The sequence below is a fragment of the Microvirga sp. 2MCAF35 genome, from assembly GCF_052115545.1.
Lineage (GTDB): Bacteria > Pseudomonadota > Alphaproteobacteria > Rhizobiales > Beijerinckiaceae > Microvirga.
In genome coordinates this window covers 1-56,171 of record NZ_JBFRGW010000023.1, presented here as the reverse complement: position 1 = coordinate 56,171, position 56,171 = coordinate 1, and the positions used below count along the sequence as shown (strand labels likewise).

The following is a 56,171-nucleotide window of genomic DNA, read 5'->3' as shown; positions in this document are numbered from 1 at the left end:
GTCGATGGTCTCGATGAACACGCGCCGCTCCGGGCCCTCCGCCTTGGGGTTGAGGTCCACGCCCTTGCGCGCGCGCCAGCGCCCTGCCAGCCGCCGCAAAGGTCCCAGGTTGTTCAGCGTTTCCGGATCGACGGTGCTGGGCTCCGTGAACACGTCCGTGAGGGTCGTCGTCAGCGAGGGAGTCATGGCGCAACCTTTCCGTTTTCCGGGCGAGAGACAAGCATGCGCCCCATCGATGGGCCGCCATCTGCGGCGGCGCCTCTGCGACAGCGGCATTCAGGGAAGCATCATAAGGCTGATAACATGCTTGCCAACAATGGCCCGACCGGCGCCCGGTTGGCTCAGACGACCTCCTTCGCGTGGCCCTTCAGTGTCACCGGGATCATCAGGTAGCGCACACCGTTGGCCTCGGCGGGCGGAAACTTGCCGGCGCGGATATTGGTCTGGATCGAGGGCAGCAGGAGGCGCGGCGCCGCGAGCTTGGCGTCTCGCGCCTGGCGCATGGCCACGAATGCATCCTCCGTGACGCCATCCTTCAGGTGCACATTGTTCCGCTCCTCGGCGACCGTGGTCTCCCAGGCATAGCTGTCACGGCCCGGCGCCTTGTAGTCGTGGCACATGAACAGGCGCGTCTCGGGTGGAAGCGCAAGAATCCGCTTGATCGAGCGGTAGAGCTTGCGCGCGTCGCCGCCTGGAAAGTCGGCCCGTGCCGTGCCGTAGTCCGGCATGAACATCGTGTCGCCGACGAACACCGCGTCCTCGATCTTGTACGCGATGTCGGCCGGCGTATGACCGGGCGTATGCAGGACCTCCACGTCGAGTTCGCCGATCTTGAAACGCTCGCCGTCCTTGAACAGGTGGTCAAAGTCGCGGCCGCTGGTGTCCAGGTCCGTGGCATTGAAGATGGGACGGAAGATCCGCTGCACCTCGGTGATGTGTTCGCCGATGCCGATCTTCGCTCCCGTCCGGGCCTTGATGTAGGGCGCGCCGGACAGGTGATCGGCATGGGCGTGGGTCTCGAGTGCCCACTCGATCGTGTAGCCCGCCTCCTCGGCAGCCTTCAGCACCGCCTCGACGGAGCGCGTGTCGACCGTGCCGGAGTTGTGATCGTAGTCAAAGACAGGATCGATGATCACTGCTTTCCTGGTCGCCGGATCAGCCACGAGATAGCTCACGGTATAGGTGGGCTCGTCGAAGAACGCCCGGATGACGGGTTGGGCTGACATGATCTGAACCTCCTCGATGGCTCGTTTGATATTGACAATATATAAGATATATCTAAATAAGCAATATCTAATTTAACAGAAGCTCAAACCGCCGGAGCAGCTCCCTATAGCCCTTATCAGGGCAAGGATCTGGTGCCGGCTCAGGCAAAATAATGACGCTATCGCTTTTCCAAAGCGCCCTCGGACTGGCCTCAGGGTCACTCGTCGGCTTTACGCTCGGCCTCGTCGGCGGAGGCGGGTCGATCCTGGCCGTGCCGCTGCTGGTCTACCTGGTGGGTGTCACGAACCCGCACGTGGCGATCGGCACCAGCGCGGTGGCCGTGGCGGCCAATGCGGCCATCAATCTCGGCACCCATGCCCGCGCGCGAAACGTGAAATGGCGTTGCGCCCTGGTGTTCACGGTTGCCGGCATCGTCGGTGCCCTCAGCGGCTCGACGCTGGGCAAAATGGTCGACGGCCAGAAGCTTCTCGCTCTCTTCGCCGTGCTGATGATGGTGGTCGGAGCCCTGATGCTGCGCAAGCGCTCCGGCGAGGGCGAGGAGAGCGTCCGTCTCGGCCGGGAGAACTTTTTCAAGCTGGTCGGCATCGGCCTCGCGACCGGCGCCCTTTCAGGCTTCTTCGGGATCGGCGGCGGATTCCTGATCGTGCCGGGGCTGATCCTGGCGACCGGAATGCCGATCCTCTACGCGGTCGGCTCCTCGCTCGTGGCGGTGACCGGCTTCGGCCTGACCACCGCGGCGAACTATGCCTTCTCGGGTCTGGTCGACTGGACCCTCGCCTCCCTGTTCATCGGCGGCGGCATCCTCGGCGGGCTGCTCGGCGCAAGCCTCGCATCTAAGCTCGCGAACAGGAAAGGTGCGCTCAACACCGTCTTTGCCGGACTGATCTTCGTGGTCGCCATCTACATGCTGGTCCGAAGCCTCAACCTTCTGTGAGGTGACGGAGCGTCGTCCGCAGTGCTCAAACCAACAGGAGATGATCCATGCCATTCGCCAAGCTCACGGATAACCTCTCGGTTGCGCCCCAGCTGAGTCCCGAGGACCTGCAGAAAGCCGCCGCCGCGGGCTTCCGGTCCATCATCAACAACCGCCCGGATGGCGAAGCCCCGGACCAGCCCTTGAGCGACACGCTCGCGGCGACCGCGCAACGCCTCGGCCTCGCCTACCGGCATATCCCGGTCGTTCCCGGCCAGCTGTCGCCTGAGCAGGTCGAGGGGTTCAAGGAGGCCCTCACGGCAGCTGACGGGCCGACCCTGGCCTTCTGCCGGACCGGCACCCGGTCGACCAGTCTGTGGGCCCTCGCTTCGGCCCGCCACCTTGCCCCCGATGTCATTCTACGGGCGGCAGCGGCGGCCGGATACAATCTGGAGGCCCTGCGCCCTCAGATCGAAGCGGCCTCGCGCAACTGATCGGCGGATGCCGGATAGCCACGTCCACCAAGCATCCGGCTAGGCTTCGCCCCCCAGAATGCTGGCTGGGTAAGGGCGGCGGGAACCATCACGCACCCGCCGATCCTTGACTTAGATCAACTTACGTCCGATATTTCAGAAAATTCTGAAATTTCAGGACACGTCGTGAACCTCCCTCCCCTCGTCCAGACCTTTGTGCTCCATTTCGGCGAAATGGGCTCCCGCTGGGGCATCAACCGCACGGTCGGGCAGATCTACGCCCTGTTGTACCTCTCCAAGGAGCCTCTGAACGCCGAGGACATCGTCGAGCGGCTTGGCGTCTCCCGCTCCAACGTCAGCATGGGGCTGAAGGAATTGCAGGCCTGGAACCTGGTGCGGCTCCAGCACAAGCCCGGCGACCGGCGCGACTACTTCGCCACGCCCGACGACATCTGGCAGATCGTGCGCACCCTGGTGGAGGAACGCAAGAAGCGCGAGATCGACCCGACCATGACCCTCCTGCGCGAGGTGCTCATGCAGGAGCCCGCGAGCGCCGAGGAACGCCATGCGCAGGAGCGCATGCGCGAGATGCACGACCTCTTCGAACTTCTGACCGGCTGGTACGCCGATGTGCAGCGGCTCGATACCGAGCGCCTCGTCCAGCTCCTGACGCTCGGCTCGAAGGTGCAGAAAATCCTGGAGATGAAGGACCGTCTCTTCGTCGTGCCCGGATCGAGGAAGAGTCGCCGCGAAGACCCCAAGGAAAAGTAGAAATGTTCGATCAGTTCGACGCGCTGCTCCTGGCGCGGTTCCAATTCGCGTTCACCGTTTCCTTCCACTTCATCTTTCCCTCGTTCTCCATCGGGCTTGCGAGCTATCTCGCCGTGCTGGAGGGGCTGTGGCTCTGGACCGGGCGCGAGGTCTATCTCAACCTGTTCAAGTACTGGCTCAAGATCTTCGCCCTCGCCTTCGCCATGGGCGTGGTCTCCGGCATCGTCATGTCTTACCAGTTCGGCACCAACTGGGCCGTGTTCTCCGACAAGGCCGGACCGGTCATAGGTCCGCTGATGGCCTATGAGGTCATGACCGCGTTCTTTCTGGAGGCAGGCTTCCTCGGCATCATGCTGTTTGGCATGGGACGCGTGGGCCACAAGCTGCACTTCGCCGCCACGCTCGCGGTTGCGGTCGGCACCTTCATCTCGGCCTTCTGGATCCTGTCCGCCAACTCGTGGATGCAGACGCCCGTCGGCTACGCCATCAACGAGGCCGGCCAATTCGTGCCGGAGGATTGGTGGGCGATCATCTTCAATCCGTCCTTCCCCTATCGCCTCGTCCATACAGTCTTCGCCGCGTACCTCACCACCACCCTGGTGGTCGGCGGGGTCGGCGCCTGGCATCTGCTGCGCGAGCGCACCAACAAGGGCGCCCGGGTGATGTTCTCCATGGCCATGGGCATGGTGGCCGTCGTGGCACCGCTCCAGATCCTGGCCGGGGACATGCACGGCCTCAACACCCTCGAGCACCAGCCCGCCAAGGTCATGGCCATGGAAGGGCACTTCCAGAGTCACCCCGAGGGCGCGCCCCTGATCCTGTTCGGCCTTCCCGATCAGGAAGCCGGCACGGTGCGCCATGCCATCGAGATCCCGAAAGCGTCCTCGCTCATCCTCAAGCATGACCTGAACGCGCCCCTGAACGGGCTCGACACCATCGACCGCGCCGACTGGCCCTACGTGCCGGTGGTGTTCTGGTCGTTCCGCATCATGGTGGGCCTCGGCTTCGCGATGCTCGGCCTCGCGGCGCTCAGCCTTTTCGCCCGCTGGCGCGGAAGGCTCTACGACTGGCGTCTGCTGCACCGGCTGGCGCTGGCGATGGGGCCTTCCGGCTTCGTCGCCGTCATCGCCGGCTGGGTCACGACCGAGGTCGGCCGCCAGCCCTTCACCGTCTACGGCCTGCTCAGGACGGCCGTCTCGGCCTCGCCGCTCGAAGCCCCGGCCGTGGCTGCCTCGCTGCTGACCTTCATCGTCGTGTACTTCATCGTGTTCGGGGCAGGCACCGGATATATCCTCAAGCTCATGGGCAAGCCACCGCATCCGGGCGAGACCGGGCCCGAGGCGGGGCGCGATCCGATCCGCACCGCCGGCATCACGCCGGCTCCGGCCGTCAGCCCGGCCCGTACCCTCGGCGCGAAGGCGTAACCCATGGCGGCCCTTCTCGATCTCCCCACCCTCTGGGCCTTCATCATCGCGTTCGCGGTCTTCGCCTACGTGGTGATGGACGGGTTCGATCTCGGCATCGGCATCCTGTTTCCGTTCTTCAGCCCGGGACCGGAACGCGACAGCGCCATGAACTCGGTCGCGCCGGTCTGGGACGGCAACGAGACCTGGCTCGTGCTCGGCGGTGGTGGCCTGATGGCGGCCTTTCCGCTGGCTTATGCGATCATCCTGCCCGCCCTCTATGCGCCGATCATCGCCATGGTGCTGGCGCTGATCTTCCGTGGCGTCGCCTTCGAGTTCCGCTGGCGCGACCCCGGCCACCGCCGCTGCTGGGACTTCGCCTTCACGACGGGCTCGGCGGCGGCCACGCTGGCCCAGGGCATCACGCTCGGCGCGCTCCTCCAGGGCATTGCGGTCGAGGGCCGCTCCTATGCCGGCGGCTAGTGGGATTGGCTGACGCCGTTCAGCCTGCTGGTCGGATTCAGCCTCGTGATCGGCTATGCGCTGCTCGGCGCGACCTGGCTCGTCATGAAGACCGAAGGCGCCGTCCAGGACCACAGCTTCCGCCTGGCTGGCAAGCTCGCCATCGGCCTGATCGTCTGCATCGGGATCGTGAGCGCCGCGACGCCGTTCCTGAGCGGCGCCTATTACGAGCGCTGGTTCGCCTGGCCGCAGGTCCTGTTCACCGCCCAGATGCCGCTGCTCGTCGGCCTCTGCTCCGGGGCACTGCTGGTAAGCCTGGTGCGCCGCTGGGAGTACTGGCCGTTCCTGCTGACGCTGGGGCTATTCGCCCTCTGCCTCGTCGGCCTGGGCATCAGCATGTTTCCCCACGTGGTGCCGAACGCCGTCACCATCCACGAAGCCGCTGCGCCCCATGCCAGCCTTCAGTTCATGCTGGTCGGCGCGAGCGTGCTGATCCCGATCATCCTCGCCTATACCGGGTACGCCTATTGGGTGTTCCGCGGCAAGACGGGGCACGAGGGATATCACTGATGGGCAACGACATCGAACGGGGCTCCGCTCTCAGACAATGGCTGTGGTTCGCCGGCCTCTGGGCCGCAGGTGTCGGCACGACCGGGGCCATCAGCCTGATCCTCAGGTTATGGCTGACGGGTTAATCGGTGGAAATCCAGCCATCATAGGTTCAGCCATCCACCTGCGAGACTTCGCGGCGAAAGGAAGCCTGCGGCCAATCGGCGGGCGCGAGGCGGAAGATCGCCATGCCGACGATCATGGCGGCGACGAAGACGAAGACCTGCCACGGACCGAAGGTCAGCCCGACCAGGGCCGGGCCCGGGCAGAAGCCGACGAGGCCCCAGCCGATTCCGAACAGGGCCGCTCCGCCAATCAGCCGCACCTCGAGATCGCGCCGGGTCGGGATCTCGAGGTGCGGCGCCAGCACGGGCACGCCGCGTCGCCTCGCGACAAGGGTGCCCAGCGCCGACACCGCAATGGCACCGCCCATGACCAGAGCAAGGCTCGGGTCCCAGCGGCCGAAGATGTCGAGGAAGCCGAGCACCTTGGCTGGGTTGACCATCTGCGAAACGATCAGTCCGAGGCCGAACAGCAGGCCGGACGCGAAGGCGGACAGGATCAGGGGCATGGCTTACATCCCGATGACGTGACGGGCGAGGAAGACCGTGGTGACGGCAGTGGCCATGAAAACGAGCGTCGCCACGATGGAGCGCGACGAGCCGCGACCGATGCCGCAGACGCCGTGGCCACTGGTGCAGCCCGCCCCCAGACGCGTGCCGAACCCGACGATCAATCCCGCCACGATCAGCAGAGGCAGGGATGCATGGAGCTCGACAGGCGGCAGCGTGCCGCCGGCCATGACGTAGACGGGAGCCGAGACGAACATCCCGACCAGGAAGGCGAGGCGCCAGCCGACATGACCGCGCTCGGGCGGGATCAGGCCGCCCAGGATGCCGCTAATGCCCGCGACACGCCCGTTCAGCACCAGGAACAGGGCCGCCGACGTTCCGATCAAAAGGCCGCCGATCAGCGCCGACCAGGGTGTGAAGGTGTCCATGACTGCCTCCGATCAGGCCGGTTTGCCCATCTTGGCCTGCTTGCAATATAGCTCGTAGAGAACGCCGAAGAGCTGCTCGATGCGAGGGTCGGCGATGCGGTACCAGATCGTCTGGCTCTCGCGCCGGGTCGCGACGATGCCCTCGTCCCGCATCTTGGCCAGATGCTGCGACAGGGCCGATTGCGACAGCCCGACCGCCTCGACAAGCGAGCTGACATTCGCCTCGCCCCATCCCACCAGCTTGCACAGGATCATCAGCCGGCGTTCGTTGGCGAGCGCCCGCAGAATGTCCGCGACTTCGGTCGCCTTCCGTTCAAACGTCTCGAGATCGAGTTCCAACCTGGGCATCCTCATACCTGTTTCGATGAGATTATCCTAATTTAGAACTTACTTATAAATATGCAAGGCTTATCTGAACGTCCATCCGTGGCAGGAGGAGATATGCCGTCAAGATCGCTCTCCTGGCCGATAATAGGTTGACGGCGGCGACCGGCACGCCCAAACCGCACGCACTCCGCGGACAGGCCGCTCCTCACCCGAACCGCACGATGCTGCTTCGCCCTCGCCTTCCAGCGCTCCCGAATATCCGCAAGCCGACAGGCTCGTTCCGTCTGGTCGGGCTCGCCATCGTGATCGGCATCCTGACCGGGCTGATGGTGGCGATCGTGCAGCAATTCGTTGTCTTCGCGCAGCGCGCCATGCTCGGCTTTGCCGCCGAGCGGCGAGTCGCCCTTCCGGACCATGCCTCCTTCCTGAGGATCGCCCTGGCCTTGGCCTGCAGCGCGTTCCTCGTCACTCTGCTGTCGCATCTGATCGCGCGCTGGAAGACCAAGGAGCCCATCGACGCGGTCGAGGCGAACGCCCTCAACGGGGGCAGGATGGGCTGGTACGACGCCACAGGGGTCGTGATCCCCATCCTCGCCTCGGTCTGCTTCGGAGCCTCGGTCGGCATCGAGGCTGCCGTCACCCAGCTCGGGGCCGTGCTCGCCAGCCGGCTGGGACGGCGGCTGAACCGGCCGCGCTCCGACCTGCGCCTGCTGGTGGCGGTCGGCGCCGCAGCCGCCATCGCGGCCGCCTATCGGGCGCCGATCGCCGGCATGCTCTACGCCTATGAGCTGCTGCTGGGGACCTTCTCCCGCCGGACCCTGGCGCCGATCGGGCTCGGCGCCATCGCGGCCGTGATCACTATCTGGCTGCTCCTGGGACAGGTGCGGCCCTTCAGCCTCGAGACCGGTCCCGGCACATCCTGGTCCGACTACCCGCTGGCCGTCCTGATCGGGGTCATCGCGGCGTTCGCCGGCATCGTGGTCATGTTGTTGGTCTCGGCGATCGAGCGCCTCCTCAAGCGCTACCTGAAGGACGAGATCCTGCGCCGGTTGTCGGCCGCCCTTCTCCTCACGGCGTTGGCGACCCGCTTCCCGGCCGTTCTGGGAAGCGGGCATGCGGCCATCGAGCATGCCGTGTCCGGCGACATCGCCGGCCGCCATGCCCTTGGCCTGCTCGCCGCGAAAGGACTGGCCTCCGCCGCCAGCCTCGGAGCCGGTTTCCGCGGCGGCCTGTTCGGCGCCTCGCTCATGATCGGCGCCCTGCTGGGGCAGGTGCTGGCCTGGGTATTGACCCTCATCCCGGGCGCTCCGGCCTGGAGCCCGGCCCTGTGCGCGGTGATCGGCATGGCCTCGGTCGGCGCGAGCGTGATTGGCAGCCCGCTCGCGATGATCTTCCTCGTTCTCGAGACCACCGGGGATTTCGATGCCACCATCGTGGTGGCGATTGGGGCGCTGACCGCATCGTTCCTCACGGACCGCCTGTTCGGCTACTCGTTCGCAACCTGGCGCTTCCAGCAACGCGGGCTCGCCATCGAGGGCGGTCACGATATCTCGCGCCTGGAAGCCGCCGCGATCGGAGAGATCATCAAGCCGCCGAAGCGGGCGGTGATGGCCAATGCCAGCCTGGAGGAGGTCCACCGGGCATTGTCGACGGCAGGCGCGCGAGGCACGGCCGTCTATGCGGTGGACGGAACCTTCCTCGGCCTGATCGATCCGCGCCTCGTCGAGACGATCGAGGCCGAGAGCGTCGATCTGCCGGTGGTGGCCGCGGAGCTGGTTTACGAGTCCGGTCCGATCGTGACGCCCGCCGCATCCCTGGCGGAGGTGCTCGACATTTTCCGCAGCGACGATCGGGCCACGCTGGCCGTGGTCGGGTTCGAGGACCGCAACAAGATCGTCGGCTGCATCCGCGCCCGGGATGCGTTTGCGCTGGCATCCTCACTTCTCGACACCCAGCGCCGGGAAGATCTCGGAGTTGGAAGCTGGAAATAACCTGAACCATGGCACATCGCCACGGAGAGTGCGGTCGCTATCAGGGCCGCCAGGGAGAAGGACGAACAATCCCTCGAGACCCGCCACAGGCTGATGGCGGGAACGGTGTCGTGAAGCGAAGGCGATAAGGTCGCCCCGCGTCATCCAGAACAGGATCGATTGCGCACCTCTTCGAAGCCGTCAGACGGAGCAGGTTGAGCAAGGTCAAGGACGCGTCTCGGAGATTACATAAAATTTCACGAGGTACTCGCGCCACTCTGCCATTCGATCCGGCGCGCTGCTCCTCCAGTCCAATGGACCGGACTCATAAGGAGAAACCGCCATGAAGACATCCCTTCTCGCCGCCGCCCTGATCGGCATCGCCGGACCTGCTCTGGCCCAGGCCACGGCTCCTGCGCCACATCAGACGCCTTCTACCCAGTCCGGAGAGCAATCGTCCATGACTCGGATGCCGATGGACCAGATGATGGGCCGGGGCATGATGCAGAGCCGGCGGATGATGCCCTATGGTATGATGGGCCGGTTCTCGCCCGAGGACATGAGCGCCTTCATCGATGCCCACATTGCCGCGATCCACGCCGGCCTGAAGTTTTCGGCCGACCAGGAGAAGCTTTGGCCTCCCGTCGAAACCGCGATCCGGAACCTTGCCACTCTTCACGCCGGCCATATGCAGGCCATGAGCCAGGCGCGGGAAACGATGGCAAGCGACCCGGTCGGATGGGTCCGCGCGATGGCTGACCGGATGAGTCAGGGCGGGGACGCGATGCGCAAGCTCGCGGATGCCGCATCGCCGCTCTACGCTACGCTCGACGAGGGCCAGAAGCGCCGGCTGCAAGTGCTCGTGCACATGGGAGGCAGGCCCATGATGGGACCAGGGATGATGGGGCAGGGAATGATGGGTCCCGGCAGCGCCATGATGCCCGGCGGATCCGACGATGACGACGACAGCGGCGGCGACACTCAGGACAATCGCTGACGTTCTGGTCCGTCCGGATTCGATGCAATGAGGTGCTCGGCTGTTGGCTCCTCCGCCTGACGATGCGATCCCAGAAGGGATTTAGAGCACTCACGACGCCGCGCCAGCATCGCGACGGTCGGGTGGAGAATCACGCAGCGAGACCAGGCGAAGACGGCATCCTCGATCATGGCGATAAAAGATGTTAGCGCGCTACGAGGGCATACGCCTGCTCCGAAGCCTCCCTGCGGGCTCGTCCGGATTCGTGAACAAGTAGGCCTGCTACGAACCCTGCGACCTCTATGACACTCGACGCGAATAGGGTACCCCCCTATATGATCTGTGTCGTCATCATACAGGGGCCGCATGTCCCACACGGTCAAGGAAAAGACGAAGCTTCTCGCTCGGGTCCGCCGGATCAAGGGCCAGGTCGAGGCCGTCGAGCGGGCACTCGAGGCCGAACTCGGCTGCGCCGACGTGCTGATGCTGGTCGCCTCCGTGCGCGGGGCCGTGAACGGCCTGACCGTCGAGCTGATGGAGGACCACATCCGCAACCACGTAGTCGACCCGGCGCATGAGCGGGATCCGGAGCGCGCCAAGGGCGCGGCCGAACTCATCGACGTGGTCCGCACCTATCTGAAGTGATCCGATCCCTGGCGGCTGGGAGGACGATTGCAGCCGCAAGACATTGCTGGAACACCGATGCCCGATATTGCTCAACTTCTTCAGTCCGGCGGCAATGGCTGGCTGTACCTGCCGTTTGCCGTCCTGCTCGGCGCCCTGCACGGGCTGGAGCCCGGCCACTCCAAGACCATGATGGCCGCCTACATCGTGGCGATCCGCGGCACCATCGGACAGGCCGTCCTTCTCGGCGTCTGCGCCGCCCTCTCCCACTCGCTCGTGGTCTGGGTCATGGCCATGCTCGGCCTGTCGCTCGGACGTGACATTCTGAACTCGCACTTCGAGGCTTGGCTGCTGATCGCGTCGGGCATCATCATCATCGGCATCGCCGCCTGGATGGTCTGGCGCACGGGCCGGAGCATAGGTTGGTTCCGGCAACATCGTCATGGCCATCACTATGATCATCACCATGACGAGGTCAGGACCATCGACACCGGACACGGTATCGTGGAGCTGTCGATCCTCGAGGACGGCGTGCCGCCGCGCTGGCGCTTGCGTACCGTGAGCGGAAGCGCGTGGAGCGCCGAAGATGTGCTGGTCGAGACCGATCGTGGTGACGGCTCGGGCGAGCGCTTCACCTTCGTCGAGCGGGACGGCCATCTCGAATCCGCTGGAGAAATCCCTGAGCCTCATGCATTCACGGTCCGTGTGCGGCTGTCGCACGGCAACCATGCCCATTTCTACACGGTCACCTTCGCCGAACACGAGCATGGGCATCATCACCATGCCGAGAATGACGAGGACGCGCATGAGAGTGAGCACGCCGAGCAGATCGCACGCCAGCTCGCAGCCAACGGCGGCAACGTCACCACGGGTCAGATCGCGCTCTTCGGCATCACGGGCGGTCTGATCCCCTGCCCGGCTTCGATCACCGTGCTGCTGATCTGCCTTCAGCTCGGCCAGTTCACGCTAGGAGCCGCGACGGTCGCGGCTTTCAGCCTGGGGCTTGCGATCACCATGGTGTCCATCGGCGTCGCCGCCGCCTGGGGTGTGCGGCACGCGTCGAAGCGCATCAACCTGTCGGATCGCCTGCTCCGGCGCCTGCCGCTGGCCTCGGCCGGTCTCGTGGGGATCCTCGGCGCGATCATGCTGGTGCAGGGCTTCATTGATCTTGCCGCCCCTGCCACTGCGTTGTCCTAAGCAATGACAGACGGCTAGCTGCGATCGGAATCCTCAGGGCTCCAGCAAGGCCTGATGAATGGGCTGATGGCCGGGCAAGACAGATCAAGACGCAGCGATCAACGCAGCGCCGTCGCGAGCGATCACCTTCCCGGCCTTCATCACCATCTTGCGCGGGCGACGGCTGACGACGGCCTCGGCTAAGGTTTCGCCGTCAAGCAGAACCAGATCCGCCCTGCAGCCGGGCTCCAGCCCATAACCGTCAAGACCCATCATTCGCGCGCCGCCGTAGGTGCAGGTGTCGAGAGCCAGCGCGACCTCATCGTCGCGACGCAGGTTGTTGCGCAACCCGACGAGGACAGCCCGCTCCAGCATGTCCGGATTGTTGTAAGGCCCCCAGGTGTCGCGCACCCCATCGGAGCCGGCTGCGACAACGATGCCCGCCTCCATCAGCCGCTTGACGGCAGGCGCCGGCCTCGAGGCAGGCGCCGTCGTCAGGATGTGGATCTGCGCTTGAGCCAGCGCATCGATCAGTGCTGCCACATAATCCTGATCGGTCATGCCGAGGCAGAACGCATGGCTGATCGTGACCTTGCCCTGCAGGCCCAGGGCCTTCGTGCGCTCGATGATGAGCTCCATGGAGAACGCACCCAGCTCCGCCGGTTCATGGAGATGAATATCGACCGGAACGGCATAGCGTTCAGCGAGGCCGAAGACCACATCGAGATTCCCCTTCGGGTCGCGATCGATCCCGCTAGGGTCGAGCCCGCCGACAACCTGGGCGCCAAGCTGAAGCGCCTTTTCCATGAGTTCGACGGTGCCGGGCCGGACGAGCATGCCGCTCTGCGGGAACGCGACGAGTTCGATGTCGACAAGGTCCCGATAGCGTTCGCGGGTTTCGAGAACGCCCTCGATGCCCGCCACGCCGACCTCCGTATCCACGTCCACGTGGGTCCGGATATGCGTCGTGCCGAGGGAGGCTGCGAGCACGGCCTGCCGGGCGGACTGACGGGCGGGATCGATGCCCAGAACGCGCCGCTGCATCCGCTCGTTGTCGATCTTGTCGGTGAGGCGCGGCCCGACCTCGTTGCGATACCAGCCCATGCCGAGGAGCGTCTTGTCCATATGCGTATGGGCCTCGACGAGCCCGGGGATCAGGATGGCCCCGCCGCCATCCAGGGTCTCCGCGCCCTCCGGAACATCCTCGCCATAGCCTGCGATCCGTCCGTCGCGGATCGTCACCGAGGTCGTCTCTCCTCCCATCGGGCGTACATTGCGGATCACCAGGCTATGCATCAGCATCCTCGCTTCTCAGGACTCATCCAGGGCAACACAGTCGGGAAGCATTGCCATTCCATGATATTTGTATACAATCATGCATACAGAACGCCAGCAAAAATCCGCCCTTCCTGAGCGATCAGTTTTGTGGAACATAGTTCGTCCCCTGAGTTCCCTTGCATAACCCAATGAACACCCCCGTCAGAAATCCCAAATCAGCCGCCGGCACCCGAGGCGATTCCGTTTACGCCGGACTTCGCCGTGCAATCATCGAGCAGGCGCTGATGCCCGGGGACAAGCTGACCGAGGATGTCATCGGCGAGCGGTTCGGCGTCAGCCGGACGATCGTCCGGACCGTTCTCGCGCGTCTCCATGCCGAGGGCCTCGTCGACATGCAGCCGAACAAGGGCGCCACCATCGCGCAGCCGAGCCTGTCGGAAGCGCAGGACGTTTTCGAGACGCGCATGTGCCTTGAACGCCAAGTCCTTGTCCGTCTTGCTGAAAAGATCACTGGCGACGACATCGAACGCCTTCAGCGCCATGTGAATCTGGAGGCAAAAGCCAACGCGCACGATGGACCAGCCGCCATTCGTCTGGCGGGAGAATTCCATATTCTGCTGGCTTCCCTCTCCGGCAACAAGGTCCTTGCACGGTATGTCGACGAGATGGTTTCGCGCTGCTCGTTGATCCTGGCGCTCTACAGCCGGCCACACTCCTCGGATTGCTCAGTCCATGAGCATCAGCAGATCATCGATGCTCTCCAGTCCCGGAACAGCCAAGCCGCCATCGACGCCATGGACCACCATCTCAAGGCGGTGACGGATCGGGCGCTCCTGTCCTCCAACTCCGACAAGCAGCGGGACATCCGGTCCATCCTCGACCGCTACGCTTCCTGACAGCAGGATCTGACGCGCTCCAACCGATCCATCAATCCCGGAGCGACCTTCGGAAGCGGACGGTCCTGCCTGCGGCTGCGTAATTTCTCGCACCTGAATGACGAAAATTCAGTCAGTCGCGGAATTGACGGCCTATTTTTTGTATGCAATTTTTTTCTCCATTGTATCCAATAAAGAATCCATTCCAGAGGATCTGTGGAGGTCAAACATGAAAGTCAGACTTGCGACCGGCCTGGCCGTCGCCGTCGGCGCCCTGATGGGCATGCCGGCAGAGGCCAAGACCCTGAGGTGGGCCTCGCCCACGGACATCACGACGCTCGATCCCTATGCGCATACGGAGAGCTTCACCACGAGCATGCTGCACCACGTCTTCGACCCTCTGGTACGCCGCGGTCGAAATCTGGAGCTCGAGCCTGCACTGGCCGTGAGCTGGAAGACGGTGAAGCCCGATACCTGGCGTTTCGAGCTGCGCCGAAACGTGAAATTCCACAATGGCAATCCGTTCACCGCTGACGATGTGGTCGCCTCCATCACCCGCATCCTCGATCCCGGCGCCCGGGCTCGCGGCAACCTCGCGACCGTGGTCAGAGCGGAGAAGGTCGACGACTTCACGGTCGACATCGTCACGCAAGGGCCCTACCCGCTTCTCCTCAACGACCTCGCCGGGATCTACATCCTCGACAAGGAATGGATGGAGGCCAACGGAGCCCTGAAACCGGGCAACATCGCGACCGGCGTCACGACCGCAGCTTCGACCACTGCCATCGGCACCGGCCCCTTCAAGGTGGAATCGTACAAGCCGGATGCGGGGACGACCTTCGTGGTGAACCCGGACTGGTGGGACAAGCCCCAGCACAATCTCACCCGTATCGAATTCAAGCCGGTGAAGTCGGACGCGACCCGCGTCGCCGCCCTGCTGTCGGGCGAGCTGGATCTGATCGCGCCCGCGCCTCTCCAGGACCTCCAGCGGATTTCCTCCTCTCAAGGCTTTAAGGTCATCGAGGAGCCGTCCCTGCGCCTGATCATGCTGTCGCTCAATCTTCGCCCCGAGCTGAAGGCGATGCCCGGCCAGAAGAACCCTCTGCTCGACGTCAAGGTGCGCCAGGCCATGTGGCATGCCATCGACATGGAGACGATCAAGAAGCGCGTGATGCGCGACAAGTCTCGCAATACCGGCACGCTCGTCGCACCGCCCGTTCCGGGCTACGCGAAGGAGAACGATGCGCCGCTGGCTTTCGATCCGAACAAGGCCAAGCAGCTCTTGACGGAGGCCGGTTATCCGAACGGCTTCAAGACCAAGCTGAATTGCCCGAACGACCGCTACATCAACGACGAGCAGACCTGCGTGGCCATCGCTTCCATGTGGGCGAAGGTCGGTATCCAGGCGGACCTCCAGACCGAATCCCGCGCGACCTACTTCCCGCGCCAGGATCGCGGCGAATTCGATGTGTCCATGGTGGGCTGGGCAACCCTCCCGCCCATGGACGGCTTCAGCGTTCTCTCCTCCCTGCTCACCGAGCAGAAGGACGGTTACGGCGGCTCTAACGCGGGCACCTACAGCAATCCGAAGATCGAGGAATTGACCCGCAAGGCTGCCGTCGAGCTCGACGAGACCAAGCGCCGCGCCATGCTGGCGGAAGCGCTCAAGGTCGCACGGGACACCGTCGCCTATATCCCGCTCCACCAGCAGCCTGTGGCCTGGGCCGTCCGCGACGGCGTCGACGTTCCGCAGTTTCCGGACGAGTACGTCCGCCTGTGGTTCGCGACCGTCAAGTAAACCCGCAGCAGGAGACGGGCGGCTCGCCTGATCTGGGCGGGCCGTCGAGGAAACACCCATGTTCAACGTCCTCATCTCCCGACTGGGCCAAGCCGCCCTCGTGATGCTCGTCGTATCGGCGGTGTCGTTCGTGATGTTCCGCTATGTCGGCGATCCCGTTGCGACCATGTCGCGTGAGAATGCCTCCGTGGAGGAGAAGGCCGACCTCCGGCGCTCGCTCGGCCTCGACCAGCCGCTGGTCGTTCAATACGGCCGCTTCCTGAGCCGCACCCTGACGGGCGACCTGGGCATCAGCTACCGCAACCAGCGCCCGGTCACGGAGCTCATCGCCGAACGGCTTCCCGCCACGCTGGAACTCGTGATCGTCGCAACGATCCTGTCGCTGGCGCTGGGCATTCCGCTCGGCGTGCTTTGCGCGCTCAAGCCTCACGGCATCGCCGCGCGACTGGTTCAGGCGCTCTCGCTTGTCGGCATATCGACCCCCACCTTCGTGACCGGAATCGTGCTCATTCTGGTCTTCGCCGTGTCTCTCGGCTGGCTGCCCTCATTCGGGCGCGGCCAGGTCGTGGATCTTGGATGGTGGTCGACAGGATTCCTGACGATCAGCGGCCTGAAGTCCCTGCTCCTTCCCGGCATCACGCTCGCCCTCTACCAGCTCACCCTCATCATGCGTCTGGTTCGGGCGGAGATGATCGACGTTCTGTCCAGCGACTACATCCGGTTTGCGAAAGCCCGCGGATTGCCGGCGCGATACATCCACTTCCGGCTCGCTCTGCGAAACGCCCTGATGCCCGTCATCACGGTCACGGGCCTTCAGATCGGCTCGCTCATCGCCTTCGCCATCGTGACGGAAACCGTCTTCCAATGGCCGGGCATGGGCCTCCTCTTCATCCAGGCCGTGAGCTTCGTCGATATTCCCGTCATGGCCGCCTACCTGCTCTTCGTCGGCCTGCTCTTCGTCCTCATCAATACCGTCGTCGATATTCTCTACGCGGTGGTCGATCCCCGCCTGCGCGCGAGGTCCACATGAAAACTCTCGCCTCCACTCCTGGCCTGTTCGTCCGACTGGGCGCTCCGGTATCGGTGATCATCGCCGCCATCCTCGCCCTGGTCCTCGTCGCTTGCGCATTGCTCGCCTCGTGGATCGCGCCCTACGATCCAACCGACCTTGCCTCGTTCGAACTGATCAATGCCGAGTTGCCACCCGCTTTCACAGCCGATGGCGATCCGAACTTTCTTCTCGGAACGGACAATCAGGGCCGCGACCTGCTTTCCGCCATGCTCTACGGTGCACGCGTGTCCATCGCCATCGGCGGCGGCGCGGTCCTGCTCGCAGCAACCCTCGGCGTCACGCTGGGTCTTCTCGCCGGCTATTTCGGCGGCAGGGTCGATGCCCTGATCATGCGGGTCGCCGACGTGATCCTCAGTTTCCCCACGATCCTGCTCGCGCTTCTGGTCAGCGGCATCGCACGGGCGCTTTTCCCCGGAGCGGCAACGGCCCAATGGGCGCCCCTCATCCTGATCTGCGCCATCGCCATCCATGAATGGGTGCAATATGCCCGGACTGTGCGGGCCGCCACCATGGTCGAGACGGCGAAGGATTATGTCCGCGCCGCCAAGGTGATCGGCCTGCCACCGCGACGGATCATGCTGCGGCACATCCTGCCGAACGTGATGAGCCCGGTCCTGGTCATCTCCACGATCAATCTTGCAGCCGCCGTGCTCACCGAGGCGACCCTGTCCTTCCTCGGGGTCGGCATGCCTCCCACCTACCCCTCGCTCGGCACGCTCATCCGCATCGGCAACGAGTTCGTGTTCTCGGGCATATGGTGGATCGCCCTCTTCCCGGCGCTTGCCCTCGTGATCCTCGTCCTTTCCGTCAACATCGTCGGCGACTGGCTTCGTGATCGCTTCAATCCCAAGCTGAGGGTGAAACGATGACCGTGCAATCCACACCCGTTCTCGCCATCGATGATCTACGCGTCGAATATCCCCTCGCCAACGGGAGCGTCTTCACCGCCGTCGAAAACGCCTCTCTCGTGATCCACCCAGGCGAGATCCATGCCCTCGTGGGCGAATCCGGCGCCGGCAAGACGACCATCGGCAACACCGTGATGGGGCTTCTCGAGAAGCCTGGTCGCATCGCGGCCGGCAACATCCATATCGATGGCAAGCGGTTCGATGCCGTCAGAGGCTCGGCGGAGGGCATCGTTCTCGGTCGCGATGTCGGTGCGGTGTTTCAGGATCCGATGACGAGCCTGAACCCGCTCTTCACCATCGAGAGCCAGCTTACGGAAGCGATGCGCTTTCACCTCAGGCTCGGCAAGACGGCCGCCCGAGCCCGTGCGCTGGAACTGCTCGAAGCCGTCGGAATTCCCGAGCCGCGTCGACGTCTCAAGGCCTATCCCCATCAATTGTCCGGGGGCCAGCGCCAGCGTGTCGTGATTGCGGCCGCCCTGTCCTGCAATCCCAAGCTCGTGGTGGCCGACGAGCCGACGACGGCGCTCGACGTGTCGGTTCAGGCACAAATCCTCAAGCTGCTGCGCGATTTGGCGGACAGTCGCGGGATCGGCATCCTGCTCGTCACCCACAACATGGGTGTCGTCGCCCAGATCGCCGATCGCGTCACGATCATGCATCGAGGCAAGGTCGTGGAAACGGGGAAGACGGAAGAGGTTCTGCGCCGCCCCAAAGCCGCTTATGCGAAGGCATTGATCGGAGCGGTCCCTCGGATCGATCAGCGACTCGACCGTTTCCCGGTTCTGGGCGATGAGGGCAAGGGACGTGCGGAGCAGGCGCGTGCCGAACTGCGCGCGAAGGCCGACCGCTCGGACGTGCCTTCCGAAGATGCGCCCATCCTGTCCGTCGAAAACCTGTGTGTCGACTACACCACGGGCGGTTGGCTTCCCGGCTCGAAAGGCCATCGCTTCCGCGCTGTCGATGACGTCTCCTTCTCGGTGCGCAGCGGCGAGGTCTTCGGGCTCGTGGGAGAATCCGGCTGCGGCAAGACAACCATCGCCAATGTCGTCTCAGGCCTTGTGCGTCCCACCTCGGGCCGCGTGCTCTATCGCGGCCGGAGCATTGCCGGCGAAGGTGCAACCCGCCGGGTCGGGCCGCTTCGGCAGGCGATCCAGATGATCTTTCAGGATCCCTATTCATCGCTGAACAGCCGCATGCGCATCGGCTCGATCCTGACCGAGCCGATCCTCTTCTATCGCCTCGCCGATACCCGTGCCAAGGCGGAGAGCGATGTGGAGCGGCTGATCGAGGCTGTCGGCCTCGATGCGGAGGCAGCTCAACGCTTCCCCCATGCGTTCTCCGGAGGCCAGAGACAACGCCTCTCCATCGCTCGGGCGCTCGGTGCCAGACCGAGGCTCATCGTCTGCGACGAGCCGACATCCTCTCTCGACGTTTCGGTCCAAGCCCAGATCCTGAACCTGCTGAAGGATCTGCGTGACGCAACCGGCCTGACCCTCCTTCTGATCAGCCACGACCTCGCAGTGGTGCGCCAGATGTGCGACCGGGTGGCGGTCATGCGTCATGGCAAGCTCCTCGAGCAGGCCGACTCGGAGACCCTCTTCGATGCGCCACAGCATGCCTATACGCAGGAGCTGCTGTCGCTCGTACCGACCCTCGACCGTATCCGCGGCGAAACCAAAGCCGCCTGACCGACCGGAGTTCATTTCATGGCCGACATCATCATCACCAACGGCATCGTCGTCACGATGGACCCCGATCGTCGGATCATCGAGAACGGCGCCGTCGCCATCGACAAGGACCGGATCGTCGCAGTCGGAACAACCGAGGAAGTCCTGGCGGCTCATCAGGCGCCCACGATGATCGACGCGAGCCGTAAAATCGTCATGCCCGGACTTATCGACGGACACGCCCATGCTGGCCACGGTCTGATCAAAACCATGGGCGGCGGCGACAGCAACGCGTGGTACGAGGCCTGCCACAAGGCCTATACGGTCGCCTCGACACCTGAATTCTGGCGCGCCGAGGCGCGCCTTGCAGCACTGGAGCGTTTGCGTTTCGGCGTAACCACGGGCGTTTCCCTGCTGGGTGGTGGCGATACGATCCTTCGCACCGACGAACCCATCTACGGTGATGCTCATTGTGAGGGCGTGCGAGAGGTGGGCACCCGGTCCGTCGTCGCCGTCGGCCCGACCCGCCCGCCCCATCCGCGTACCTATGCGCGCATCGTCGACGGGAAAGCCGTCGAGCGCCCCGTGAGCTTCGAGGAGCAGTTCGAAACCTGCAAGACGCTCATCGACACTTGGCATGGCAAGCACGGCGGGCGCCTCAACATCGCTCTCATCACGCCGACCTTGCGCGCCGAGCATCTCGCGGAGCTCGGGGCGGACAATCTCGAGGAGGCGAAGCGCCAAGCCCGCATGACGGCGGCTCTCGCCCGCGAATCCGGCCTTGTCTTCACGCAGGATGGGCACACGAAGGGCAGCGTCGCCTATGCCAAGGAGCTCGGGATCCTGGGGCCGAACGCTTTGCTCTCGCACTCGACCGACCTCACCGAGGATGAAATCCGGATCGTGGCCGACACGGGAACCAGCATCGCCCACAATCCGAGCGCCATCGCGTCGATTCTCGGACGGTGTCCGGTGCCCGAATTGCTGGAGGCTGGAGCCAATGTCTGCCTCGGCTCGGACGCCACGGCCCCCGACCGTTCCGGCGACATGTTCCGGCACATGCAGCAATGCATGCACTACCACCGGACCTACTTCAAGGACCCCACCTGGCTGCCGCCGGGCCGCGTGCTGGAGATGTGCACCATCGACGGCGCCAAGGCGCTCGGAATGGAAAAAGATATCGGGTCGCTCGAGGTCGGCAAGAAGGCAGACGTGGTGCTCGTCGATCTGCGCCGCCCGCACCTCTATCCTCATAACATGCCGGTTTTCCGGCTCATCTACTTCGCCAACGGCAATGACGTGGATACGGTGATCGTCGATGGCCGCATCGCCCTGCAGGATCGCAAAGCCTTGTTCGTCGACGAAGATGAAGTGCTCGACGACGCACAGCGCGAGACTGACGCGATGCTCGATCGCACGGGTTTCCGGACCATGCTCGAGACGCCGAAGATGTTCTGGCGCCACGTGAGAGCAACCGATCAGATCGAGGCTTGATGGATTGCGGGCGGCGGGATCGAACCCGCCGCTCCCGACCGTCACGACAAACCGTACCGGCCGCTTCCATGCGGCTGGAAGGATAGAACATGCTGACTGTACGCGACCGGGAGACACATAAGGCGCAAGCGGCACTCGGCAGCACGCGGACCAGATCCCTCCCCGTTGGCTTCATCATAGCCTGCGTCGTGGTCGCCGCCCTCAACCTGCGGCCCGCCCTCACCTCGACCGCGACCATGGTAACGGAGATCCAGACGAACCTCGATCTCAGCCGCGCGTGGATCGGCGTTTTGACCACGATGCCGGTGCTCTGCTTCGGCGCATTCGGGCCGCTGGCTCCCTTCCTGTCCGCCATGCTCGGCCTCGAACGCGCCATCGCGGTTCTTCTCCTGAGCCTCGCGGCGGGACTGGCTCTGCGCGTGTTCCCGAACGGTTTCGCCTTGTTCGGCGGCACTCTCGTCGCGGGAGCAGCCATCGGCATGGCGGGCGTGCTCCTGCCAGTCGTGATCCGTCGTCGCTTTCCCGCGCAGCTCGGCCCGATGACCGGATTCTACACGATGATCCTGAGCGTCGGCGGGGCGAGCGCCGCAGGGCTGACCCCCATTCTCGAAGGAGCATGGCGCTCCTGGACCCTGGCGCTGGCGAGCTGGAGCGCCCTCGCCTTTACGGGCGGCATCATGTGGGCCGCCTTCGCGTCAGCCGAGCAGTCTTCCGCCGGCACCGCTCGCCTGCCGCGCTTCTCGCTTCTGTTGCGTGACCGCCTGGCCTGGTCGGTCACGGCCTTCATGGGCCTTCAGGCCGGGCTGGCCTTCATCGTGCTTGGCTGGCTGCCGACGCTGCTGCGCGATCGAGGGCTCGATGTGTTCGACGCAGGCGTCGTCACCTCCATTTCGATCCTGTCGCAGACCGCGACCGCATTGCTGGTGCCGTCGCTCGCGACGCGACGGGTATCGCCGCGACTTCTGATCCTGCTGGTTCTCATGGCCACCTGCACGGGATTTCTCGGCCTGCTCTATGCGCCGCTCACCTCGCGTGTCCTGTGGGCGCTCGTTCTCGGCCTCGGCCAAGGGGGATTGTTCGGACTGGCGCTTCTTTTTGTTTCGCTACGCTCGCCGACCGCAGAGATCACGGCAATGCTGTCGGGAATGTCGCAGAGCATCGGCTATCTCGGTGCATCCCTATGCCCGTTTGCCGTAAGCATGCTGCGCGGCGGCGAAGACCCCTTCCGTGGGCCGGCAATCATGGTGGTGCTGATCACGGCGGGCTGCATCTGGTCCGGCCTCCAGGCGGCGGCACCCGCTTACGTTCTTCCCCATCTCAAACAGAGTTGACCAAGTCTCTCCCGTGAGTTGTTGGCGGGCGCAGCATCACCGGAGGCCTCTCAGACCGCCTCCGGCAACTTGTCGATCAGCTTGTCCAGCGTGAGCGGATAATCGCGTACCCGAATGCCGGTGGCGTTATACACCGCATTCGCGACCGCCGCACCGACGCCGCAGATACCGAGCTCCGCCACGCCCTTGGCTTTCATCGGCGACGACATCGGGTCGACCTCATCGAGGAAGACGACTTCCTGATGTGGGATATCGGCATGGACCGGAACTTCGTAGCCGGCGAGGTCGTGATTGACGAAGAAGCCGCGTTTCGTGTCGACCGCGAGCTTTTCCATCAGCGCCGCGCCGACTCCCATCGTCATGGCCCCGATCACCTGACTCCGGGCCGACTTGGGATTCAGGATGCGTCCCGCCGCGCATACCGCGAGCATGCGCCGGACCCGAATCTCTGCGGTCGCTGCATCGACGCCGACCTCGACAAAGTGGCCGGCAAAAGTCGATTGCTGCTGCTTCTTGGCCAAGTCCCCGTACTCGATCAGGTCCTCGGCGACGAGTTCGCCTCCGCTCGCAGCGTCAGAAAGAGGGACGCTCCGGTTGCCGGAGCGAACCTCGCCATCCTGGAACACCGCTTCGGCGGAGTTGAAGCCGAGCCTTGTGGCCACGGCCTCGCGCAGCTTCACGCAGGCGGCATAAACCCCGGCCGTGGAATTGTTGGCGCCCCATTGCCCACCGGACCCGGCCGATGCCGGAAACGTGGAGTCGCCCAGCCGGACATTCACCATCTCCAGTGGGACGCCCATCATCTCGGCGGCCGTCTGGGCGAGGATGGTGTAGGAGCCCGTCCCGATATCCGTCATATCGGTTTCGACCGTTACCACGCCGCGTCCATCGAGGCGAACGCGAGCCGCCGACTTGGTCAGGAGGTTGTTGCGGAACCCGACCGCCATGCCGTATCCCACGAGCCAGCGGCCGTCCCGCATCTGGCCCGGCTCTTGCGGACGCTTATCCCAGCCGAAACGCTCGGCGCCTTGCCGCAGGCACCCGACCAGATCGCGATGCGAGAAGCGGCGTTCCGGCTTCTCGGGATCGACCTGGGTATCGTTGATGATGCGGAACTCGACAGGATCGAGACCGAGCTTCTCGGCCATCTCATCCATGGCGACTTCAAGCGCCAGCATGCCCGGGGCCTCGCCGGGCGCGCGCATGGCATTCCCTTCTGGAAGATCGAGATGCGCAAGACGCAGGGCCGTCAGCCGGTTCGCCCCCGCATACAGCAATCTCGTCTGGTCGACCGCCGTCTCAGGCTTGCCGTCAGTGAGGTTGCCCGAAGTACTCTCGTGCGCGATCGCCGTGATCCTGCCGTCAGGGTTTGCGCCGATACGGATGCGTTGGATCGTCGCCGGTCGATGGGTGGTGTTGTTGGCAATCAGCGGTCGGGTCAGCGCCAGTTTGACGGGCCTCCCTGCGGCTTTGGCTCCCAGAGCCGCCAGCACCGCATCGGCACGGATGAAGAGCTTTCCCCCGAAGCCGCCGCCGACATAAGGCGCATCGAGGCGCACATTCGCGGCCGGAATGCCGAGGATCTTGGCGATGCTGCCCTTGCCCCAGGCGATCATCTGGTTCGAGGTCCAGAGGGTGAGCTTGTCTCCGTCCCATGACGCAATCGTGGCATGGGGCTCCATCATGGCGTGGCTCTCGTCGGCCGTCTTATAACTCTCATCGAGCTTGACCGGCGCCGTGGCGAAAGCCTCCTCGAAATCACCGACCCGGGCTTCGCGTGGCGCCCCGCTGCCCTCGTCGCTGTCGCTTGAGACCGGCTCTGCATGCGGCGCTTCGGCCGCGAGGTCGTACTTGCCGGGCTCCCGCTGATAATCGACCCGGATCAGGTGCGCCGCCGCGCGGGCCTGCTCAAAGGTTTCCGCCACGACGACCGCGATTGCCTGATGATAGTGCTGGATGACCGGCCCGCCGAACAGGTAGGCGGCATTCATTCGACCTCTTCCCAACCGAGGCGTGTCGAGGGTCGTGACGATGGTCAGCACGCCCGGGGCTCTTTGAGCTTCGCTCAGATGCATGGCCGCGATGCGACCCTTGGCAATCGCAGAGCCGAGCACGAAGCCGTAGGCCTGGTTCGGCACCGCGTCGTGGCGCTCGTAGGCATAAGGAGCCGTACCCGTGGTCTTGTACTTGCCGTCGATACGGTCGGTCGGGCGGCCGACGACCCTGAGTTGATCGATGGGATTTTGACCGGCAGGAGTGTCGAACTTCATGGCTCAGGCCCTTGCCTCTGTCAGTACTGCCGCGAGGGTGCGCTCGACGAGCGGACGTTTGAAGGCGTTGTCGGGGGTCGGCTTTGCTCCGGCAAGGAGCACGGCTGCCGTGGCTTTTGCGCCGCGGGACAGTTCCGCGTCCGCTGCTTCGATCCGCCAAGGCTTGTGCGCGACGCCGCCAAGGGCCACGCGCCCGGTCCCGTCCTGCTGCACGATGGCCGCGACTGAGACGAGCGCGAAGGCGTAGGACGCTCGGTCTCGGATCTTGCGATAGATCTGCTTGCCGCCGATCGGGGGCGGCAAGGTGACAGTCGTGATGAGTTCGCCAGGCTCGAGTACGGTTTCGATATGAGGTGTGTCGCCGGGAAGACGATGGAACTCGGCGATTGGAATTGCCCGCGTCGCGCCGTCGGCATTGACCGTCTCGATTGTTGCATCGAGCGCACGCATGGCAACCGCCATGTCGGACGGGTTGGTCGCGATGCAGGCTTCGCTCACACCGACGATGCCAAGTTGCCTGCTGATTCCATCCAATGCCGAGCAGCCGGATCCCGGTTCGCGTTTGTTGCAGGGATGCGCCGTGTCGTAGAAATAGGGGCAGCGGGTGCGCTGCAGCAGGTTGCCCGCTGTTGTCGCCCGGTTGCGCAGCTGTCCGGAGGCGCCGGCGAGAAGCGCCCGCGACAGGACCCCATAATCACGCCGGATCCGCTCGTCGGCTGCGAGATCCGTGTTGCGCACGAGGGCCCCAATGCGCAGACCACCCTCGGGCGTGGGCTCGATCCGGTCGAGCGCGAGACCGTTGATGTCGACGAGATGGGCAGGGGTCTCGATCTGAAGCTTCATCAGGTCGAGCAGGTTCGTCCCGCCCGCAATGAACTTGGCGCCAGGCTGGCGCGCGACCGCAGCGGCGGCCTGCGCCGGTGATTCGACGCGCTCGTAGGTGAAGGCCTTCATCCTTGCCTCTCCGCGACTTCGGTAATGGCTTCGACGATGTTGGAATAAGCACCGCAGCGGCAGATGTTGCCGCTCATGCGCTCGCGCAGCTCGGTCTCGGTCAGATGAACAGGTGCGAGGAGATCGGCCGTGACGTGGCTCGGGATACCGGCCTTGATCTCCTCCAGCATGGCGACGCTCGAGCAGATCTGGCCTGACGTGCAGTAACCGCATTGATAGCCATCGTGCTTGATGAACGCTGCCTGCATCGGATGGAGATCGTCGGGTTGGCCCAATCCCTCGATTGTGGTGACCTCACCGCCCTCGTGCATGACGGCAAGCGTCAGGCAGGAATTGATCCGCCGCCCATCTACGATCACCGTGCAGGCGCCGCACTGGCCGTGGTCGCAGCCCTTCTTGGTACCGGTCAGGCGAAGGTTCTCGCGAAGCAGGTCGAGCAGAGTTGTCCGAGTATCGACGGTCAGCGTGTGAGGCTGACCGTTCACCCTGAGGGAGACCCGAAATTCGACGGGCGTCTCAGCGGATTCCGGTCGCGCCCTCGCGGAGGCCGGAATAGCCGCGCACGCGCCGGCGCCGACCATCAGATCGCGCCGGTTCAGATTCAGGTCGTCCGAACCCACCATTTTCGATCTCCAATCTGTCGAGGATTTGCTGAAATTGGGAATGACTCGCCCACACCCACGATGCCCCGCGCATCTCGCCGAACGCCTCCAGCGCCCGATCGGTTCCGGTCAGCCGTGCTGAGACTTTCAACATTCCATCGTGGGATATGATTGATGAGGCTCGGAAGAACCTATCAGCGGAGGGAGCGGATTCCTAGGTTGAACATTGTTCTGCTCAAGCTGAACGGCGGCACTCTCACGCGATGCCGAGATAGGCCGCCTTGATCTGAGGATCGGCGAGCAGCGTGGAACCGGCACCGCTGTAAGCCACCTTTCCGGTCTCCAGCACATAGCCGCGATCCGCTATCGCCAAGGCCGCGCTGGCGTTCTGCTCGACGAGGAGCACCGTGATGCCGTCTTTCTTCAGGGACACAATGGCATCCAGAATCTGGTCGACGAGGAGCGGCGACAGACCAAGTGACGGCTCGTCCAGCAGCAGAAGCTTCGGGCGCCCCATGAGGGCGCGGCCGATGGCGAGCATTTGCTGCTGACCGCCCGACAATCCGCCCGCCAGAAGGTGCCGCTTCTCGGCCAGAACCGGGAACATGCTGAAGATGCGGTCCCGATCCTGATCGATTGCCTTGTCGCGCCGCCTGTAGGCTCCCAGCCGCAGGTTGTCCTCGACGGTCAGAGGCCCGAAGACCTGCCGGCCTTCCGGCGATTGCGTCATGCCCAGCTCCACCCTCTTGTGAGGTTGCAGCCGGTCGATGCGTTGGCCGTTGAAGCGGATCTCGCCGCCGGTGATCGGCTGAACGCCCGAGAGCGCGCGAAGCAGCGTCGTCTTGCCTGCGCCGTTCGAGCCGACCAGCGCGACGATCTCGCCGGCTTGAACATCGAGATCGATGCCCTTGAGCACCTCGATCCGGCCATAGGCGCTGCGCAGGTTTCTCACCTCAAGCACGGGCCGCCTCCCGTGCGCCGTGCCGTCCCAGATAAGCCTCAAGGACCCTTGGATCATCGCGCACCTCCCGGGGTGTTCCCTCGGCGAGCGGCCGTCCGCGCTCGAGCACGAGGATCCTGTCGGAGATCTTCATCACGAGCTTCATGTCGTGCTCGACAAGGACGACGGCGACGCCCCGGTCGGCGACCTGCTTGATCAGGTGGTCGATCTCCTCCGTCTCCACGGCGTTGCAGCCGGCGGCGGGTTCGTCGAGAAGAAGCACGCGTGGTTCGGCCGCGAGAGCACGGGCAATCTCGAGCCGCTTGCAGGCCCCGTAAGGCAAGGACCCTGCGGGAACATCGGCAGCGTCCTTCAAGCCCACCTCAGCGAGAAGATCGAGCGCCGCCGCCCGGGTTTCGCGGTTCTGGCGCGTGACGGAGGGCGTTCTGAACAGGGCCGGCAAGAGGCTGCACTTCTCCCGCAGATGGCGACCCACCATCACGTTCTCGCAGGCCGTCATGCGCTGGAAGATCTGCAGGTTCTGGAAGGTGCGGGAAAGCCCACGCGCGGCAAGCTTGTGAGGAGGAAGCCCCGTCACGTCCTCGCCGGCCAGCTGGATCGATCCGCGGCTGGCGACATAGACACCGGACACGATATTGAAGAGCGTCGTCTTGCCGGCCCCGTTGGGTCCGATGATCGACAGGATCTGCCCGGGGCTGACCGAGAAGCTCACGCCGTCCACGGCCGTCACGCCGCCGAAGGAGATGCCGATATCCGTGGCTTGCAGGATCGTCATGAGCGAGCCCTCCGGATCAGCAGGCTCGAGAGGCTCGGCACGATCCCGTTGCGCATGAAGATCATCGCCACGATGATGATGAGACCCAGAAGGAGATGCTCGTATTCCTGGAAGATCGTTAGGGCCTGCGGGAGCGTGATGAGCACCGCGGCACCGACGATGCTTCCAATAACGGATCCAAGGCCGCCCAGCACGACGATGGTGACGAGTTCGACCGAGTGCAGGAACCCGGCCTGATCCGGATTGATGAAGCCGTTCATGAAGGCAAGGGCGGACCCTGCCAGCGAAGCATAGATTGCGGCGATCACGAAGGCTTGCAGCTTGAAGCGCGCTACGTCGACACCCACCACCTGCGCGGCCACCTCGCTGTCATGCAGCGCGCGAAAGGCCCGTCCGGTCGGCGTCTCGTCGAGATTGAGCGCGATCCAGGTTCCGACGAGCAGGAGGCCGCCGGTGACCCAGTACCATGTGTAGGAGCCGCTCACCCGCCAGCCGAACAGCGTCAGTCGCTCGACCGACATGCCGTCCGGTCCGCCGGTCCAGCGGCTTTCGGTCGTAATGACGAGAGCCACGAGGACGCCGAGGCCTAGGGTCGCGATGGCGAGATAGTGTCCTTTCAGCCGCAGGATCGGGCGCCCGACCAGATAAGCGAGGATGCCTGAGAGAACCGCACCGACGAGCAGCGCGGCCCAGGGCGGAATCCCGAGATGTGTCGGTCCGATCGCTACCGCATAGGCACCGATGCCGAAGAAGGCCGCATGACCCAGGCTGACCTGACCGGCCTGCCCCATCAGGATGTTGAGGCCGATGGCGGCGAGCGCCGAGACCCAGACGAGCGAGGCCACCCGGAAATAATAACTCGACGGAAAGACGAGCGGCAGCGCGGCAATCACCGCCGCCAGCACGATGAGCGTAATGAAGCGCTGGTTCAGGAGTGCCCGCATGTCTACACCCTCTCCAGGACCCGGCGCCCGAACAGACCCTGGGGAGCCGCGAACAGGACGATGAGAATGACGACGAACGCGAAGGCATCCTTGTAGATCGAGCTGATATAGCCGGCGCCGAACGCCTCCAGCAGGCCAAGCAGGAGGCCGCCCACGACGGCGCCAACCGGATTGCCCATGCCGCCCAGCATGGCGGCAGCGAAACCTTTCAGGGCGAGCAGCGTGCCGACGTCGTAGCTCGTCAGCGTGATCGGCGTCACGAGGATGCCGGCAATGGCCCCGATGGCGGCGGAACCACCGAAGGCGAGCGCCATGATCGTGGTCGTGTTGATTCCGACGAGACGCGCCGCGAGGCGGTTCGCAGCCGTTGCCAGCACGGCTTTGCCCGTGATCGTATGTTCGAGAAAGACATAGAGCGCGAGCACGACGACCGCCGTTCCGCCCAGCACCCAAAAGCTCTGCGGCTGGACGGCCGCGCCCATCACATCAACCGGGGTATCGCCCGTGAAGGCGGGAAGCTTATGAAACTGCTTGTCGAAGACGATGGCCGCGAGTCCGCGCAGCAGGATCGACGCCCCGATGGTGATGATGATGAGGGTGACGGCCGATGCGCCGCGGGCCGGCTCGATGGCGAAACGGTGCAGCAGGAGCCCGATTGCGACGGCCACGCAGATGGCAAGGAGAGCCGCCAGCGGCAGGGGGACGCCGGCCGCCGATACGAACACCGTCACCATGCCGCCGAGCATGACGAATTCGCCCTGAGCAAAATTCACTACGCCCGATGCATTATAGATCAGGGTGAAGCCGAGTGCGACCAGCGCATAGACGGCGCCCACCGTCAGACCGGACATGAGAAACTGGAAGAACTCGGCCATGATGCTGTCCTGCGACCTTCAGGGTACGAAACGGGAAGCTGATCGTCAGCCTCCCGATCGGTGGTGTCGAGGGATCAGCTTCCCGAGGCGATCAGGTTCCAGTCGCCGCCCTTGATCTCGAGCATGCGGAAAGCCGAGAGATCGAGCCCGAGATGGTCGGTGGGTGACATGTTCACGATGCCGCCGGTGCCGACGAAGCCCTTGGTCTTCTCGATCTCGTCGCGGATCTTCTTGGGGTCGGTCGAGTTCGCGCGCTTCATGGCCTCGACCAGGATGAAGAGGCCGTCATAGGCGTGACCGCCGAAGGTCGAGACCGGCTGCTTGGTCGCGCCTTCGTAGGCCTGCTTGTATTCCGTCACGACCTTCTTCTGCGGATCGCTCTCCGGCAGCTTGTCGCCGACGAGGAGGGCTGCGGCCGGCAGGCGAACGCCTTCCGCGGCAGCGCCGGCCAGGTCGATGAAGCTCTTCGAGGCCACGCCGTGGCTCTGATAGAACGGGATGTTGTTCATGCCGAGCTGGGCGTAGTTGCGCGTCACGATGGCAGGCCCCTGGCCAAAGCCGGGATTGACCACCGCCTGCAGGCCGGCCGTGTTCTTGATCTTCGTAAGCTGGGCGGTCATGTCGCTGTCGCGAGGACCATAATTCTCGTCGCTGATGATCTGCATGCCGTAATTCGGCGCGACCTTGACGCATTGCGCGCGCATGGAAGCCCCGAACCCGTCCGTGCCCGAGATCAGGCCTATCTTGGTGAGATTGCGTTTCTTCAGATCCTCGAAGATCTTCTCGCACGCCATCTTGTCCGTGTGCGGCGTCTTGAAGACGAACTTGCGCACCGGATCGATCACCTCGATGGCGCCGGCAAGCGAGATGAACGGCACCTGTGCCTCTTCGAAGACCGGGATCATCGCCATGGTAGAGCCGGTGGTCGTTCCGCCGACCATGGCGATCACCTCGTCATCCTCGATCAGGCGCGTCGCGAAGGTGCGCGCCTTGTTGGCATCGCCGCCGTCGTCGTAGATCACGAGCTCGATCTTCTTGCCGGCAACGCCGCCCGCCGCATTGATCTTGTCGACGTAGAGCTTCAGCGTCTTGTCTTCCGGCTCGCCAAGGAAGGACGACGGCCCGGTGACCGAAAGCACCGATCCAATCTTGACGGTGTTCTGCGCGAGCGCGCCTTGCGAGAAGCCGAAAGCCATGACGCTGGCGGCCAGGAGTGATTTGAGAGCGGTTTTCGAGTTCATCTGTTTCCTCCGGGTTCGTTGTCGTTTTCTGTTGTTATTGTTGCGCAATGGCTCAGGCTGCCAGGAGCCCGCGAATCATTGCGGAAAGGAAGCGATCAGGAACCCGCAAAGCCGGCGTCGCTTTGCATGCGGATCCTGTCGACCGCCAGAGCAGCCATCCCGTTTATCGCCCTGAAGGACCGAGTGTTGGCTGATTGACGCTGTTTGTTCCATCAATATAATTGACCGGACGGTTGGTCAATAGTAAACAAGTCGCAAGCCCACCCGCTTGCCATCAGCGAAAATTCGAGAGGCCATGGTGGAGAACGACCTCATCGTCACAGAGCGCCACGAGGGCTATCGCGTCCTCGTCCTCAACAGGCCTGAGCGCCTGAACTCCTTCAACGAGGCGATGCATGCGGCCCTGATGTCCGCCCTGCTCGATGCCGAAGCGGACGAGAACTGCCGTGCCTTCATCCTCACGGGCGCCGGACGCGGGTTTTGTGCCGGGCAGGATCTGTCGGATCGGGTCTTCAGTCCCGGACAGGTTCCGGATCTCTCCTCCACCCTGGAGCGCCTCTACAATCCGCTCGTGCGCAAGCTCCGCGCGCTGCAGATGCCCGTCATCTGCGCGGTGAACGGCGTTGCCGCGGGAGCCGGCGCCAATATCGCGCTCGCCTGCGACATCGTCCTGGCGGCGCGCTCGGCCAAGTTCATCCAGGCTTTCTCCAAGCTCGGCCTCGTGCCCGATTCAGGAGGCACCTGGTTCCTGCCGCGCCTCATCGGACCGGCGCGGGCGCGGGCTCTCGCGCTTCTCGCCGAGCCGGTTCCGGCGGAACAGGCGGAAGCCTGGGGCATGATCTGGAAGGCGGTCGACGATGCCGCCCTGATGGACGAGGCGCATCGCCTGGCCGCTCACTTCGCCGTTCAGCCGACCATCGGCCTCGGGCTGATCAAGCAGGCGCTCGATGCTTCCGAGACCAACGATCTCGACCGGCAACTCGATCTCGAACGTGACCTGCAGGGACGGGCCGGCCGCACGCCGGATTACATCGAAGGCGTCACGGCGTTCTTCGAGAAGCGCCAGCCGAAATTCACCGGGAGAGCGTGATGGATGCGCGAACAAACCAATCGGACGATGCGTCTCACGCAATCGCAGCGGCCTGCGCCGAAGCCATGTGGGCGGAGGATCAGGCAAGCCGGGGTCTCGGCATAGTGATCGAGCGTGTGTCGCCCGGCGAGGCCGTGCTCTCCATGACGATCCGCCCCGACATGACGAACGGCCACGGCATCTGCCACGGCGGCTTCATCTTCACGCTGGCCGACTCGGCCTTCGCGTTCGCCTGCAACACCTACGACCAGCGCACGGTCGCGCAGCATTGCGCGGTAACGTTCCTGCAGCCAAGCCGGCGAGGCGACAGGCTCACGGCCCATGCGGTCGAACGCAACCGCTCGGGCCGCTCCGGGATCTATGACGTGACAGTACGTGACGGCAAAGGCGACGTCGTCGCCGAATTCCGCGGGCACTCGCGTACCATTGCCGGCACGTTGCTCGGCTCAGACACGTAAATAAGAACGAACGAATGGGAGGTTCCCTTGCTTCAGATCCCGAATCGCAAGCTGTCCGAACTCAAGCCTCAGCCCGCCCAGCTCGATCGCTTCGAACTCGCGTCGCGCGATGAGCTCGCAGCCTGGCAGCGCGAGCGCCTCGCCTGGTCGCTGCGCCATGCCTATGAGAACGTGCCGCACTACAAGGCAAAGTTCGATGCGGCGGGCGTGCATCCGGACGATTTCAAGGATCTGGGCGACCTCGCCAAATTTCCTTTCACCACCAAGGCCGACCTGCGGGACAATTATCCCTTCGGCATGTTTGCCGTTCCGCAGAACCAGATCGCCCGCGTGCACGGCTCGTCCGGCACCACCGGCAAGCCCACGGTCGTGGGCTATACCAAGCGCGACATCGACACCTGGGCCGACGTGGTGGCTCGCTCGATCAGGGCGAGCGGCGGCCGCCCTGGCATGAAGGTGCATGTCGCCTATGGCTACGGCCTCTTCACCGGCGGCTTGGGCGCGCATTACGGCGCCGAACGGCTCGGCTGCATGGTGATCCCCATGTCGGGCGGCATGACGGAGCGCCAGGTGCAGCTCATTCAGGATTTCCAGCCTGACATCATCATGGTGACGCCATCCTACATGCTGGCGATCCTCGACGAGTTCAAGAAGCAGGGGCTCGACCCGCGCCAGTCCTCGCTCAAGGTCGGCATCTTCGGCGCCGAGCCCTGGACGAATGCCATGCGGATGGAGATCGAAGAGGCTTTCGACATCCATGCGGTCGACATCTATGGCCTGTCCGAAGTCATGGGACCGGGCGTCGCCTGCGAATGCGTGGAGAGCAAGGATGGACTGCACATCTGGGAAGATCACTTCTATCCCGAGGTGATCAACCCGGTGACCGGCGAAGTCCTTCCCGACGGTGAGGAAGGCGAACTCGTCTTCACCTCGCTCACCAAGGAGGCGATGCCCGTCATCCGCTACCGCACCCGGGACCTGACGCGCCTCCTGCCCGGCACGGCCAGGGCCATGCGCCGCATGGAGAAGATCACCGGCCGCACCGACGACATGATGATCATCCGGGGCGTCAACATCTTCCCGACCCAGATCGAGGAGAAGCTCCTCACGATTCCGACCCTGTCGGGGCATTACCAGATCATCCTGACCCGTGAGGGCCGGATGGACCAGATGGAGATCCGGGCCGAGATCCGGCCGGATGCCGACTACCCGGAAACCCGCAAGGCCGCCGCCGAGCGCCTGAGCCAATCCATCAAGGATACCATCGGCATCACGGCTCATGTAAACGTTCTCGATCCTGAAGGCATCGAACGCTCTCTCGGCAAGGCGAGACGCGTGATCGATCGCAGACCGAAAGAATAGAAGAGTCCCATGGCCCGCACCCGTGCCACCGATTATGACGACAAGCGCCGGGCGATCCTCGATCGCTCGGCCGAACTCTTTGCGGAGCACGGTTATGACCGCGCCTCCATGAGCAAGATCGCAGAAGCCTGTGGGGTCTCCAAAGCCAATCTTTACCACTACTACAGGGACAAGGAGGAGCTGCTCTTCGACGTCATCCGATTCCACCTCGAGGAACTGCTCGAAGTGGTGGAGGCTGCCGACAATCCGGATCTCTCACCCGCAGAGCGCCTGAAGGAACTGGTCGCGGCTCTCCTCGAGGCTTATCGGGATGCCGACGCCCAGCACAATGTGCAGATCAACGGCATGCGCCTTCTGCAAGCGGACCGTCAGGGCGAACTCAAGGCGGTGGAGCGTGACCTTGTAAAAATCTTCTCCGTTGCCGTGGCAGGCGTGGCGCCGCAGATCAAGGGAACCAAGCTGCTCAAGCCCGTGACCATGTCCCTCTTTGGCATGATCAACTGGCATTATCTCTGGTTCAAGAGTACCGGCGAGGTGACTCGCGCGGATTATGCCGAACTCGTCTCGCAGCTCATCGTGGATGGAACCCGCAATCTTCATGGGGAACCCGCCGCCTCGTCACGGCGGGTCAGCGCTGCGGAATAGAAATTTCTTATCGATCAGGGATCACTGCAGCGAGGCTTGATCGCCGATCTCGGGCGCCGCACGCCCTGGAACGGCAAGTCCGAAGTGCGACAGCATCGGATGGACGAGGCTCTGCCACTGGGCGGTCAGCTCCTCCCGACCTTTCTGGCGCAATCCGTATTTCCGATGCTGGGCGAAATGATCCGACGTGCTGCTGCCGAAGGTGTCGGCCACGCGAGGATACCAGTAATTGACCGATGCCTGAGCGTCGGTCCTGTCGTGTCCTCTGTCCAAGGCTGCCTGCAACCCCTGCTGCCCGAGTTCCGCGTGGCGCTTCTCGGCAGGAAGGATCTCGGCAAGCGCGTCGGCAAGGGGCTGGTAGGAACCGCGCGTCAACTCGTCGAGCTGCACAACGGTGGCCTGCCCCATCAGGCAGTTCATGACCACTGCGTCGACCCAGCCGTTGATCGGATAGTGAAAAACGTTGAGGCGCATGTCGCCTTCCATGCGTCGCGTCCCGAGATTGACGCTGCGGTCGAGACGGGATGCCCAGGGATGGGCGCCCACATACTGGGCCGTATTGGCGCCGAACTGCTCCATCAGGTCCAGAACCTGCCTGGCATGGTTGAACTTGTCGAAGACGATCCGGGTCGCGATGATCCGCTCCTTCAGACCCGGAGCCAGGTTGATGCAATCGGCGAAGCCCGAGGCACCCGCCATCTCCGAATCGATGAAGATCGCCATCAGGCGCATGAGCTCGCCGCGATAGCGCGGCGTGACATTCTCCGGCGCACTCAACCGGCCGCCGCCGGCTATGAAGTTGACGAGATCCTCATCGTCGAGCATGGGAGCCACTCCCTCGTCATTTATCGAAATCGACCAGGATCTTGTCGCTGACGGGATAGCTCTGGCAAGTCAGGATATACCCGCGGGCGATCTCGTAATCCTCAAGAGCGAAGTTCGCATCCATATCGACCTCGCCTTCGACCAGCATCGCCCGGCAGGTGGAGCAGACCCCCCCCTTGCAGGCATAGGGAAGCTCAAGCCCTTCGGCCGTGGCGGCATCGAGGACCGACATGGTCCCCTTTTCGAAAGTAAGGCTCCGGGCTCGCCCGTCGATGACGATGGTGGCCTCGCACAGGTTCTTACGATCCTCCGTGGCCATCTCCTCGGGCCGACGCTGCCGGCGGCTCGGCGTCGAAGTGGCGAAGAGTTCGAACTTGATCTGGCGCTTGTCGAGACCATGTTCCTCGAGGCTTTGCGCGACTCCCAGCATCATGTCCTGCGGCCCGCAGATGAAAGCGGCGTCGATGGACGACGCATCGATCCAATGGTCGAGGAGCTGATCGCACTTTTCCTTGGTCAGGCGCCCGTTGAAGAGGTCGATGTCCTGCTGCTCGCGGCTGAGGATATGGATCAGGCTGAAGCGGTCGAGATGCTCGTTCTTGAGATCCTCCAGTTCCTCGCGGAACATGATCGAACTCGAAGCGCGGTTGCCGTAGAACAGCGTGAAGGAGGATTGCGGCTCGGCAATCAGCGTTGTCTTGACGATGCTGAGCAGAGGCGTGATCCCGCTGCCCGCCGCGAAGCCCACGAAGTGACGCTTGCGGGTTTGATCGAGAGGCACGAAGAAATTGCCCATCGGCGGCATGGCCTCGATGACCTCCCCGGGTGCGAGCTGCTCGCTGGCCCAGCTGGAGAATGCGCCGCCGGCGATTCTCTTGATGCCGACGCGAAGCCTGCCCTCCATCGGCGTCGCGCAGATTGAATAGGACCGGCGCACCTCGTCGCCGTCGATGGTGGTGCGCAGGGTCAGGTACTGCCCCGGCGAGAAGCGGAACGCCTCCTTGTGCTCATCCGGCACGTCCAGCGTGAGGATGATCGCATCACGGGTTTCGCGTCGCACATCGGCAACGGTGACGGGATAGAACTTCGTCATGGAGCGTCCGCTCGTTTCAGATGCACTTGAAGTAGTCGAAAGGCTCGAGGCAATCGTCGCACCGGTACTGCGCCTTGCAAGGCGTCGAACCGAATTCGCTGACGCGCGAGGTATTCTCGGACTTGCAGCGTGGACAGGCGATTGTCAAAGGCTTGCGCAGGAAGCGGTCGAAAGGCGATGGCCCGCCGGCATTCTCGGCAGGCGGCGCGATGCCATAGGCCTCCAACCGCCGCCGTCCTTCCTGGGTGATCCAGTCGGTCGTCCAGGGCGGCGAAAGGCGTCGCTCGATCCGCAAGGAGTCGATGCCCTTAGCCCTCAGGGCCGCCTCGATCTCGAATGCGATGACGCTCGTTGCAGGGCAGCCCGAATAGGTGGGCGTGATCGCGACGACCAGTTCATGACCATCCCACTGCACATCGCGAACGATCCCGAGGTCCATGACGGAGACGGCCGGTACCTCCGGGTCGGGCACCTCTTCCAACCAGTGTCTGATCTGATCCGGATCCGGGCGCGTCAGGCTGTCAATCATCGGTCCCGCGCTCCTCACCACGTTGCGTTGGGATAGGCCCGCTGCAGGAATTGGAGATCGGCCAGGATGTAGCCGAGATGTTCGGAATGGATGCCGCGCTTGCCGCCCTTCTGGGCCCAGCCGGGTTGCGGGAGGCTCAGCGTCGCCTCCGCGGCCGTCGCCCGGACGAGTCCGAGCCAGGGCTCGTGCAGCGTCGCTAGATCGGGGCCCAGCCCCTCCTGGACCATGGCCCGATCGATCTCGTCGCTCTCGAACAGCTCACCCGTATACATCCACAGATCGTCAATGGCGGCCTGCATCCGACGATGGCTCTCCTCCGTGCCGTCGCCGAGGCGCAGAACCCAGTCGCGGCTCCGCTCGAGGTGGTAGGTGACCTCCTTGAGGCTCTTCGCGGCAATCTCGGCGATCCGGGGATCCTTCGATCCCGTCAGCTCGCGCAGCAGCAGGTAATGCCACGCATCGAAATAGAACTGGCGCGCCATCGTGGCGGCGAAGTCGCCGTTCGGCTGCTCGACGAGAAGGACATTGCGGAAATCGCGCGCATCGCGAAGATACGCGAGCTTATCGGCATCCCGCCCCTTGCCTTCGACCTCGCCCGCGAGATTCAGCCAAAGCTGGGTCTGCCCGATGAGGTCGAGGGCAACGTTGGAGAGCGCCAGGTCCTCCTCGAGGGCTGGCGAATGCCCGCACCATTCCGACAGGCGATGCCCCAGGATCAGGGCATTGTCGCCGAGGCGCAGCAGATACTCGAAGAGAGCGTCCTGCCCGTTCATTACATATGCCCCAGTTCTTCAGGGATCTCATAGAAGGTCGGGTGGCGGTAGACCTTGCTGTTGGCGGGATCGAAGAGCGGTCCCTTCTCGCCGGGCGAACTCGCCGCAATATCGGACGCCTTCACGACCCAGATGCTGACGCCCTCGTTGCGGCGCGTATAGACGTCACGCGCATTCATGATCGCCATCTCGGCATCGGGCGCGTGCAGGCTGCCCACATGGCGGTGCGCCAGGCCGTGCTGGCTGCGGATGAACACCTCCCAGAGAGGCCATTCCTTCTTGTCGGTCATGTCCTGTCTCCCGCTTACGCAGCCTTGGCCTTTGTCCGTGCCGCCTTTTTGGCCGCATAGGCGTCGGCCGCATCGCGCACCCACTGCCCCTCTTCGTAGGCCTTCACGCGCGTGCGCAGGCGCTGGCGGTTGCAGGGGCCATTGCCGGCAATGACCTGATAGAACTCGTCCCAGTTGATCTCGCCGAAATCATAATGGCCGCGCTCCGCGTTCCATTTAAGGTCGGGATCGGGAACGGTGAGGCCGAGGTATTCGGCCTGCGGCACGGTTTGGTCGACGAATTTCTGACGCAGCTCGTCGTTGGAATTGATCTTGATCTTCCAGCGCATGGACTGGGCGCTATGCACCGAATCCGCATCGGACGGGCCGAACATCATGAGCGACGGCCACCACCAGCGGTTCAGCGCATCCTGCGCCATCTTCTTCTGCTCGGGCGTCCCGCGGGCGAGCTTCGTCATCGCGTCATAGCCCTGCCGCTGGTGGAAGCTCTCCTCCTTGCAGATGCGGATCATGGCGCGGGAATAGGGCCCATAGGAGCATCGCTGCAGCGGCACCTGGTTCATGATCGCGGCACCGTCGACGAGCCAGCCGATGGCACCGATATCGGCCCAGGTGAGCGTCGGATAGTTGAAGATGCTGGAATACTTCGCCTTGCCGCTGTTGAGCTGTTCCATGAGTTCGTCGCGGCTCACGCCCAGGGTCTCGGCTGCGCAGTAGAGATAAAGGCCGTGGCCGGCCTCGTCCTGCACCTTGGCCAGCAGGATCGCCTTGCGCTCCAGGGTCGGCGCCCGAGTGATCCAGTTGCCCTCCGGTTGCATGCCGATGATCTCGGAATGGGCATGCTGCGAAATCTGCCGGATCAGGGTCTTGCGATAGGCCTCCGGCATCCACTCCTTCGGCTCGATCTTGATGTCGGCATCGACGCGGTCCTGGAAGGCCTGCTCTTCCGGAGACATCTCCTCCTTGGAGCGGACATGCTCGACGCCCGTTTTCACCATCTGTGCATACACGGCGCTTCTCCCTGACTTGGCGGTCTTTTCCCGCCCGGTGGCGAGGACGAGATCGATAGGCGCAGGCGGCATGCCTCTCCGGCTTTCCGCAGGCATCTCTAATATGTCACATAAACTAGTTTATTCAATAATTTTCTGTAACATATTCGTCAACCGATCTTCAATGCGGCAACAGGCTCCGCGGCCGCGAACCGCCGCCCGAAATCCCGGTCGACCGGGGGCAGCGGTCCCGTATCGTTCTGGGCATGGGCATCGATCCAACGCTCTGCCGCTGGGAACAGCGTCCTGTAGATCGTGCCGCAGAGAGTGCGGGCCGCTGTTCCGGCCCAGGGCTCGGGGAGGAGCTGCGCCGGCAGCAGCGGGTCTTTCAGGACGGCCCGGCGGTAGTCGTGGATCAGGAGGATACGGACCAACAGCGCATCGAGATTCGTGAAGCCGGCACCCCGCTCCAGGGCGCCAAGGGTTCCCGAATATGTGTCGATGAAACGCCTGTAGCGGCTCTCGATCTCTGCCAGGGGCCATGCCCGCTCCACCAGCCTCCGGGCCGTCGCCAAGTCGGCCGGGGTTGCGGCAAGCCTCAGGAAAGGGCCCGTCCCATCGATCAATGCCGTGGCCGCCAGCAGGAGATCCGGGCCCAGGGCTCCGTAGCCTGTCGCCGAGAGTTCGTTCTTCAGTGCGCTCCGGTCCTGGGCATTCTCAAGCAGCAGAAGGTCGAAGGCCCCCTGCCAATCCTGGGGTGGGGCGGCGTAGATCCGCTGCGTGGCCTGGGCGAAAGCTTCCTCCCCTTGCGGCGCCAAGCGGTAATAGCTGTTGCGCCCGACCTTCCAGCGTTCGAACCAGCCCTCGGACACGAGTCGGGACAGGGCCGTCCGGACGAGCGTGTCGCTGATGCGGAAGGCCCGCATGATCTCGTGCAGGGATGCCAGGGACAGAACCCCGCCCCTCGGCACCACCGCATCCCCGAAGACGGTCACGATCAGCGAGCCAGCCCGGATCGGTGTCCGCTCGTGGAACTTGTCCAGCAGGGTCTCTACGAACGCGACCATGCACGCCTACTCCGGTCCTCTGTGGCCGAGGCGACATTTGCCTCGTCGGCCCATTCTGCCCTCACCTACCCACTCTTTGCCATGCCTGTCGAGCTATCCCATCGGCCCTGCGCCCTTCGCGAAATTCCTTGACTAACCGGCCGGTCGGTTAATAATGCGACAAAGATCCGGCGATGCCAATGCCGCCCGTCACAGCATTCCAAGGTGCCCCAATGAGACTCGAGAGCTTCGTTCGCGGAAGTTGGATGTCGCCCGGCCAGGAACTGGCCGATATTCACAGTGCCGTCACCGGCAATGTGGTCGCCCAGGTCGCCAGCGGGGGCCTCGATATGGGCGAGGTGCTGGCCTATGCCCGCCAGGTCGGCGGTCCCGCCTTACGGAAGCTCACCTTCCACCAACGCGCAGAACTGCTGAAACGCCTTGCCGTTTATCTGTCGGAGCGCAAGGAGCAGCTCTACACGCTTTCCTTCCAGACCGGCACCACGCGAACCGACAACTTCATCGACGTGGACGGCGGCATCGGCACCCTCTTCGTCTATGCCTCCAAGGGGCGCCGCGAGCTGCCCAACACCACCTTCCTTCTGGATGGAAATGTCGAAGCCCTGTCAAAGGGCGGCAGCTTCGTCGGCCAGCACGTGATGACGCCGCTCCATGGCGTCGCCGTTCACATCAACGCCTTCAACTTCCCCTGCTGGGGCATGCTCGAAAAGCTGGCGCCCGCCATCCTGGCCGGTGTGCCGGTGGTCACGAAGCCCGCGACGATCACGTCCTATGTGGCGCATGCCCTCGTGCGCATGATCGCAGAATCCCGCATTCTTCCCGAAGGTGCGCTGCAATGCATCGTCGGTTCCACGGGCGATCTTTTCGACCACCTGACCTGTCAAGACGTGGTCTCGTTCACGGGCTCCGCCGACACCGCCCAGAAGCTGCAGCGGCACCCGGTCATCGCACGCGAATCCGTGCGCTTTATCGCCGAGCGCGACTCGCTCAACGCCGCCATCCTCGCACCCGATGCTGGACCGGGAACGCCGGAATTCGACCTCTTCATCAAGGAGGTGGCCAAGGAGATGACGGTCAAGGCCGGCCAGAAATGCACCGCCATCCGGCGCGCCATTGCACCCAACGCCCTCGTGCCTGCCGTGATCGAAGCCCTGGGCGAGCGGCTTTCCAAGATCAGGGTCGGCAACCCCGAACTCGAAGGCGTCCGCATGGGACCGGTCGTCGGCCTCGGGCAGCGCCGGGACGTGCTCGCACAGGTGGCGAAGCTGCGCACGGAAGCGGATATCGTCGTCGGCGATCCCGAGAACTTCACGGTCGAGGGTGCCGACCGGGAGCGCGGCGCCTTCATTCCCCCTCTCGTGCTGCATTGCCCGGACCCGATCCGGGCCACCAACGTGCACAGCATCGAGGCTTTCGGCCCCGTCTGCACCGTCATGGGCTATAACGGTCTCGATCAGGCCGTAGCCCTGGCGAACAAAGGCGACGGCAGCCTTGTCGCCTCGCTTTACACCTATGACCCTGCCGCGGCGGCCGATCTCGTCTTCGGCGTCGGCGCCTTCCACGGGCGTCTCGTGCTGATCGACCGCGACTGCGCCAAGGAGCAGACCGGACACGGCTCCCCGATGCCTCACATGGTCCATGGCGGGCCGGGGCGCGCCGGCGGCGGCGAGGAACTCGGCGGCATGCGCGGCGTGCACCACTACATGCAGCGCACGGCCCTGCAGGGTTCGCCCGCCATGCTCTCGCGCGTGACGCAGAGTTGGATCAAGGGTGCGCCAACGATCGAGGAAGGACGGCATCCGTTCCGCTACTACTTCGAGGACCTCGCCATCGGCCAGACCTTCGTGTCGAAGGAACGCACGATCACCCTCGACGATATCGAGCATTTCGCGGAATTCACCGGCGACACCTTTTATGCCCATATGAGCGAGGAAGCGACGAAGAATCACCCGTTCTTCCCTGGCCGCGTGGCTCACGGCTATCTGCTCCTGTCCTTCGCGGCAGGCCTCTTCGTCGACCCGGACCTCGGGCCGGTGCTTGCCAATTACGGTCTCGATTCCTTACGGTTCATCAAACCCGTACAGCCGGGCGAGACCATCAAGGTCCGGCTGACGGCGAAATCCAAATCGCCGCGCAACGAGCAATACGGCGAGGTACGGTGGGACGTGGAGATCATGACGGACAAGGGTGAAACGGTTGCGACCTACGAACTCCTCACGATGAACGCGGTGCGCCCATGACGGCGGCGGCCTCGCCCGAGGGTGTCGATCCGGTCAGGTTGATTGCCACAAACCCGGTCGCCCTGATCGAGATCGACAATCCTCCGGTCAATGCCACGTCCCAGGCGGTCCGAGCGGGGTTGCTCGCGGCGATCCAGGAGGTCGATCGCAATCCGCGAATCGAGGCCGCGGTCATCGCCTGCGCGGGAAAAACCTTCGTTGCCGGGGCCGACATCCGCGAGTTCGGGCAGGTCCCGCGCGAACCGCACCTGCCCGACGTGATCAACGCCATCGAGGCCTGTTCCAAGCCCGTCGTCGCGGCCATCCAGGGCACGGCCCTCGGCGGCGGCTGCGAGATTGCGCTGGCCTGCCATGCCCGCGTGGCCGACCTAGGCGCAAGCCTGGGCCTGCCCGAGGTCAAGCTCGGACTGGTGCCTGGGGCCGGCGGCACACAGCGCCTGCCTCGGCTCGTCGGTCTGGAGGCCGCTCTCGATCTCGTCACCAGCGGACGCGCCGTCAAGGCGCAGGAAGCCCTGCGTCTCGGCCTCATTGACCGGCTTTCCGCCAGTGATCTGCGCCAGGATGCGATGGAGCTTGCGCGGGAGCTGATCGGTCAGCCGCTGCGCCGCACCGGCGAGCTATCCGTGCCGGCGATGGATGCGGAAGCGGCCTCGGAAAAAAACGCCGAAATCCGCAAGAAAGCCAGGGGCGCGCAGGCTCCCGGCAAGGCCGCGGAGCTTGTTCTGCTATCCGCAAGCCTGCCGCTTCAAGACGGCATGGCGCGGGAGCGCGAGACCTTCCTCGAACTGCGGTCCTCCGACCAATCGGCGGCCCTGCGGCATGCCTTTTTTGCCGAACGGGAGGTGATGCGCCTGCCGGGGCTCAATAAGATCGAGCCTCGCCCCGTCCAGAAGGTCGGGATCGTCGGGGCAGGAACCATGGGTTCCGGGATCGCCATTGCCTTTGCTGATGCGGGTTTCGACGTCAGGATCGTCGAGACGAGCGAACAGGCTCTCAACGCCGGGCAGACACGGGTTGCGGAGGTTTACGACAAGCAGGTTGCGAGCGGCCGGATCACGGCGGCCGCGAGGGACGAGCGCCTTCAGGCCATCGGGTATGCGGTTGGTACGGCCTCCCTGTCAGATCGGGACCTCGTGATCGAGGCGGTGTTCGAGGATCTGGAGGTCAAGCGCGCGCTTTTCCGCGATCTCGACGCCATCCTGCCGCCTGGAACGATCCTGGCAACGAATACCAGCTACCTTGACATCTCGTTGATAGCCGCTGCCACATCGCGGCCGGCCGACGTGGTGGGCCTGCATTTCTTCAGCCCGGCCCATGTGATGAAGCTTCTCGAGATCGTCCGGACCGATGCGACCGCCGCCGACGTGGTCGCCACGGGGCTTAATCTCGCCAAGCGCCTGCGCAAGATCCCGGTCGTCTGCCGGGTCTGCGACGGCTTCGTGGGCAACCGCATCCTGTCGCGCTATCGTCAGCAGGCGGAGTACCTGCTCGAGGAAGGCGCCCTGCCGCACGAGATCGACGCGGCTCTCGAAGCCTTCGGTTTCCCGATGGGGCCCTTCGCCGTGTCGGACCTCGCCGGGCTCGACATCAACTGGGCGCGCCGCAAGCGCCTGGCGCCCACCCGCGATCCGCGCGAGCGCTACGTGGACATCGCCGACCGCCTCTGCGAGGCGGGCCGCTTCGGCCGCAAGACCGGCGCGGGCTGGTATCGTTATGAAGGCGGCAAGCGCGAGATCGACCCGGTCGTGACGGTACTCGTGGAGGAATCCTCGCAGCGGCGCGGGCTGACACGACGCGCGATTTCGGCGGACGAGATCCAGTCGCGCATCCGCGCGGCCATCGTCAACGAAGCCTGCAAGATCCTCGACGAGCGCATCGTCGAGCGGCCGCTCGACGTCGATGTGGTGATGATGCACGGCTACGGCTATCCGGCCTGGCGCGGCGGTCCGCTGTTCGAGGCGGACCACATCGGACTGCAGCCGATCCTCGCGCAGGTGCGGGAGCGTGCGGCTCAGGACGGGCCCGGCTGGGAACCGGCCGGGAGCCTTGTCGACCGCGCCGCGTCGGGAGCGAAGTTCTATCCATAAGTGCATCGAACGCAAAAGTGGGAACCGATTTTGCGTGAAGAGATGCGCAAAACCAAAAACCTGAAGCATCGGGCGTGACTTCGAATTCTCGTCCGATGCTCGAAACACAGACTGCAATAACGAGAACCGGGGGATCCTTCATGTTCGATCGGGCGACCGCCGAGGCGATGCTCGGGAGCGTCTTCGCGCCATGGGTGCAGGCGCTCGACCTCTCCATCGAGAGCCTCGACAAGGAGAGCGCCACCTTACGCATGCGGTTCTCCGAAAAGCTGTGCCGCGACAACGGCGTGATCTGCGGGCAGGCCCTCATGAGTCTCGCCGACACCGCGATGGTGTTCGCCGTGTCCTCCGCCGGAGGTGCTTATCGGCCGATGACGACGGTCGACCAGACCATGCACTTCCTGCGGCCGGCGGCGAATGCCGATGTGCTGGCGGAGGCAAAGGTCATCCGTCTCGGCCGCACCATGGCGTTCGGCAGCGTGACGCTCACGACCGACGGCGACGCGCGGCCCGTCGCGATGGCGCAGCTCGCCTATGCGTTGTTGGGTTGAGGGCAGGTAGAGGCTCGTCCGACATTCTCAGGAGACTGGATCAATCCGCGTCTCCTAAGCCCTCATCCTGAGGAGCGTAGCGTCTCGAAGGACGAGGGCGTCTCCAGAGACCGCTGGAGCCTCCTTCGAGACGCAGCTGCGCTGCTCCTCAGGATGAGGATGGTGGTTTATGAGAGTGACGCTCAAAACGGCAGCGCCACGCTCGTCTTGATTTCCTTCAGGATCACGTTGGTGCGCACAGTGCGGATGCCCGGCAGCCGGAACATGAACTCGTCGAGAAACGCATTGTAGGCCTTCATGTCGCGCACGACGACGCGCAGGTGGTAATCGGCGTCGCCCGTGGTCGCGAAACACTCCATCACCTCGGCGCGTGCCGTCACGCGCGACACGAACTCGTCGACGAATTTCGCATCGTGCCGCTCCAGCGACACGTGCAGGATCGCCGAGGTGGCGAACCCCGCCTTCTCCCTGTCCACCAGGGCCGAGTAGCCCACGATCACGCCCGTTTCCTCCAGCGAGCGCACGCGCCGCCAGCAGGCCGAGGTGGACATCCCCACATCATCGGCGAGCTGCTGGTTCGTCGTGCGGCCCTCCTTCTGGAGCTGCACCAGAATGTGCTCATCCTGCTTATCCAACACGGCGCTGCCCTCCCTGGCAGGTTCTGTCATTTATAGCCCCTATTTTAGCGATATCTACCGCAAGATGGGGCTTGTCGGGGAGGAATAGGAAACATCTACCAGCCGTTCGGGATTATCCTTGTAGCCAACGAAGAATGCGCCCTGCTTCGGGAGGAAGCTGATGAAAAGCGTTCCGACACTCGATTCCTATCAGCTCGCCGACCGCTATGCCCGCGAGACAGGCCGGGTCTTCCTGACAGGCACCCAGGCCATCGTCCGCATCGTGCTCGACCAGGCCAAGCGCGACAAGGCGGCGGGGCTCGACACCGCCGGCTTCGTGTCCGGCTATCGCGGATCGCCGCTGGGCGGCGTCGATCTCGAACTCTGGCGCGTGAAGGAGCAGCTGAAGGACAACCGGATCGAGTTCCTGCCCGCCGTCAACGAGGACTTGGCCGCGACGGCCGTTCTCGGCTCGCAGCAGGTCGAGACCAATCCAGACCGGCAGGTGCAGGGCGTGTTCGGCCTCTGGTACGGCAAGGGCCCGGGCGTCGACCGTTCGGGCGATGCGCTCAAGCACGGCAACGCCTATGGCTCGTCGCCCCATGGCGGCGTTCTGGTGATCGCCGGCGATGACCATGGCTGCGTGTCCTCCTCCATGCCGCACCAATCCGACGTCGCGTTCATGAGCTGGTTCATGCCGACGCTCCATCCAGCAAGCGTCGCCGAGTATCTCGAATTCGGCGAATACGGTTATGCGTTGAGCCGCTTCTCCGGCATGTGGGTCGGCTTCAAGGCCGTATCGGAGATCGTCGAGTCCGGTGTCTCCGTAGCACTGCATCCGCCGCGTCAATTCATCGAGCCCGATTTCACGCCGCCGCCGGGCGGCCTGCATTATCGCTGGCCGGACCTGCCGGGACCGCAGATCGAAGAGCGCATGGAGGCGAAGAAGCATGCGGTCTATGCCTTCGCGAAGGCCAACCCGATCGACCGGCGCATCTACGACATCCCGAATGCGAGCTACGGCATCGTCACCGCGGGCAAGGCCCATCTCGACCTCATGGAGGCCCTGCGCCTCATCGGCCTCGACGAGGCCGCCTGCCGCGAACACGGCATCGACATCTACAAGGTCGGCATGGTGTGGCCGCTCGCCCTGCACGACGCGCTCGAATTCGTGAAGGGCAAGCGCGAGATCCTCGTGATCGAGGAAAAGCGCGGCATCATCGAAAGCCAGTTCAAGGAATATTTCTACGATTATCCGGGCTCGAAGCCAGAGCGCATGGTCGGCAAGCACGACGAGACCGGCGAGCGGCTCATTCCCTGGACGGGAGAACTCTCACCGCGCTTCCTCGCGGGCGTTCTCGCACAACGCCTCGACCCGATCTTCCCCGATCTCAATCTCGCGCAGCGCGCCGCCGCGCTGACGCCGGAACCGGAGCGCGTGATCACTGTTTCGGGTGCAACGCGCACGCCTTACTTCTGCTCCGGCTGCCCGCACAACACCTCGACCAAGGTGCCGGAAGGCTCGAAAGCGCTGGCCGGCATCGGCTGCCATTTCATGGCGAGCTGGATGGACCGGGAAACGTCGTCGCTGATCCAGATGGGCGGAGAGGGCGTCAACTGGGCGGCGTCATCGAAGTTCACCGGCCAGGGGCACATCTTCCAGAACCTCGGCGAAGGCACCTATTACCATTCCGGCTCCATGGCGATCCGGCAGGCCATCGCGGCGGGCGCCAACATCACCTACAAGATCCTGTTCAACGACGCGGTCGCCATGACGGGCGGCCAGCCTGTCGACGGGCCGGTCAGCGTCCATGCCATCGCGCACAGCGTCCGGGCCGAGGGCGTGTCGCGCATCGCGCTCGTGTCGGACCATCCGGAGAAGTTCGATTCCGCCGACCTGCCGAAGGGCGTGACGATCCACCCGCGCGAGGATCTCGACGCGGTGCAGAAGGAATTGCGCGAGATCCCCGGCGTCACGGTGCTGATCTACGAGCAGACCTGCGCGACGGAAAAGCGCCGTCGCCGCAAGCGCGGGCAGATGGAGGACCCGAAGCGCTTCGCCTACATCAACGACCTCGTCTGCGAAGGCTGCGGCGATTGCTCGGTCGCGTCCAACTGCCTGAGCGTCGAGCCGAAGGAGACGCCGTTCGGCCGCAAGCGCAAGATCAATCTCTCCACCTGCAACAAGGACTTCTCCTGCCTGGAGGGGTTCTGCCCCAGCTTCGTCACCGTGGAAGGCGCCGCGCGCCGGGCGAAGACCACGAGCGGCTTCGATGCCGCCGCGCATGCTGCGACGCTGCAATCCCCTGCCCTCCCCGAGCTTTCGAAGCCTTTCGATCTTCTCGTGACCGGCGTCGGCGGCACCGGCGTCGTCACCATCGGGGCGCTCATCAGCATGGCGGCGCATCTCGAAGGGCGCGGCGTGTCGGTGCTCGACTTCACGGGCTTCGCGCAGAAGTTCGGGCCGGTGCTGAGCTTCGTCCGCCTCGCGGCGGGTCCCGATGCGCTGCATCAGGTGCGCATCGACCAGGGCGCGGCCGACGCGCTGATCGGCTGCGACCTCGTCGTCAGCTCCTCGCCCAAGGCCTCGGGCACCTATCGGCACGGCACGCGTGCCGTGGTCAACACCGCCGAGATGCCGACCGGCGACGTGGTGCGCTTCCGCGATGCGGATCTCGCCGGCCGGACGCGGCTTCGCGCCATCGAGCGCGTGATCGGCACCGGCAACATGGCGACGCTCGACGCCAATGCTCTTGCCGAGACACTGCTCGGCGACACGGTCTACGCCAATGTGATGATGCTCGGCTTCGCGTGGCAGCAGGGCCTCGTGCCGGTGTCGCTCGAAGCTCTCTCCCGCGCCATCGAGCTCAACGGCGTCACCGTCGAGCGCAACAGGCAGGCCTTCGCCTGGGGCCGGCTGCTCAGTGCCGATCCCGATGTCGTCCACCAGGTCGCAGGCGATAAGCCCGAAGAAATCGAAACGCTCGACCAGGTGATCGCCCGGCGGGTTGCGTTCCTGACCGCCTATCAGAACGCCGCCTATGCGGCCCGTTTCGAGTCCCTGGTGGCGCGGGTGCGCAAGGCCGAGAGCGCTCTCGGCTCGGAAACGCTGACCGAGGCTGTCGCCCGTTCGCTCTTCAAGCTCATGGCCTACAAGGACGAATACGAGGTCGCGCGCCTGCACATGGAGACGGGCTTCCTCGACGAGCTGAAGCAGCAATTCGAGGGCGATTTCACCGTGCATTACCATCTGGCGCCGCCGCTCCTTCCGGCGAAGCGCGATGCGCGCGGCCGCCCGAAGAAGCGCAGCTTCGGCCCCTGGCTTCAGACGCCCCTGTCAGTCCTCGCCCGGCTGAAGGCGCTTCGCGGCACCCCGTTCGACATCTTCGGCTACACGGCGGAGCGGCGCACGGAGCGGGGACTCATCGGCTGGTATGAGGGGCAGGTCGAGGGGATCCTCGGCCATCTCGGTCAGCGTCCCTTCGCCGACCTCGTGGCCATCGCCAAGGCACCGATGGACATCCGCGGCTACGGCCCGGTCAAGGAAGCGGCCATCCATCAGGTTCAGTCACATGTCGAGACTCTGTGGAAGCGTTCGGCAGCGGAGCCGCAGGTGATCGACAGCCGCGCACCGCAGGCTGTTCGGGCTTGAGGGCAGTTCCTTCCCGGCAAGGCCGAGCGCCCGGTTACACCGACGTCATCACCGGGCTCGTCCCGGTGATCCCGATTGATTGAGACGAAGCGCTTCTCGGATCGAGATGGCCGGCACAAGGCCGGCCATGACGTTAGAGGGATGCCACGGAAAACGCCGCGGATTTGCCTCAAGTCCCCTAACCCACTCCACGCTGCGTCGCCGCCATGACCTGCGTCAGGGCGGCGACCAGATCGTCCGGGAGGATGGGCTTGTGCAGGAACGCCGCGTTAGGCGGCATGTCGCCGGGGCCGGGATCGGCCTTGCCGGAGATGACGAGAACGCCCACCTCGGGCCAGCCCTGGCGAACGAGGCGCGCGAACTCGAAGCCGTCGATGGAGCCCGGCATGTCCACGTCCGTGAGAACCACGGAGATGTCCGGACGGGTCTTCAACAGCTCGAACGCCTCGTCGGCATCCTGAGCCTCCACGACCCAGAACTCGGCCTCGCGCAGAATATCGACCTGCGTCAGACGAACGAGCGGCTCGTCTTCAACCAGGAGTACGACCGGCTGCTTTACGATTCTGCGATGGGGTTTCATGCACGTTCAAACGAGCCTGCTCCGATCCGGTTCCCACGGCTCGCACAGGCGTGAGTGCGTCCAAGCCTTTTGAGACGCCAACCTCATCCTGAGGAGCAGCGCAGCTGCGTCTCGAAGGATCGTCCAGTGCTCTCTGAAGACGCCCTCGTCCTTCGAGATGGCCTGGCGGCCTCCTCAGGATGAGGGCTCAAGAACAGGCGGTGTTTTACTTCAGGAACGCCTAGCCTTCGCCGTGAGCTGTTTAATCCGGTCGACCACGTCCGTTGACGGGTACGGCTTCTTCAGCAGCGGCCCGGCCTCGCACAGGGTCGCGGCGATATCGGCCGAGCGTTCCGCCCCGGAGGTGAGGATCACCTCGGTGCCCGGCTTGTTGGAGCGGATCCAGCGCGCCAGACCGAAACCGTCCATGGTTCCGTGCATCTCGACATCGCTGAACACCACGTCGACGGCGACCTCAGGCGATTGGAGGATCGCCACGGCCTCCTCGGCGTTCACGGCCTCATGGACCCGGTAGCCGCATTCACGCAGGTAATCCGCGATCACGAGCCGAATCAGCACCTCGTCCTCGACCACGAGAACGGTTGGAAGCAGAGATTCGGCATCGGCCGTGATATTTGTCGAGAGGGTGCTCACGGCATTCTAACCGCTGAGCTTTCGTCCTGGTTCCCTCTTCGGTTCCCTTGCGCCTCACGGGGGTTCGGGCCAGTTGAGGCTGCGCATGACGAGGCCGACGACCTGGGACGCGGGATAGGGCTTGCGGACGAGAGGGCCGAGGCCGCCCGGGTCGACGCCACCGTCCTCGGAGGTGACGATGATCCTCATGGGCTTCTGCCGGGCGCCGGCGAGATGGGCGGTCTCCAGCCCGCTTTGCGCCCCCGGCAGATCGAGGGCGATGAACAGGAGGTCGACCCGGACGGCATCGACCACCGTCAGGGTCTCCTGGGCGGACCCGGCTTCCAGGACCCTGAAGCCCGCGCCTCGCAGCTCGTCGCTGACGAGGCAGCGGACCCGGACGTCGTTTTCGGCAACGAGGATGGTGGGAGGTGTCCGGCGTGGAAGAACCGTGACGGATGCAGCGCTCATTCTTGCCCCTGACGCGATACAATACGCGGACAACGTGCGTCCATCCCAAGGGTTCTCCCGCAAATTCCGGCCGATGTCCTTCGATCTGCTGGTCTGACAGGGCGGAACAGTCTATCAATGGGTGCGTTTCGCGCTCACTCCCTCCACTCCTTCACGCTGCGTTGGCCTCTTGTCCGATCCGAAACCCTTAGGTGTCATTCTCCTGGTGGAAGACGAGCCGCTCGTGCGGCTGGTGGCGGCCGAGATTCTCATGGAGGCGCATTTCCGCGTGATCGAGGCGGCCGGTGCGCAGGAGGCCCTGACGGTCCTGAAGGCCGAGGTCGGCATCGACGCGGTGCTGTCGGACGTCGAGATGCCGGGCGGCATGAACGGCTACGACCTGGCCTGGCAGATCCACCGGGGCTGGCCCCGGATCGGGCTCCTTATCGCGTCGGGCCGGGCGTGGCCGCGGGAGAACGATCTGCCCCCGGGAGCGGTCTTCCTGGCCAAGCCCTATTCCCAGGCGACCCTGCTGTCCCACGTCCGGGCCGCCGTCGAGGCCGCCCGGACCCAAACGCAAAACGACGCGGGCGGAGACGCCGACGCTCCGCCCGTTCCGAAGACTGCCTGAAGGCCCCGACGGCCTTCAGCGCCCTTGTGGCTCTTGAGCATCGGACCCAAAAGTGGATTTGCACTTTTGGGACCCAATCCGATGCTCCACTCCTTGAAGAGCGTATCGTTCGGGCGGAAAACCGGATCCACTTTTCTCTACGCGGCCCTCGGGTCCGCACGATGCGCTAGGCCGCCCGTACCCCTTCAAGGAAGCCTTCGACCTCCCGGCTCAGGGCGTTCGAGTTGGCCGCCAGCTCGCCCGCCGCGGCAAGCACCTGGGATGCGGCCGAACCCGCATGGGTCGCGGCGCCCTGGACCTGGACGATGCTCTCGCTCACGTCCTGCGTGCCCCTGGCCGCTTCGCTGACATTGCGCGCGATCTCCTGCGTGGCCGCCTGCTGTTCCTCGACGGCGGCCGCCACGCTGGTGGCGATCTGGTGCACCTCCTCGATGGTAAGGCTGATGTCGCGGATGGCATCGACCGCATCCTTGGTCGATTGCTGGATCTGGTGGATATGCGCGCCGATATCCTCGGTCGCCCGGGAGGTCTGGTTGGCGAGCTCCTTCACCTCGGCGGCCACGACGGCGAAACCCTTGCCGGCCTCGCCGGCACGCGCCGCCTCGATGGTGGCGTTGAGCGCGAGAAGATTGGTCTGGCTCGCGATGGTGTTGATGAGAGCGACGACCTCGCCGATCTTCTGCGCGCCCTCTGCCAGCGTCTCCACGAGCGCGTTGGTCCTGCGCGCGTTCTGCACGGCGCGGGCGGCAGCGACCGAGGTCTGCGACACCTGCGAGCCGATCTCGTTGGACGAGGCCGCGAGCTGCTCCGCCGCCGCCGCAACGGCCTGCACGTTGCTCGAGGTTTCCTCGGCGGCCGCCGCCACCGAGTTCGATTGCTGGTTCGTCTGCTGCGCGGTCGACGCCATCGAGCGGGCCGTCGCCTCCATCTGCTGCGCGGCGACGGACAGATGCTGCACGAGGCCGCCGACGCTTCCTTCGAAGCTCTGGGCGAGCGCCATCATGTCGACGCGCCGCCGCGCCGCCGCCTGCTTCTCGGCCTCGGCCTGCGCATGCCGCAGGTTCTCGGCTTCCTGCATGGCGCCGGCGAAGACCTGCGTGGCCTGCCAGATATCGCCGATCTCGTCCTTGCCCACCTTGGCCTGCGGCAGGTGGTAATCACCCGAAGCGAGCCTGCGGATGGCGTCGGTCACGCGCTTCAGGGGCTGGGCGATCTGCCGATGGCCGACGAGCCAGCCGATCATCAGCGCAAGGACGGTGCTGGCAAGCGCGATCCCGATGAGGAGCATCAGGCGCTGGTCGTAGAGTTCGGCCGCGCGCCGGTTGACGGCGTCGATCTCCTCGCTGCCGCGCTTGGTCAGCGCATCGATGCTGATCTGGAAGGCCTTCCGGTTGGCGCGGTTGGCTTCGTTGTTGCCCTGCGCATTCGCGGCGGCGGGCGAGACTTCGGCACCCAGGCGGACCGTCTCGGAGCGGAATTTCCCAAACTCCGCCGCATCCCTCACGACCGCATCGAACAGGGCCTTGCCGTCGGCCGGGACGATCGGCTCCCATTCCTTCAGCAGCGAATCCATGTCCTTCAAGGTGGCGAGGAGCCCGTCGCCGAACTTGCGGGCCTCGGCATTATCCTTCGACGCATAGATGCCTCTGGCTTCCATGACCACGTGCGTCACGAGCCGGTTGAGCCGCTCGCCATAAAGGGCGCGCGTGGCCGCAAGGCGGACATCGTCGACAGCCTGATGATAGGCCTGCAACGTGTTGATGCCGACAACGGCGGTCACGACCGCGACAAGGCTTAGAGCCGCCACAAGCGCAAAAATCTTCGTCCTAATCTTCATGATAAACCCCGGGCGGTCGAAGCCGCCGCAACATCCTTGAACGACCAGTCACGGTAGCGCGCGTTGGCTTGCGCGAGGCTTGTTTGAATCCTGCACTCACCCTTTGGAGGTATACGGCCGAGATTCGTTGCTTCAGGTGACGAATTCTTAAGCATAAGCTCATAGGAAATATTGCACGCGGTTTTCAACGTGGCGGTTCCCATGGGCATTCGGTTCGACAAGGTTTTGGAGCAGGTGGCCAGGGCTGGAAGCGCCAGGGAACACGTCTCCACGGCCGAGCGGAGGGAGCGCAAGGTAAAGCGCATCGAGGAATCCATCCGCGCGCGCGAAGCCGTCGGTGACCGCATCGTGATGTGCCTGGGCCTGGCCCTTACCCTGTCGGCCATCGGCCTGCCGGTCTATGCCCTGCATTTCAGCGAAAGCTACACCTATCTCACGAGCGCCGTGGCCGACACGACCATCGGCAAGGCCGTAACGGCGAACCTGACTCGCACAATCGACCTGAACCCCGCAACGACGGGGTCACTGGCGAAGAAGGACGTCGAACAGACCGCAAGTCGCAAGGGCGATACGACAAAGAGCGCCAGCAGAGACCCGCAGTTTCAACGCTACGTTCTCCATCGGGCCACGGGTGAATCCGCCCTGATCGAAGGCCCCGACGGCATATGGTGGGTCACGCCCGGCATGACCCTGCCCGGAATCGGCCAGGTGATCTCCATCGAGCGTTCCGATGCCGGTTGGGTGGTCCTGACGACCGAGACCATGATCACGCAGTCGCCCGCGCGGGCGTCGAGCTAGAGCATCTCTCGGTGAAGTAAAACCGCTTCACCGTCAAAAAATGCGGCAAAGCAAAGAAGAGAGATGATTCCACGCAAGTGGAAGCAGCTCCAACACAGGCGCCGCAGAGCGCTCGAGCGCCTCCTCACGTCCTCGCAGAGACCGAAAGCGGCTTCGCTCGACATGCCTGACGATTACTTCGTCGCGGTCGCGACCGGCACGGCCTGGTTACCGAGCCAGACCCAATCCGCACTGTCCGACCCTTCCCGCTTCACATAGCGATAGCCCGTCTGCTGCCAGGGCAGAACGGCGTTGCGCTTGTTATCGAGAATGTAGTCGCCGCGATCTGTCCTCGCCATGAGAACCGCGTGGCCAGCGCCCAGTTCGTCGATCACCACGGTCATGCGCATGGCCCGCTGCGGCAGGCCGGCCTGCGTGAGACGGCGGCGCTTGAGCAGCTGAATGTCCTCGCAATCGCCCATGCCGTCATCCGGGTAATCCCAGCGATCCGCGACGCCCCAGTGATCCTGGTCCGTGACCGGCAGGATTTCCTTGTTCACCTGCTCGTTCACGTCGACGATCAGCTTCCAGGTCGCCTGATCGAGAGCGATGGTATCGGGCTCCGAAGGATTGTACGCGCATTCCTGCGGCAGCTGCGTGCAGAATTCGATCCAGGCCGGCGTCGGGCCGGCGGCTCCGACGGCAAAAAGCGTATCGCCGGGCGCCCGCACGGCGAATTGAGGAAATTCGAGCGCCGATCCGGCTCCGGCCGTGGCGGACAGGATAAGGGCCGCGAGACCTGCCCAAGCAGCGAGGCGATGAAGGCGTTTACTGCGCCGTCCTGAATCTCTGAAAGTAATCCCGCACATGCCCCGCACCTGTTCAGCTTTATTATTTTCAACAAAGCTGTCAGCAGCGGATGCCCGGCGCAAGCGCGAACTTGTCGCAAGATCACGAACGACCCTGCACTGTTGACTTCCAGCAACAGAACAAGCAATCGGCGCCCGGGACCTCTCCGAACAAAGAGGAAAGATCAGTATCGGGGCGCCGCCAATACAAGCGCGTGTCTTTCAGCGCCCGGTTGGCATCCAAGGCCGCGAAACGTCACGCCTGGCAGGATTGCGGAAGACTTCTCTGCGACATCGCACACGAACGTCGCTCTTTCACTCGGTGCCTTCGCGCAAAAAGGCACGGCTTCTTTCAGGGCCGTCCCTGCGCCATGCTGCGACTTCTCGCCCAATGCCTCGTTCTTGCAGACGACATCATGAGGCGAACGACGGGCATTCCAATCAGCCCGACCAGGGATGCTGCGACGACGGGCACCAGAACGACTGCCACGGATCTCTCCTCATCACACGGAGGTACACCTTCCATATGAGGCAGGAACCTTGCCCGAACCTGTCGCGCGAACCTTGTGATTCACTACACTTGCAGGAAAAACTGCATCCGCTCCGGATCGCCAGTATAGTGCAGGCTCGGAACGAGTTTCGATCGGCCTGGGGGAAAGTCTTGAGAACGCTCTTCGCGACACTTGCAGTTGCCCTCGGCGCCGGCGGCTGCGTGCCGGCTGTCCAGGAACCCCTCGCCCTGTCGTGCTCGGACTATATCGGCAAGCCCATATCGGCGCGCATTGCCGCCTGGGGTCCGCCGCGAACGGTCTATCGGATCAGCCCGGCCCAGGTCGGCTATATCTTCGAGAGCAAGCAGACCGCCTTCGTCGGCGGCGAGCCCTATTACACGGTGAACTACATGATCGGCGCCGACAAGCATCACGCGCCGGTGCGCAAGGTCACGACCATCTGCAGCGGCCTCTTCATCGTGAACGCGCCCACCGATACTGTTCCGGTCGATGAGCGGATCGTTGTGAACGTAGTGTCGGCGAAAGGCTAGATTAGAGCATTTTCCGATCAGGCTGCATCGTAACCGGCGGCGTTGAAGTAATTTCTGCATTCGTCTGGCGTGAAGAGATCGATGATGTGACCGATGGCGGACCAGAGTCCTTCGACTGATCGTTCGGCCGCTTTCCGGAGCAGGGCCTTG

54 protein-coding genes and 2 pseudogenes (1 of these 56 running past the window's edge) are annotated in these 56,171 nt (G+C 64.3%); 28 read left to right on the top strand and 28 right to left on the bottom strand.

Annotated elements, in window-relative coordinates; all coding sequences use genetic code 11:
* Nucleotides 1–186, bottom strand: partial view of an FABP family protein gene (locus tag AB4097_RS13335; protein ID WP_442040258.1) — the beginning only. It extends 489 nt beyond the left edge of the window; the window shows 186 of its 675 coding nt (coding positions 1–186); the start codon lies at nt 184–186; its stop codon lies beyond the left edge, outside the window.
* 155 nt (nt 187–341) lie between these two features.
* Nucleotides 342–1,226 carry an MBL fold metallo-hydrolase gene (locus AB4097_RS13330; protein WP_442040256.1) on the bottom strand — a complete coding sequence of 295 codons (885 nt, stop codon included), beginning with the start codon at nt 1,224–1,226 and terminating at the stop codon, nt 342–344.
* 152 nt (nt 1,227–1,378) lie between these two features.
* Between AB4097_RS13330 and AB4097_RS13325 the strand changes: the two genes are divergently transcribed.
* From AB4097_RS13325 to AB4097_RS13300, 6 genes and pseudogenes are all read left to right on the top strand, one after another.
* Entirely contained in the window at nt 1,379–2,161 is a 783-nt protein-coding gene (locus AB4097_RS13325; RefSeq protein ID WP_442040254.1) for a sulfite exporter TauE/SafE family protein, read from the top strand.
* Nucleotides 2,162–2,208: 47 nt separating this feature from the next.
* Nucleotides 2,209–2,634: a TIGR01244 family sulfur transferase gene (locus AB4097_RS13320; protein WP_442040252.1), complete on the top strand. Its 426-nt coding sequence runs from the start codon at nt 2,209–2,211 to the stop codon at nt 2,632–2,634.
* Nucleotides 2,635–2,799: 165 nt separating this feature from the next.
* Nucleotides 2,800–3,384, top strand: a complete 585-nt coding sequence (locus AB4097_RS13315; RefSeq protein ID WP_442040250.1) for a GbsR/MarR family transcriptional regulator — start codon at nt 2,800–2,802, stop codon at nt 3,382–3,384.
* Nucleotides 3,385–3,386: 2 nt separating this feature from the next.
* Nucleotides 3,387–4,808: a cytochrome ubiquinol oxidase subunit I gene (locus AB4097_RS13310; protein ID WP_442040248.1), complete on the top strand. Its 1,422-nt coding sequence runs from the start codon at nt 3,387–3,389 to the stop codon at nt 4,806–4,808.
* 3 nt (nt 4,809–4,811) lie between these two features.
* Nucleotides 4,812–5,819: pseudogene (gene cydB / locus AB4097_RS13305) on the top strand (cytochrome d ubiquinol oxidase subunit II).
* Nucleotides 5,819–5,944, top strand: coding sequence for a DUF2474 domain-containing protein (locus AB4097_RS13300; RefSeq protein WP_442040246.1), 126 nt, complete (start codon nt 5,819–5,821; stop codon nt 5,942–5,944). Before cydB ends, AB4097_RS13300 begins: the two are co-directional and overlap by 1 nt.
* Nucleotides 5,945–5,970: 26 nt before the next feature.
* Here AB4097_RS13300 and AB4097_RS13295 read toward each other — a convergent pair whose 3' ends face one another.
* The 3 genes from AB4097_RS13295 to AB4097_RS13285 are packed head-to-tail and all read right to left on the bottom strand — an operon-like array spanning nt 5,971 to nt 7,206.
* Nucleotides 5,971–6,429 (bottom strand): DUF6691 family protein, encoded by a 459-nt coding sequence (locus AB4097_RS13295; RefSeq protein WP_442040244.1) that lies wholly within the window; start codon nt 6,427–6,429, stop codon nt 5,971–5,973.
* Nucleotides 6,430–6,432: 3 nt separating this feature from the next.
* Entirely contained in the window at nt 6,433–6,858 is a 426-nt protein-coding gene (locus AB4097_RS13290) for a YeeE/YedE family protein (RefSeq protein ID WP_442040242.1), read from the bottom strand.
* Between the two features lie 12 nt (nt 6,859–6,870).
* Nucleotides 6,871–7,206, bottom strand: coding sequence for an ArsR/SmtB family transcription factor (locus tag AB4097_RS13285; protein WP_442040240.1), 336 nt, complete (start codon nt 7,204–7,206; stop codon nt 6,871–6,873).
* A 200-nt stretch (nt 7,207–7,406) separates the two neighbouring features.
* Between AB4097_RS13285 and AB4097_RS13280 the strand changes: the two genes are divergently transcribed.
* The 4 genes from AB4097_RS13280 (at nt 7,407) to AB4097_RS13265 (ending at nt 11,952) form a co-directional block, all read left to right on the top strand.
* Nucleotides 7,407–9,176, top strand: coding sequence for a chloride channel protein (locus AB4097_RS13280; RefSeq protein WP_442040238.1), 1,770 nt, complete (start codon nt 7,407–7,409; stop codon nt 9,174–9,176).
* Nucleotides 9,177–9,498: 322 nt separating this feature from the next.
* On the top strand, nt 9,499–10,152 hold the full coding sequence (locus AB4097_RS13275) for a Spy/CpxP family protein refolding chaperone (RefSeq protein WP_442040236.1): 654 nt from the start codon (nt 9,499–9,501) through the stop codon (nt 10,150–10,152).
* 345 nt (nt 10,153–10,497) lie between these two features.
* Entirely contained in the window at nt 10,498–10,776 is a 279-nt protein-coding gene (locus AB4097_RS13270) for a metal/formaldehyde-sensitive transcriptional repressor (RefSeq protein ID WP_442040234.1), read from the top strand.
* 57 nt (nt 10,777–10,833) lie between these two features.
* Nucleotides 10,834–11,952, top strand: coding sequence for a HoxN/HupN/NixA family nickel/cobalt transporter (locus tag AB4097_RS13265; RefSeq protein WP_442040232.1), 1,119 nt, complete (start codon nt 10,834–10,836; stop codon nt 11,950–11,952).
* Between the two features lie 84 nt (nt 11,953–12,036).
* On the opposite strand, the gene AB4097_RS13260 is transcribed toward AB4097_RS13265, so the two are convergent.
* Nucleotides 12,037–13,227: an amidohydrolase family protein gene (locus AB4097_RS13260; RefSeq protein WP_442040298.1), complete on the bottom strand. Its 1,191-nt coding sequence runs from the start codon at nt 13,225–13,227 to the stop codon at nt 12,037–12,039.
* A gap of 170 nt (nt 13,228–13,397) precedes the next feature.
* On the opposite strand from AB4097_RS13260, the gene AB4097_RS13255 reads away from it, so the two are divergent.
* The 7 genes from AB4097_RS13255 (at nt 13,398) to AB4097_RS13225 (ending at nt 22,354) form a co-directional block, all read left to right on the top strand.
* Nucleotides 13,398–14,105, top strand: coding sequence for a GntR family transcriptional regulator (locus AB4097_RS13255; RefSeq protein WP_442040230.1), 708 nt, complete (start codon nt 13,398–13,400; stop codon nt 14,103–14,105).
* Nucleotides 14,106–14,313: 208 nt separating this feature from the next.
* A complete protein-coding gene (locus AB4097_RS13250) occupies nt 14,314–15,882 on the top strand; it encodes an ABC transporter substrate-binding protein (RefSeq protein WP_442040228.1) in 1,569 nt (522 codons plus the stop codon).
* Between the two features lie 58 nt (nt 15,883–15,940).
* Nucleotides 15,941–16,912, top strand: a complete 972-nt coding sequence (locus tag AB4097_RS13245) for an ABC transporter permease (RefSeq protein WP_442040226.1) — start codon at nt 15,941–15,943, stop codon at nt 16,910–16,912.
* On the top strand, nt 16,909–17,823 hold the full coding sequence (locus AB4097_RS13240; protein ID WP_442040224.1) for an ABC transporter permease: 915 nt from the start codon (nt 16,909–16,911) through the stop codon (nt 17,821–17,823). The genes AB4097_RS13245 and AB4097_RS13240 overlap by 4 nt, the downstream gene beginning before the upstream one ends.
* Nucleotides 17,820–19,550, top strand: a complete 1,731-nt coding sequence (locus AB4097_RS13235) for a dipeptide ABC transporter ATP-binding protein (protein WP_442040222.1) — start codon at nt 17,820–17,822, stop codon at nt 19,548–19,550. Before AB4097_RS13240 ends, AB4097_RS13235 begins: the two co-directional genes overlap by 4 nt.
* Before the next feature lie 18 nt (nt 19,551–19,568).
* Entirely contained in the window at nt 19,569–21,023 is a 1,455-nt protein-coding gene (locus tag AB4097_RS13230; RefSeq protein ID WP_442040220.1) for an amidohydrolase family protein, read from the top strand.
* 89 nt (nt 21,024–21,112) lie between these two features.
* Nucleotides 21,113–22,354, top strand: a complete 1,242-nt coding sequence (locus AB4097_RS13225; RefSeq protein ID WP_442040218.1) for an MFS transporter — start codon at nt 21,113–21,115, stop codon at nt 22,352–22,354.
* Between the two features lie 50 nt (nt 22,355–22,404).
* On the opposite strand, the gene paoC is transcribed toward AB4097_RS13225, so the two are convergent.
* The 8 genes from paoC to AB4097_RS13185 all read right to left on the bottom strand — a co-directional run bounded on the left by paoC (nt 22,405) and on the right by AB4097_RS13185 (nt 30,976).
* On the bottom strand, nt 22,405–24,624 hold the full coding sequence (paoC, locus tag AB4097_RS13220) for an aldehyde oxidoreductase molybdenum-binding subunit PaoC (protein ID WP_442040216.1): 2,220 nt from the start codon (nt 24,622–24,624) through the stop codon (nt 22,405–22,407).
* A gap of 3 nt (nt 24,625–24,627) precedes the next feature.
* On the bottom strand, nt 24,628–25,578 hold the full coding sequence (locus AB4097_RS13215; protein ID WP_442040214.1) for an FAD binding domain-containing protein: 951 nt from the start codon (nt 25,576–25,578) through the stop codon (nt 24,628–24,630).
* Nucleotides 25,575–26,201 (bottom strand): aldehyde dehydrogenase iron-sulfur subunit PaoA, encoded by a 627-nt coding sequence (gene paoA / locus AB4097_RS13210; RefSeq protein WP_442040212.1) that lies wholly within the window; start codon nt 26,199–26,201, stop codon nt 25,575–25,577. The genes AB4097_RS13215 and paoA overlap by 4 nt, the downstream gene beginning before the upstream one ends.
* Nucleotides 26,202–26,436: 235 nt before the next feature.
* Nucleotides 26,437–27,141 (bottom strand): ABC transporter ATP-binding protein, encoded by a 705-nt coding sequence (locus tag AB4097_RS13205; protein WP_442040210.1) that lies wholly within the window; start codon nt 27,139–27,141, stop codon nt 26,437–26,439.
* Entirely contained in the window at nt 27,134–27,916 is a 783-nt protein-coding gene (locus AB4097_RS13200; protein WP_442040208.1) for an ABC transporter ATP-binding protein, read from the bottom strand. Before AB4097_RS13200 ends, AB4097_RS13205 begins: the two co-directional genes overlap by 8 nt.
* Complete coding sequence (locus AB4097_RS13195; protein ID WP_442040206.1) at nt 27,913–28,860, bottom strand: branched-chain amino acid ABC transporter permease; 948 nt, start codon at nt 28,858–28,860, stop codon at nt 27,913–27,915. Before AB4097_RS13195 ends, AB4097_RS13200 begins: the two co-directional genes overlap by 4 nt.
* 2 nt (nt 28,861–28,862) lie before the next feature.
* Nucleotides 28,863–29,735, bottom strand: a complete 873-nt coding sequence (locus tag AB4097_RS13190) for a branched-chain amino acid ABC transporter permease (RefSeq protein WP_442040204.1) — start codon at nt 29,733–29,735, stop codon at nt 28,863–28,865.
* A 74-nt stretch (nt 29,736–29,809) separates the two neighbouring features.
* Nucleotides 29,810–30,976: an ABC transporter substrate-binding protein gene (locus tag AB4097_RS13185; protein ID WP_442040202.1), complete on the bottom strand. Its 1,167-nt coding sequence runs from the start codon at nt 30,974–30,976 to the stop codon at nt 29,810–29,812.
* Nucleotides 30,977–31,271: 295 nt separating this feature from the next.
* Between AB4097_RS13185 and paaG the strand changes: the two genes are divergently transcribed.
* Genes paaG through AB4097_RS13165 form a run of 4 tightly spaced genes read left to right on the top strand, consistent with a single transcriptional unit; the run spans nt 31,272 to nt 34,531 of the window.
* Complete coding sequence (paaG, locus tag AB4097_RS13180) at nt 31,272–32,066, top strand: 2-(1,2-epoxy-1,2-dihydrophenyl)acetyl-CoA isomerase PaaG (protein WP_442040200.1); 795 nt, start codon at nt 31,272–31,274, stop codon at nt 32,064–32,066.
* Nucleotides 32,066–32,524, top strand: a complete 459-nt coding sequence (gene paaI, locus AB4097_RS13175; protein ID WP_442040198.1) for a hydroxyphenylacetyl-CoA thioesterase PaaI — start codon at nt 32,066–32,068, stop codon at nt 32,522–32,524. Before paaG ends, paaI begins: the two co-directional genes overlap by 1 nt.
* Before the next feature lie 27 nt (nt 32,525–32,551).
* On the top strand, nt 32,552–33,886 hold the full coding sequence (paaK, locus tag AB4097_RS13170; protein ID WP_442040196.1) for a phenylacetate--CoA ligase PaaK: 1,335 nt from the start codon (nt 32,552–32,554) through the stop codon (nt 33,884–33,886).
* A gap of 9 nt (nt 33,887–33,895) precedes the next feature.
* A complete protein-coding gene (locus tag AB4097_RS13165; RefSeq protein ID WP_442040194.1) occupies nt 33,896–34,531 on the top strand; it encodes a TetR/AcrR family transcriptional regulator in 636 nt (211 codons plus the stop codon).
* A 21-nt stretch (nt 34,532–34,552) separates the two neighbouring features.
* Here AB4097_RS13165 and AB4097_RS13160 read toward each other — a convergent pair whose 3' ends face one another.
* The 7 genes from AB4097_RS13160 to AB4097_RS13130 form a co-directional block, all read right to left on the bottom strand.
* A complete protein-coding gene (locus tag AB4097_RS13160) occupies nt 34,553–35,356 on the bottom strand; it encodes a Phenylacetic acid catabolic protein (RefSeq protein ID WP_442040192.1) in 804 nt (267 codons plus the stop codon).
* Nucleotides 35,357–35,372: 16 nt separating this feature from the next.
* A complete protein-coding gene (gene paaE / locus AB4097_RS13155) occupies nt 35,373–36,449 on the bottom strand; it encodes a 1,2-phenylacetyl-CoA epoxidase subunit PaaE (RefSeq protein WP_442040190.1) in 1,077 nt (358 codons plus the stop codon).
* Between the two features lie 16 nt (nt 36,450–36,465).
* The gene (paaD, locus tag AB4097_RS13150; protein ID WP_442040188.1) at nt 36,466–36,978 is read right to left on the bottom strand and encodes a 1,2-phenylacetyl-CoA epoxidase subunit PaaD; all 513 of its coding nucleotides are present in this window, start codon (nt 36,976–36,978) and stop codon (nt 36,466–36,468) included.
* A gap of 14 nt (nt 36,979–36,992) precedes the next feature.
* The gene (paaC, locus tag AB4097_RS13145) at nt 36,993–37,751 is read right to left on the bottom strand and encodes a 1,2-phenylacetyl-CoA epoxidase subunit PaaC (protein WP_442040186.1); all 759 of its coding nucleotides are present in this window, start codon (nt 37,749–37,751) and stop codon (nt 36,993–36,995) included.
* The gene (gene paaB, locus AB4097_RS13140; RefSeq protein ID WP_181050377.1) at nt 37,751–38,041 is read right to left on the bottom strand and encodes a 1,2-phenylacetyl-CoA epoxidase subunit PaaB; all 291 of its coding nucleotides are present in this window, start codon (nt 38,039–38,041) and stop codon (nt 37,751–37,753) included. The genes paaC and paaB overlap by 1 nt, the downstream gene beginning before the upstream one ends.
* Nucleotides 38,042–38,055: 14 nt before the next feature.
* The gene (gene paaA, locus AB4097_RS13135) at nt 38,056–39,051 is read right to left on the bottom strand and encodes a 1,2-phenylacetyl-CoA epoxidase subunit PaaA (RefSeq protein WP_442040296.1); all 996 of its coding nucleotides are present in this window, start codon (nt 39,049–39,051) and stop codon (nt 38,056–38,058) included.
* A 149-nt stretch (nt 39,052–39,200) separates the two neighbouring features.
* A complete protein-coding gene (locus AB4097_RS13130) occupies nt 39,201–40,097 on the bottom strand; it encodes a PaaX family transcriptional regulator (RefSeq protein ID WP_442040183.1) in 897 nt (298 codons plus the stop codon).
* A gap of 212 nt (nt 40,098–40,309) precedes the next feature.
* Here AB4097_RS13130 and paaZ point away from each other — a divergent pair, with 212 nt between their 5' ends.
* From paaZ to AB4097_RS13115, 3 genes are all read left to right on the top strand, one after another.
* On the top strand, nt 40,310–42,337 hold the full coding sequence (paaZ, locus tag AB4097_RS13125) for a phenylacetic acid degradation bifunctional protein PaaZ (protein WP_442040181.1): 2,028 nt from the start codon (nt 40,310–40,312) through the stop codon (nt 42,335–42,337).
* Nucleotides 42,334–44,424: a 3-hydroxyacyl-CoA dehydrogenase NAD-binding domain-containing protein gene (locus AB4097_RS13120; RefSeq protein WP_442040179.1), complete on the top strand. Its 2,091-nt coding sequence runs from the start codon at nt 42,334–42,336 to the stop codon at nt 44,422–44,424. Before paaZ ends, AB4097_RS13120 begins: the two co-directional genes overlap by 4 nt.
* 140 nt (nt 44,425–44,564) lie before the next feature.
* A complete protein-coding gene (locus tag AB4097_RS13115; protein WP_442040177.1) occupies nt 44,565–44,975 on the top strand; it encodes a PaaI family thioesterase in 411 nt (136 codons plus the stop codon).
* A 182-nt stretch (nt 44,976–45,157) separates the two neighbouring features.
* On the opposite strand, the gene AB4097_RS13110 is transcribed toward AB4097_RS13115, so the two are convergent.
* A complete protein-coding gene (locus AB4097_RS13110; RefSeq protein ID WP_442040175.1) occupies nt 45,158–45,643 on the bottom strand; it encodes an Lrp/AsnC family transcriptional regulator in 486 nt (161 codons plus the stop codon).
* Between the two features lie 130 nt (nt 45,644–45,773).
* On the opposite strand from AB4097_RS13110, the gene AB4097_RS13105 reads away from it, so the two are divergent.
* Complete coding sequence (locus tag AB4097_RS13105; protein WP_442040173.1) at nt 45,774–49,244, top strand: indolepyruvate ferredoxin oxidoreductase family protein; 3,471 nt, start codon at nt 45,774–45,776, stop codon at nt 49,242–49,244.
* Between the two features lie 178 nt (nt 49,245–49,422).
* On the opposite strand, the gene AB4097_RS13100 is transcribed toward AB4097_RS13105, so the two are convergent.
* From AB4097_RS13100 to AB4097_RS13090, 3 genes are all read right to left on the bottom strand, one after another.
* On the bottom strand, nt 49,423–49,824 hold the full coding sequence (locus tag AB4097_RS13100; RefSeq protein WP_442040171.1) for a response regulator: 402 nt from the start codon (nt 49,822–49,824) through the stop codon (nt 49,423–49,425).
* Between the two features lie 210 nt (nt 49,825–50,034).
* Nucleotides 50,035–50,457, bottom strand: a complete 423-nt coding sequence (locus AB4097_RS13095; RefSeq protein WP_442040169.1) for a response regulator — start codon at nt 50,455–50,457, stop codon at nt 50,035–50,037.
* Nucleotides 50,458–50,511: 54 nt separating this feature from the next.
* Entirely contained in the window at nt 50,512–50,907 is a 396-nt protein-coding gene (locus AB4097_RS13090) for a response regulator (protein ID WP_442040167.1), read from the bottom strand.
* A 169-nt stretch (nt 50,908–51,076) separates the two neighbouring features.
* Between AB4097_RS13090 and AB4097_RS13085 the strand changes: the two genes are divergently transcribed.
* Nucleotides 51,077–51,517, top strand: coding sequence for a response regulator (locus AB4097_RS13085; RefSeq protein ID WP_442040165.1), 441 nt, complete (start codon nt 51,077–51,079; stop codon nt 51,515–51,517).
* Nucleotides 51,518–51,683: 166 nt separating this feature from the next.
* Here the strand turns inward: AB4097_RS13085 and AB4097_RS13080 are convergent, their stop codons facing one another.
* Nucleotides 51,684–53,354 (bottom strand): methyl-accepting chemotaxis protein, encoded by a 1,671-nt coding sequence (locus AB4097_RS13080; protein WP_442040163.1) that lies wholly within the window; start codon nt 53,352–53,354, stop codon nt 51,684–51,686.
* 201 nt (nt 53,355–53,555) lie between these two features.
* Between AB4097_RS13080 and AB4097_RS13075 the strand changes: the two genes are divergently transcribed.
* Nucleotides 53,556–54,152: a hypothetical protein gene (locus AB4097_RS13075; RefSeq protein ID WP_442040161.1), complete on the top strand. Its 597-nt coding sequence runs from the start codon at nt 53,556–53,558 to the stop codon at nt 54,150–54,152.
* Between the two features lie 173 nt (nt 54,153–54,325).
* Here the strand turns inward: AB4097_RS13075 and AB4097_RS13070 are convergent, their stop codons facing one another.
* Nucleotides 54,326–55,000: a transglutaminase-like cysteine peptidase gene (locus AB4097_RS13070; protein WP_442040159.1), complete on the bottom strand. Its 675-nt coding sequence runs from the start codon at nt 54,998–55,000 to the stop codon at nt 54,326–54,328.
* A gap of 640 nt (nt 55,001–55,640) precedes the next feature.
* Between AB4097_RS13070 and AB4097_RS13065 the strand changes: the two genes are divergently transcribed.
* Complete coding sequence (locus AB4097_RS13065) at nt 55,641–56,021, top strand: hypothetical protein (RefSeq protein ID WP_442040157.1); 381 nt, start codon at nt 55,641–55,643, stop codon at nt 56,019–56,021.
* Nucleotides 56,022–56,038: 17 nt separating this feature from the next.
* On the opposite strand, the pseudogene AB4097_RS13060 reads toward AB4097_RS13065, so the two are convergent.
* Nucleotides 56,039–56,171: pseudogene (locus AB4097_RS13060) on the bottom strand (IS630 family transposase); the annotation flags it as partial.

Excerpts from the sequence above, each read along its gene's own strand:
- AB4097_RS13330 (WP_442040256.1), bottom strand. The coding sequence starts at position 1,226 with ATGTCAGCCCAACCCGTCATCCGGGCGTTCTTCGACGAGCCCACCTAT.
- AB4097_RS13325 (WP_442040254.1), top strand. The coding sequence starts at position 1,379 with ATGACGCTATCGCTTTTCCAAAGCGCCCTCGGACTGGCCTCAGGGTCA.
- AB4097_RS13320 (WP_442040252.1), top strand. The coding sequence starts at position 2,209 with ATGCCATTCGCCAAGCTCACGGATAACCTCTCGGTTGCGCCCCAGCTG.
- AB4097_RS13310 (WP_442040248.1), top strand. The coding sequence starts at position 3,387 with ATGTTCGATCAGTTCGACGCGCTGCTCCTGGCGCGGTTCCAATTCGCG.
- AB4097_RS13300 (WP_442040246.1), top strand. The coding sequence starts at position 5,819 with ATGGGCAACGACATCGAACGGGGCTCCGCTCTCAGACAATGGCTGTGG.
- AB4097_RS13295 (WP_442040244.1), bottom strand. The coding sequence starts at position 6,429 with ATGCCCCTGATCCTGTCCGCCTTCGCGTCCGGCCTGCTGTTCGGCCTC.
- AB4097_RS13290 (WP_442040242.1), bottom strand. The coding sequence starts at position 6,858 with ATGGACACCTTCACACCCTGGTCGGCGCTGATCGGCGGCCTTTTGATC.
- AB4097_RS13285 (WP_442040240.1), bottom strand. The coding sequence starts at position 7,206 with ATGCCCAGGTTGGAACTCGATCTCGAGACGTTTGAACGGAAGGCGACC.
- AB4097_RS13280 (WP_442040238.1), top strand. The coding sequence starts at position 7,407 with ATGCTGCTTCGCCCTCGCCTTCCAGCGCTCCCGAATATCCGCAAGCCG.
- AB4097_RS13275 (WP_442040236.1), top strand. The coding sequence starts at position 9,499 with ATGAAGACATCCCTTCTCGCCGCCGCCCTGATCGGCATCGCCGGACCT.
- AB4097_RS13270 (WP_442040234.1), top strand. The coding sequence starts at position 10,498 with ATGTCCCACACGGTCAAGGAAAAGACGAAGCTTCTCGCTCGGGTCCGC.
- AB4097_RS13265 (WP_442040232.1), top strand. The coding sequence starts at position 10,834 with ATGCCCGATATTGCTCAACTTCTTCAGTCCGGCGGCAATGGCTGGCTG.
- AB4097_RS13260 (WP_442040298.1), bottom strand. The coding sequence starts at position 13,227 with ATGCATAGCCTGGTGATCCGCAATGTACGCCCGATGGGAGGAGAGACG.
- AB4097_RS13255 (WP_442040230.1), top strand. The coding sequence starts at position 13,398 with ATGAACACCCCCGTCAGAAATCCCAAATCAGCCGCCGGCACCCGAGGC.
- AB4097_RS13250 (WP_442040228.1), top strand. The coding sequence starts at position 14,314 with ATGAAAGTCAGACTTGCGACCGGCCTGGCCGTCGCCGTCGGCGCCCTG.
- AB4097_RS13245 (WP_442040226.1), top strand. The coding sequence starts at position 15,941 with ATGTTCAACGTCCTCATCTCCCGACTGGGCCAAGCCGCCCTCGTGATG.
- AB4097_RS13240 (WP_442040224.1), top strand. The coding sequence starts at position 16,909 with ATGAAAACTCTCGCCTCCACTCCTGGCCTGTTCGTCCGACTGGGCGCT.
- AB4097_RS13235 (WP_442040222.1), top strand. The coding sequence starts at position 17,820 with ATGACCGTGCAATCCACACCCGTTCTCGCCATCGATGATCTACGCGTC.
- AB4097_RS13230 (WP_442040220.1), top strand. The coding sequence starts at position 19,569 with ATGGCCGACATCATCATCACCAACGGCATCGTCGTCACGATGGACCCC.
- AB4097_RS13225 (WP_442040218.1), top strand. The coding sequence starts at position 21,113 with ATGCTGACTGTACGCGACCGGGAGACACATAAGGCGCAAGCGGCACTC.
- paoC (WP_442040216.1), bottom strand. The coding sequence starts at position 24,624 with ATGAAGTTCGACACTCCTGCCGGTCAAAATCCCATCGATCAACTCAGG.
- AB4097_RS13215 (WP_442040214.1), bottom strand. The coding sequence starts at position 25,578 with ATGAAGGCCTTCACCTACGAGCGCGTCGAATCACCGGCGCAGGCCGCC.
- paoA (WP_442040212.1), bottom strand. The coding sequence starts at position 26,201 with ATGGTGGGTTCGGACGACCTGAATCTGAACCGGCGCGATCTGATGGTC.
- AB4097_RS13200 (WP_442040208.1), bottom strand. The coding sequence starts at position 27,916 with ATGACGATCCTGCAAGCCACGGATATCGGCATCTCCTTCGGCGGCGTG.
- AB4097_RS13195 (WP_442040206.1), bottom strand. The coding sequence starts at position 28,860 with ATGCGGGCACTCCTGAACCAGCGCTTCATTACGCTCATCGTGCTGGCG.
- AB4097_RS13190 (WP_442040204.1), bottom strand. The coding sequence starts at position 29,735 with ATGGCCGAGTTCTTCCAGTTTCTCATGTCCGGTCTGACGGTGGGCGCC.
- AB4097_RS13185 (WP_442040202.1), bottom strand. The coding sequence starts at position 30,976 with ATGAACTCGAAAACCGCTCTCAAATCACTCCTGGCCGCCAGCGTCATG.
- paaG (WP_442040200.1), top strand. The coding sequence starts at position 31,272 with ATGGTGGAGAACGACCTCATCGTCACAGAGCGCCACGAGGGCTATCGC.
- paaI (WP_442040198.1), top strand. The coding sequence starts at position 32,066 with ATGGATGCGCGAACAAACCAATCGGACGATGCGTCTCACGCAATCGCA.
- AB4097_RS13165 (WP_442040194.1), top strand. The coding sequence starts at position 33,896 with ATGGCCCGCACCCGTGCCACCGATTATGACGACAAGCGCCGGGCGATC.
- AB4097_RS13160 (WP_442040192.1), bottom strand. The coding sequence starts at position 35,356 with ATGCTCGACGATGAGGATCTCGTCAACTTCATAGCCGGCGGCGGCCGG.
- paaE (WP_442040190.1), bottom strand. The coding sequence starts at position 36,449 with ATGACGAAGTTCTATCCCGTCACCGTTGCCGATGTGCGACGCGAAACC.
- paaD (WP_442040188.1), bottom strand. The coding sequence starts at position 36,978 with ATGATTGACAGCCTGACGCGCCCGGATCCGGATCAGATCAGACACTGG.
- paaC (WP_442040186.1), bottom strand. The coding sequence starts at position 37,751 with ATGAACGGGCAGGACGCTCTCTTCGAGTATCTGCTGCGCCTCGGCGAC.
- paaB (WP_181050377.1), bottom strand. The coding sequence starts at position 38,041 with ATGACCGACAAGAAGGAATGGCCTCTCTGGGAGGTGTTCATCCGCAGC.
- AB4097_RS13130 (WP_442040183.1), bottom strand. The coding sequence starts at position 40,097 with ATGGTCGCGTTCGTAGAGACCCTGCTGGACAAGTTCCACGAGCGGACA.
- paaZ (WP_442040181.1), top strand. The coding sequence starts at position 40,310 with ATGAGACTCGAGAGCTTCGTTCGCGGAAGTTGGATGTCGCCCGGCCAG.
- AB4097_RS13120 (WP_442040179.1), top strand. The coding sequence starts at position 42,334 with ATGACGGCGGCGGCCTCGCCCGAGGGTGTCGATCCGGTCAGGTTGATT.
- AB4097_RS13115 (WP_442040177.1), top strand. The coding sequence starts at position 44,565 with ATGTTCGATCGGGCGACCGCCGAGGCGATGCTCGGGAGCGTCTTCGCG.
- AB4097_RS13110 (WP_442040175.1), bottom strand. The coding sequence starts at position 45,643 with ATGACAGAACCTGCCAGGGAGGGCAGCGCCGTGTTGGATAAGCAGGAT.
- AB4097_RS13105 (WP_442040173.1), top strand. The coding sequence starts at position 45,774 with ATGAAAAGCGTTCCGACACTCGATTCCTATCAGCTCGCCGACCGCTAT.
- AB4097_RS13100 (WP_442040171.1), bottom strand. The coding sequence starts at position 49,824 with ATGAAACCCCATCGCAGAATCGTAAAGCAGCCGGTCGTACTCCTGGTT.
- AB4097_RS13090 (WP_442040167.1), bottom strand. The coding sequence starts at position 50,907 with ATGAGCGCTGCATCCGTCACGGTTCTTCCACGCCGGACACCTCCCACC.
- AB4097_RS13080 (WP_442040163.1), bottom strand. The coding sequence starts at position 53,354 with ATGAAGATTAGGACGAAGATTTTTGCGCTTGTGGCGGCTCTAAGCCTT.
- AB4097_RS13075 (WP_442040161.1), top strand. The coding sequence starts at position 53,556 with ATGGGCATTCGGTTCGACAAGGTTTTGGAGCAGGTGGCCAGGGCTGGA.
- AB4097_RS13070 (WP_442040159.1), bottom strand. The coding sequence starts at position 55,000 with ATGTGCGGGATTACTTTCAGAGATTCAGGACGGCGCAGTAAACGCCTT.